The organism is Stutzerimonas stutzeri (genome assembly GCF_002890915.1).
Taxonomy (GTDB): Bacteria; Pseudomonadota; Gammaproteobacteria; order Pseudomonadales; family Pseudomonadaceae; genus Stutzerimonas; species Stutzerimonas stutzeri_AF.
In genome coordinates this window covers 113,897-160,217 of record NZ_POUT01000010.1, presented here as the reverse complement: position 1 = coordinate 160,217, position 46,321 = coordinate 113,897, and the positions used below count along the sequence as shown (strand labels likewise).

Annotated in this window: 43 protein-coding genes, 1 tRNA gene and 2 pseudogenes (1 of these 46 only partly in view); 15 read left to right on the top strand and 31 right to left on the bottom strand. The window is 65.0% G+C overall.

Annotated features, from left to right (window positions below; translation table 11 throughout):
- Positions 1-574 precede the first annotated feature (574 nt).
- Both CXK94_RS17645 and CXK94_RS17640 read right to left on the bottom strand, forming a co-directional pair.
- Positions 575-2,254 carry an ABC transporter ATP-binding protein gene (locus CXK94_RS17645; RefSeq protein ID WP_102895319.1) on the bottom strand — a complete coding sequence of 560 codons (1,680 nt, stop codon included), beginning with the start codon at positions 2,252-2,254 and terminating at the stop codon, positions 575-577.
- 153 nt (positions 2,255-2,407) lie between these two features.
- Positions 2,408-3,754: an MFS transporter gene (locus tag CXK94_RS17640; protein WP_102895318.1), complete on the bottom strand. Its 1,347-nt coding sequence runs from the start codon at positions 3,752-3,754 to the stop codon at positions 2,408-2,410.
- Positions 3,755-4,072: 318 nt separating this feature from the next.
- Here CXK94_RS17640 and CXK94_RS17635 point away from each other — a divergent pair, with 318 nt between their 5' ends.
- Both CXK94_RS17635 and CXK94_RS22465 read left to right on the top strand, forming a co-directional pair.
- Entirely contained in the window at positions 4,073-5,506 is a 1,434-nt protein-coding gene (locus CXK94_RS17635) for an aldehyde dehydrogenase family protein (protein ID WP_102895317.1), read from the top strand.
- A gap of 143 nt (positions 5,507-5,649) precedes the next feature.
- Positions 5,650-5,802 carry a hypothetical protein gene (locus CXK94_RS22465; protein WP_180984445.1) on the top strand — a complete coding sequence of 51 codons (153 nt, stop codon included), beginning with the start codon at positions 5,650-5,652 and terminating at the stop codon, positions 5,800-5,802.
- A gap of 124 nt (positions 5,803-5,926) precedes the next feature.
- Here the strand turns inward: CXK94_RS22465 and CXK94_RS17630 are convergent, their stop codons facing one another.
- The 9 genes from CXK94_RS17630 to CXK94_RS17590 all read right to left on the bottom strand — a co-directional run bounded on the left by CXK94_RS17630 (position 5,927) and on the right by CXK94_RS17590 (position 12,915).
- Complete coding sequence (locus CXK94_RS17630) at positions 5,927-6,406, bottom strand: DUF1348 family protein (protein WP_102895316.1); 480 nt, start codon at positions 6,404-6,406, stop codon at positions 5,927-5,929.
- A gap of 9 nt (positions 6,407-6,415) precedes the next feature.
- Positions 6,416-7,006: a TetR/AcrR family transcriptional regulator gene (locus CXK94_RS17625; RefSeq protein ID WP_102895315.1), complete on the bottom strand. Its 591-nt coding sequence runs from the start codon at positions 7,004-7,006 to the stop codon at positions 6,416-6,418.
- A 93-nt stretch (positions 7,007-7,099) separates the two neighbouring features.
- Positions 7,100-8,365 (bottom strand): MSMEG_0569 family flavin-dependent oxidoreductase, encoded by a 1,266-nt coding sequence (locus tag CXK94_RS17620; protein WP_102895314.1) that lies wholly within the window; start codon positions 8,363-8,365, stop codon positions 7,100-7,102.
- Between the two features lie 42 nt (positions 8,366-8,407).
- Positions 8,408-8,725, bottom strand: a complete 318-nt coding sequence (locus tag CXK94_RS17615) for an MSMEG_0570 family nitrogen starvation response protein (protein ID WP_102895313.1) — start codon at positions 8,723-8,725, stop codon at positions 8,408-8,410.
- A 1-nt stretch (position 8,726) separates the two neighbouring features.
- Positions 8,727-9,749: a sll0787 family AIR synthase-like protein gene (locus CXK94_RS17610; protein ID WP_102895312.1), complete on the bottom strand. Its 1,023-nt coding sequence runs from the start codon at positions 9,747-9,749 to the stop codon at positions 8,727-8,729.
- Entirely contained in the window at positions 9,742-10,302 is a 561-nt protein-coding gene (locus CXK94_RS17605) for an MSMEG_0567/Sll0786 family nitrogen starvation N-acetyltransferase (protein WP_102895311.1), read from the bottom strand. The genes CXK94_RS17610 and CXK94_RS17605 overlap by 8 nt, the downstream gene beginning before the upstream one ends.
- Before the next feature lie 11 nt (positions 10,303-10,313).
- Positions 10,314-11,414 carry an MSMEG_0568 family radical SAM protein gene (locus tag CXK94_RS17600; RefSeq protein ID WP_102895310.1) on the bottom strand — a complete coding sequence of 367 codons (1,101 nt, stop codon included), beginning with the start codon at positions 11,412-11,414 and terminating at the stop codon, positions 10,314-10,316.
- Positions 11,401-12,381, bottom strand: a complete 981-nt coding sequence (locus CXK94_RS17595; RefSeq protein ID WP_102895309.1) for a Nit6803 family nitrilase — start codon at positions 12,379-12,381, stop codon at positions 11,401-11,403. Before CXK94_RS17595 ends, CXK94_RS17600 begins: the two co-directional genes overlap by 14 nt.
- Positions 12,382-12,432: 51 nt before the next feature.
- Positions 12,433-12,915, bottom strand: coding sequence for an MSMEG_0572/Sll0783 family nitrogen starvation response protein (locus CXK94_RS17590; protein ID WP_102895308.1), 483 nt, complete (start codon positions 12,913-12,915; stop codon positions 12,433-12,435).
- Between the two features lie 220 nt (positions 12,916-13,135).
- On the opposite strand from CXK94_RS17590, the gene CXK94_RS17585 reads away from it, so the two are divergent.
- Complete coding sequence (locus CXK94_RS17585) at positions 13,136-15,058, top strand: sigma 54-interacting transcriptional regulator (protein ID WP_102895307.1); 1,923 nt, start codon at positions 13,136-13,138, stop codon at positions 15,056-15,058.
- Positions 15,059-15,243: 185 nt separating this feature from the next.
- On the opposite strand, the pseudogene CXK94_RS17580 reads toward CXK94_RS17585, so the two are convergent.
- Positions 15,244-15,459: pseudogene (locus CXK94_RS17580) on the bottom strand (DUF934 domain-containing protein); the annotation flags it as partial.
- A 163-nt stretch (positions 15,460-15,622) separates the two neighbouring features.
- Positions 15,623-15,943: pseudogene (locus CXK94_RS17575) on the bottom strand (nitrite/sulfite reductase); the annotation flags it as partial.
- Positions 15,944-16,245: 302 nt separating this feature from the next.
- Between CXK94_RS17575 and gcvA the strand changes: the two are divergent.
- The gene (gene gcvA / locus CXK94_RS17570; RefSeq protein ID WP_102895306.1) at positions 16,246-17,154 is read left to right on the top strand and encodes a transcriptional regulator GcvA; all 909 of its coding nucleotides are present in this window, start codon (positions 16,246-16,248) and stop codon (positions 17,152-17,154) included.
- Between the two features lie 51 nt (positions 17,155-17,205).
- Here the strand turns inward: gcvA and CXK94_RS17565 are convergent, their stop codons facing one another.
- From CXK94_RS17565 to CXK94_RS17540, 6 genes are read right to left on the bottom strand one after another with little or no spacing between them, the layout of a single operon-like run.
- Complete coding sequence (locus CXK94_RS17565) at positions 17,206-18,423, bottom strand: CaiB/BaiF CoA transferase family protein (protein ID WP_102895305.1); 1,218 nt, start codon at positions 18,421-18,423, stop codon at positions 17,206-17,208.
- The gene (locus CXK94_RS17560; protein WP_102895304.1) at positions 18,413-18,808 is read right to left on the bottom strand and encodes a PaaI family thioesterase; all 396 of its coding nucleotides are present in this window, start codon (positions 18,806-18,808) and stop codon (positions 18,413-18,415) included. Before CXK94_RS17560 ends, CXK94_RS17565 begins: the two co-directional genes overlap by 11 nt.
- 15 nt (positions 18,809-18,823) lie before the next feature.
- A complete protein-coding gene (locus CXK94_RS17555; RefSeq protein WP_102895303.1) occupies positions 18,824-19,630 on the bottom strand; it encodes an enoyl-CoA hydratase/isomerase family protein in 807 nt (268 codons plus the stop codon).
- Positions 19,631-19,640: 10 nt separating this feature from the next.
- Positions 19,641-20,405 carry an SDR family NAD(P)-dependent oxidoreductase gene (locus CXK94_RS17550; RefSeq protein WP_102895302.1) on the bottom strand — a complete coding sequence of 255 codons (765 nt, stop codon included), beginning with the start codon at positions 20,403-20,405 and terminating at the stop codon, positions 19,641-19,643.
- A gap of 1 nt (position 20,406) precedes the next feature.
- Positions 20,407-21,552, bottom strand: coding sequence for a thiolase family protein (locus CXK94_RS17545; protein WP_102895301.1), 1,146 nt, complete (start codon positions 21,550-21,552; stop codon positions 20,407-20,409).
- Positions 21,549-21,899: a Zn-ribbon domain-containing OB-fold protein gene (locus CXK94_RS17540; protein ID WP_102895300.1), complete on the bottom strand. Its 351-nt coding sequence runs from the start codon at positions 21,897-21,899 to the stop codon at positions 21,549-21,551. Before CXK94_RS17540 ends, CXK94_RS17545 begins: the two co-directional genes overlap by 4 nt.
- 240 nt (positions 21,900-22,139) lie before the next feature.
- Between CXK94_RS17540 and CXK94_RS17535 the strand changes: the two genes are divergently transcribed.
- Positions 22,140-23,288: an XdhC family protein gene (locus CXK94_RS17535; protein ID WP_102895299.1), complete on the top strand. Its 1,149-nt coding sequence runs from the start codon at positions 22,140-22,142 to the stop codon at positions 23,286-23,288.
- Between the two features lie 52 nt (positions 23,289-23,340).
- Here the strand turns inward: CXK94_RS17535 and CXK94_RS17530 are convergent, their stop codons facing one another.
- Positions 23,341-25,509, bottom strand: a complete 2,169-nt coding sequence (locus tag CXK94_RS17530; protein ID WP_102895298.1) for a xanthine dehydrogenase family protein molybdopterin-binding subunit — start codon at positions 25,507-25,509, stop codon at positions 23,341-23,343.
- Positions 25,506-25,973 (bottom strand): (2Fe-2S)-binding protein, encoded by a 468-nt coding sequence (locus CXK94_RS17525; RefSeq protein ID WP_102895297.1) that lies wholly within the window; start codon positions 25,971-25,973, stop codon positions 25,506-25,508. The genes CXK94_RS17530 and CXK94_RS17525 overlap by 4 nt, the downstream gene beginning before the upstream one ends.
- Positions 25,974-26,748: 775 nt before the next feature.
- On the opposite strand from CXK94_RS17525, the gene CXK94_RS17520 reads away from it, so the two are divergent.
- The 3 genes from CXK94_RS17520 (at position 26,749) to CXK94_RS17510 (ending at position 29,404) form a co-directional block, all read left to right on the top strand.
- Positions 26,749-27,765, top strand: coding sequence for a phosphotransferase (locus CXK94_RS17520; RefSeq protein ID WP_102895296.1), 1,017 nt, complete (start codon positions 26,749-26,751; stop codon positions 27,763-27,765).
- Between the two features lie 14 nt (positions 27,766-27,779).
- Positions 27,780-28,733, top strand: coding sequence for a ribose-phosphate diphosphokinase (locus CXK94_RS17515; RefSeq protein ID WP_102895295.1), 954 nt, complete (start codon positions 27,780-27,782; stop codon positions 28,731-28,733).
- 167 nt (positions 28,734-28,900) lie between these two features.
- Positions 28,901-29,404: a copper chaperone PCu(A)C gene (locus CXK94_RS17510; RefSeq protein WP_102895294.1), complete on the top strand. Its 504-nt coding sequence runs from the start codon at positions 28,901-28,903 to the stop codon at positions 29,402-29,404.
- Between the two features lie 83 nt (positions 29,405-29,487).
- On the opposite strand, the gene gorA is transcribed toward CXK94_RS17510, so the two are convergent.
- The gene (gene gorA / locus CXK94_RS17505; RefSeq protein WP_102895293.1) at positions 29,488-30,846 is read right to left on the bottom strand and encodes a glutathione-disulfide reductase; all 1,359 of its coding nucleotides are present in this window, start codon (positions 30,844-30,846) and stop codon (positions 29,488-29,490) included.
- A gap of 71 nt (positions 30,847-30,917) precedes the next feature.
- Here gorA and CXK94_RS17500 point away from each other — a divergent pair, with 71 nt between their 5' ends.
- Positions 30,918-31,340, top strand: a complete 423-nt coding sequence (locus CXK94_RS17500) for a VOC family protein (RefSeq protein WP_102895292.1) — start codon at positions 30,918-30,920, stop codon at positions 31,338-31,340.
- Between the two features lie 35 nt (positions 31,341-31,375).
- Here the strand turns inward: CXK94_RS17500 and galU are convergent, their stop codons facing one another.
- A complete protein-coding gene (gene galU / locus CXK94_RS17495; RefSeq protein ID WP_037038060.1) occupies positions 31,376-32,215 on the bottom strand; it encodes a UTP--glucose-1-phosphate uridylyltransferase GalU in 840 nt (279 codons plus the stop codon).
- A 642-nt stretch (positions 32,216-32,857) separates the two neighbouring features.
- On the opposite strand from galU, the gene CXK94_RS17490 reads away from it, so the two are divergent.
- The 5 genes from CXK94_RS17490 (at position 32,858) to CXK94_RS17470 (ending at position 40,328) form a co-directional block, all read left to right on the top strand.
- Positions 32,858-34,480: a methyl-accepting chemotaxis protein gene (locus CXK94_RS17490; protein ID WP_102895291.1), complete on the top strand. Its 1,623-nt coding sequence runs from the start codon at positions 32,858-32,860 to the stop codon at positions 34,478-34,480.
- A gap of 219 nt (positions 34,481-34,699) precedes the next feature.
- Complete coding sequence (gene hemN / locus CXK94_RS17485) at positions 34,700-36,088, top strand: oxygen-independent coproporphyrinogen III oxidase (protein WP_102895290.1); 1,389 nt, start codon at positions 34,700-34,702, stop codon at positions 36,086-36,088.
- 138 nt (positions 36,089-36,226) lie between these two features.
- Positions 36,227-37,861, top strand: a complete 1,635-nt coding sequence (locus CXK94_RS17480; protein ID WP_102895289.1) for a VRR-NUC domain-containing protein — start codon at positions 36,227-36,229, stop codon at positions 37,859-37,861.
- The gene (locus CXK94_RS17475; RefSeq protein WP_102895288.1) at positions 37,858-40,137 is read left to right on the top strand and encodes an ATP-dependent DNA helicase; all 2,280 of its coding nucleotides are present in this window, start codon (positions 37,858-37,860) and stop codon (positions 40,135-40,137) included. Before CXK94_RS17480 ends, CXK94_RS17475 begins: the two co-directional genes overlap by 4 nt.
- 104 nt (positions 40,138-40,241) lie before the next feature.
- Positions 40,242-40,328: transfer RNA gene (locus CXK94_RS17470), tRNA-Leu, on the top strand.
- 101 nt (positions 40,329-40,429) lie between these two features.
- Here the strand turns inward: CXK94_RS17470 and CXK94_RS17465 are convergent.
- The 8 genes from CXK94_RS17465 to CXK94_RS17430 form a co-directional block, all read right to left on the bottom strand.
- A complete protein-coding gene (locus tag CXK94_RS17465) occupies positions 40,430-40,624 on the bottom strand; it encodes a hypothetical protein (protein WP_102895287.1) in 195 nt (64 codons plus the stop codon).
- A 175-nt stretch (positions 40,625-40,799) separates the two neighbouring features.
- Positions 40,800-42,014 carry an organoarsenical effux MFS transporter ArsJ gene (gene arsJ, locus CXK94_RS17460; RefSeq protein ID WP_102895286.1) on the bottom strand — a complete coding sequence of 405 codons (1,215 nt, stop codon included), beginning with the start codon at positions 42,012-42,014 and terminating at the stop codon, positions 40,800-40,802.
- 88 nt (positions 42,015-42,102) lie between these two features.
- Positions 42,103-43,107, bottom strand: coding sequence for an ArsJ-associated glyceraldehyde-3-phosphate dehydrogenase (locus tag CXK94_RS17455; protein WP_102895285.1), 1,005 nt, complete (start codon positions 43,105-43,107; stop codon positions 42,103-42,105).
- Positions 43,108-43,132: 25 nt separating this feature from the next.
- Positions 43,133-43,459, bottom strand: a complete 327-nt coding sequence (locus tag CXK94_RS17450) for a YnfA family protein (RefSeq protein ID WP_102895284.1) — start codon at positions 43,457-43,459, stop codon at positions 43,133-43,135.
- Between the two features lie 10 nt (positions 43,460-43,469).
- Entirely contained in the window at positions 43,470-43,964 is a 495-nt protein-coding gene (locus tag CXK94_RS17445; RefSeq protein ID WP_102895283.1) for a tyrosine-protein phosphatase, read from the bottom strand.
- 16 nt (positions 43,965-43,980) lie between these two features.
- Positions 43,981-44,694 carry an arsenical resistance protein ArsH gene (gene arsH / locus CXK94_RS17440; RefSeq protein WP_102895325.1) on the bottom strand — a complete coding sequence of 238 codons (714 nt, stop codon included), beginning with the start codon at positions 44,692-44,694 and terminating at the stop codon, positions 43,981-43,983.
- Between the two features lie 66 nt (positions 44,695-44,760).
- A complete protein-coding gene (locus CXK94_RS17435) occupies positions 44,761-45,117 on the bottom strand; it encodes a metalloregulator ArsR/SmtB family transcription factor (RefSeq protein WP_037038051.1) in 357 nt (118 codons plus the stop codon).
- 11 nt (positions 45,118-45,128) lie between these two features.
- On the bottom strand, positions 45,129-45,542 hold the full coding sequence (locus tag CXK94_RS17430) for an arsenate reductase ArsC (RefSeq protein ID WP_037038050.1): 414 nt from the start codon (positions 45,540-45,542) through the stop codon (positions 45,129-45,131).
- 244 nt (positions 45,543-45,786) lie between these two features.
- Between CXK94_RS17430 and arsB the strand changes: the two genes are divergently transcribed.
- Positions 45,787-46,321: the 5' portion of an ACR3 family arsenite efflux transporter gene (gene arsB / locus CXK94_RS17425; protein WP_102895282.1), read on the top strand. Its footprint extends 545 nt past the window's final position; the window shows 535 of its 1,080 coding nt (coding positions 1-535); the start codon lies at positions 45,787-45,789; its stop codon lies off the right edge, out of view.

Here is a 46,321-nt window from a genome sequence, read left to right as displayed (position 1 = left end):
GTGCTGAAACCTGTCAAAAAGGCCTGAAGTCAGGCCTTGTTTGGACTCCGTTAGGCCAAAGCGCTTGAAAAAGCGCCAAACCGGACGGGTTGGGGCAGTTGAAGCCGAGTTTTTCAACGGCCTGCTAGATTGTTGGCTTGCTGGAATCGTCTCCCGCTGATGCTGCTTCAGCCCTGGCATCAGATCCTTGATGTGCCTGCATCAAATCCATCCTAACTGTCGAGCCTGACCATTCGATCTTTGTCCGGCCATCCCATAGGGATGACCGGCTGCATTGCTACACTCATTTGACGAGTATTGACAATCTGCCAATGCGCGCCCAGTCTTGCCCGAGAGATTCTTCCCTCTGGAGGGGTTGGGGGCATGTTGCTGAACCTACGCCCTTGAAAATCTCCACTTAGATGATTTTCGCAATGAAAATCTCGCGGTAGCTGACGCTACCAGCCCATGAAATTCTCACGTTAGATGCGTAAGTCATTGATTCTCCAATGACGTTGATTCTCCGCTTAGCTGACGTAGGACATTTCTGAAGCTGGCGCCCCTGCGCCATTCACACCGCTCGCCGGGCCGTGCTCTACTCGACCCTGCCAGCCGCCATCCACACCACTCGGTCGGCCGCCAGTATCGCCGCGGGCCGATGCGCGATGACCAGGCGAGTCTGCCGCGGGCGCAAGGCGGCGATGTTCGCCAGCACCCGGCTTTCGGTGTGCGGATCGAGCGCCGAGGTCGCCTCGTCCAGCACCAGCAGCGGCGCATCCACCAGCAGCGCACGCGCCAGGGCCAGACGCTGGCGTTGACCACCGGACAGACGCGCGCCATAGGCGCCGACCTGGGTGTCGTAGCCCTGCGGCAGTTGCAGGATGAAATCGTGCGCGCAGGCGGCCTTGGCCGCCGCCATCACCTCCTCCTCGCTGGCGCCGGGTCGCGAGTAGGCGATGTTTTCCCGGATCGAGCGATTGAGCAGCATCGGCTCCTGGGCCACCACCGCGATGCGCTGGCGCAAGGTGGCCAGCGGCAAGCCGGCGATGTCCTGGCCATCCAGCAGGATGCGCCCGGCATCGGGGCTGTAGAAGCGCTGCAACAGGCGCGCGATGGTCGACTTGCCGGAACCGCTGGCACCGGCGATAGCCAGGGTTTCCCCGGGCCTGAGGTGCAGATCGAGCCCCTCCAGCACGCGCGAGGCGGTCGCCGGATAGGCGAAGCTCACCCCTTCGAATGTCACCTCGCCGCGCCAGACCATGTCCTCGACGACCCGGCCGGCGCGCTCCTCGCTCGGCAGCGCGCTCAGCAGCAGCGCATCGGACGCATCCTCCAGGCCTTTCTGCGCCACCCGCAGGCTTTCCCCGAAACCGCGCAGGTAGCCGGCCATCAGCAGAAAGGAGGTCACCGCGAAGGCCACGTCGCCGGCACCCGTGTCGCCGCGCGTCCAGGTGTACAGCGCCACGCCGCTCAGGCCGGTGAGCAACAGCAGCAACAGCAGGTTCTGCACCAGCCCGAGGTCGACGAAACGGCGCCAGGCCAGGGCCGAGGAAGCACCCCAGGCACCGGCGACCTGCGCCATGTGGTTGCGCTCGCGCCCTTCGGCGGTGAAGCCCTTGATCGTCACCGACGCCGCCAGGACGTCGGCCACTATGCCGCTGAGCCGACTGTCGCTGGCGTTGGCCTGCAGGCTGGCCGGACGAATCCAGTGCATGCCCACCAGCAGGTTGCTGGCGACGAAGGCCAGCGCCACCAGCAAGGCGAGCACCCCGGCCAACGGCTCGCGCCAGCCGATCATCAGGATCAGGCCGAGCAGTACCACCAGCGCCGGGCCGAGGTGGATGGTGGCGGCGTCGGTGACCGCGTCGTACCCCTCCATCGCCCGGCGCAGGCGGCGTACGGTATCGCCGGTGGCCTGGTTCGCATGCCAGTCCGCAGGCGCCGACAGCACGTGTTCGAAGCCCTGCAGCAGCACCGCCTGCATGTTGCGCGCCGCCAGCGGAATCCACAGGCGATGGGCCAGGTTGCGGCTGACGGCGAAACCGGCGAATGCCACCAGCAGCAGCGCCCAGCTCTGCCAAACGGTCGCCCGGTCGGCGCTGCCGGCGACGCTCTCGATCAGTTGCGCCGAGGCCCAGGGCAGCAGCAGGTCGAATCCGGTGGCAGCCAGCGTCAGGGTCAGCCCCAGGAAGAAATAGCCACGGCGGCGCAGCCACAGACCGGCCACGAAGCCGAGCACCTGGCGATAGGCTATGGGTCTGACGTAGGCATCCATCGTGAGCCACCTCCTGGGGCATGGTTCATTCTTCCGCGGCTGGCGCCTGGTCGACACCAACGCACGAGCGGACAATACGCGCCCGGCCGCACGGGCTTTGAAGCAAGACTTACGAGTGCACTGACTGATCAGCCTGGCTTCAAGGTACGAGCCTCAACGCAGCGGCTGGCCCTTCATCTCCGGCATGCGGATGTACACCAGCAGGCTGACCAGGCTGACCGCCACCAGATAGATCCAGAACAGATGGCCGTACCCCCAGCCCGCCATGGCGGTCATGATGTAGGGCGAGGTGCCGCCGAATAGCGTCACCGACAGCGCATACGGCAGCGCGATGCCGGTGACGCGCACCTCGGCCGGGAACTGCTCGGCCATGGTCACCGCCGAGGCCGCACCGAAACCGCTGAGGATGACCATCGACACGGTCTGCAGCAGCGCCACCTCCAGCAGGCCGATGCCTTCGTGCAGCAGGGCGAAGCTCGGCCAGGCCCACAGCGCGGCACAGGCGGCGAAGGCGATCAGCACCGGACGCCTGCCGACGCGGTCGGCCAGCATGCCGACCAAGGGCATCAGCAGCAGCGATACGCCGACGGCCATGGCCCCGGCCAGCAGCGTTTCGCGAATCGACATGCCGGTGAGCAGATGCACCTGCGACGGATAGCTGACCATCCACACATAGTTGAGCAGGTTGCCGGCCATGGCCACGCCGATCACCCGCGCCACGTCCTTGCGGTGCCGGGTGAAGATCTCGCGGATCGGCCGCTTGTCCTCGGCCTTCTTCGCCACACGCGACTTGAACACCTCGGTTTCCCGTACCGACAGGCGAATCCACAGGGTCAGCACGCCCAGCGCCGCGGCGATGACGAAGGCCACCCGCCAGCCCCAGTCCTCCAGGGCGGTGTCGCTGCCAACCGAGGCCAGGACGACCCCGAGCAGGAACGACACCAGGGTGCCGGCGTTGATCGCGAACCATTGCCAGGAGCCGGCGAAGGCGCGCCGATTGGCCGGCGCCGACTCGATCAGGAAGGCCGAGGCCGAGCCGAACTCGCCGCCGGCGGAGAACCCCTGGGTCAGGCGCGCCAGCACCAGGATGATCGGCGCGGCGATGCCGATGCTCTCGTAGTTGGGGCAGATGCCGATCACCAGCGAGGCCACCGACATCAGCAGGATCGACAGGGTCAGGCCCTTCTTGCGCCCGTAGCGATCGGCGAACACACCGAGCACCGCGCCGCCGATCGGGCGCATGAGAAAGCCGACCGCGAACACGGCGAGTACCGACAACAGCGCGGTCAGGCTGTTGCCGGCGGGGAAGAACTGCTTGGCGAGGATGGAGGAGAAGGTCGCGTAGATCACCCAGTCGGTGTACTCGACTATGGTGCCGAGCGTCGCGGCGACTATCGCCTTGCGTTCGGTCCTGTCGAGCTTGCGCCCCTGGATGGCCGCGTCGGCAGGCGCGCCGATCTCAGGCATCAGGTTGTATATCGCACTATTGTCTTGGTTCATGGCATGGCTCCTGTGAGCATGTCTTCTTGTTGTCGTTGACGTGAACCATGGCACCGACGCCGGGACCGGTGAAGCGAGATTTCCGCCGCTGTCGCTTGACTAAAAGTCAATTCATCAATGGCGCAGCCCGTATGGCTCGGGCCCTCGCCTTTTGCGACGCAGCGATTCGATGGCTGAGGTTTTCTCAACTGAAGACAGCCGAAATCTCCGTTGAACGGGCCCGCCGTAGCCACCAACCTGCCGACCATGCCCAGGGCATCGACCAAACAAGAGGCGCACCCGATCAAGGGGCCCGGAAACGCACGAGGAGACTCGAAGATGTTGAAAGTGGACAGTTACATCGGCGGCCGCTCGGTCCAGCCCAGCACCGGGCTCTATGTCGACAAGCTAGACCCGCGCAGCGCCGAGAAGATGGCCGAGGTGGCCAATAGCGGCCCGCAGGACGTGGCGTTCGCCATCGACGATGCCAACCGGGCTCTGCCCGCCTGGCGCGCCATGCGTCCCTCCGAGCGCGGCCGCATCCTGCTGGAGCTGGCGCGCATCGTACGCGGCAGTGAGGACCGCCTCGGCGCCCTGGAAAGCGCCGAGACCGGCAAGCCCGGCGCCGAGATGGCAGCCCTGGTGGACCTGGTCGCGCAGTACTTCGAGTTCTATGCCGGCCTGGTCAACGTCATGGACGGCGAGGTCATCAACCAGGGCCCGGACTATCACGTCTACACCCGCCGCGACCCCTTCGGCGTGATCGGCGTGATCCTGCCCTGGAACGCCCCGCTGCATCAGGCCGCACGGGCCATCGCCCCGGCCCTGGCCACCGGCAACACGGTGGTGGCCAAGCCGTCCGAACACACCTCCGCCTCGCTGGTGGAGCTGGCCCGCATCGCCGTCGAGGAAGCCGGCCTGCCGGCCGGCGTGTTCAACGTGATAGTCGGCAAGGGCAGCGTGCTCGGCCCGGAGATGGCCCGTCACCCATTGATGCGCAAGATTTCCTTCACCGGCGGCATCACCGCCGGCCAGGAGCTCGGCCGCATCGCCGCCGAGCGCATCCTGCCGCTGACCCTGGAGCTGGGCGGCAAGTCGGCCAATATCGTGTTCGACGACGCCGACCTGGACGCTGCTGCCAAGGGTGCCACGCGCGCCTTCACCTGGAACAGCGGGCAGTGGTGCTGCGCCGGCACCCGCCTGCTGGTGCAGGAGAACATCCACGAGCGCTTCCTCGCCAAGCTCGTCGCCGAAGTCGCCGCGCTGCGCGTCGGGCCGCAGTTCGACGCCACCTCCGGCCCCATCACCACTCGCGCCCAGTTCGAGAAGATCCAGAGCTACTTCGAGGTCGCCGAGCGTGACGGCCTCAAGCCGGCGATCGGCGGCAAGGTCGCCAGTGGCGAACATCTCGGCGGCGGCTGGTACGTCGAGCCCACCGTCTACGCCGGCGTGCGCAACGACATGCGCCTGGCCAGGGAGGAAATCTTCGGCCCCATCCTCTGCGTGATCCCCTTCCAGGACGAAGCCGATGCCCTGCGCCTGGCCAACGACAGCGAGTTCGGCCTGGGCGCAGGCATCTGGAGCCGCGACATCGGCCGCGTGCACCGGGTCGCCGCCGGTCTGGAGGCCGGACGCATCGTGGTCAACGAGTACAGCGGCGGCTTCGTGCAGACGCCCTGCGGCGGTTTCAAACAGAGCGGCTACGGCCGCGAGCAGGGCATCGATGCCCTCTCCCACTACACCCAGCTCAAATCGGTGATCATCCGTCTCTGAGCCAGGCCCGCGCCCCGCGGCGGAGCGATCCGCGGGGCGCGGCAGGCGGACATCGACCGCCTCGGGCGAATGGTCTATACCCAGTACTCCCGTGCGAAAAGCGCTGGGGAACGCTCGTCACCCCACCCCAGGGAGAACCTCCGATGATCAACGTCGCCATGGCCAGCATGCTCAGCCAGTACAAGCGCTGGGCCGACCAGCTGTTCTTCGCCAGCCTCGCCACCCTGCCCGCCGAAGAACTCGACAAGGAGCACGCCACCCCGCTCCAGACCATGGCGAGGTTGCGGTTCATCTAGATTCCCTCGCAGGGTTCCGGTCCATGCAGCAGTAAAGCAGCCTGCCAGGCGCATGCCATCAGTCCGCTGACTGAAGCGCAAGCAACGAGGCCTGACACCTTCGGTGCCAGGCCTCGCCGGACGTTCAGAGTCCCAGTTCGGACAGCCCCGGATGATCATCTGGGCGGCGACCCAGCGGCCAGCGGAACTTGCGTTCGGACTCCTGGATGGGTAGGTCGTTGATGCAAGCGTAGCGATTGACCATCAGGCCGTCGGCGCCGAACTCCCAGTTCTCGTTGCCATAGGACCGATACCAGTTGCCGGAATCGTCGCGCCACTCATAGGCATAGCGCACGGCGATTCGGTTGTCGGTAAAGGCCCAGAGTTCCTTGATCAGGCGGTACTCCAGCTCTCTGGCCCACTTGCGCTCGAGAAAGGCTTGCGCCTGATCACGCCCGTTGACGAACTCGGCCCGGTTGCGCCAGCGCGTATCGAGACTGTATGCCTGCGCCACCTTGGCCGCGTCGCGGCTGTTCCAGCCATCTTCGGCCAGGCGAACTTTCTCTATCGCGCTTTCCCGGGTAAAGGGCGGAAGCGGCGGACGAATGTTTTCTTGGGACAACATAACGATACCTCATGCTTTCGTGGGGTGGCGCCCATCGCTGGGCGTAAGGGCTTGCAGCAGCAGCTGTGCTGCCCTGCCGGCAGAGTCGGCGGCATCGGCCTGGCTGGTCACCATCGCCACCGTGGTGGCACCGTCGATCAGCAGTAGCAGTTGTCTGGCGACTTCCTCCGCCTCGGCGAGACCGTCGGCCTCGGCGAGTTCCTTCAGGTAGGCGAGCAGACGCTGCTTGTGCAGCAGCGCCACCGCGCGGATTTCACTGTCGGCATTGCCGATTTCGCCGGCAGCGTTGATGAAGGCGCAACCATGGAAATCGGCGGAGGCGAACCAGCCGCGCAGCAGCGGAAAGATGGCCAGCAGGCGTTCGCGGGGCGCGCCTGTCGCCGTCCCTTCGATGAACCAACGCATCCAGCGTGCGTCACGTTGGCGCAATGCCGCTGCGACCAGCGCCTCCTTGGTCGGATACAGGCGATAGATGCTTTTACGCGCCACGCCCGAGTCCCTGACGATGGCATCCATGCCGGTGGCATTGATACCGCCGGCATAGACCAGGCGTTCCGTGGACCGCAGCAGCCTGAACTGCAGGGAGGAGTCTTCGAGCATACTGTCGCCCCTGAGAATGATCGTTCTCGATGAGAGTAGAACGACTATTCTCCAGTGGCAATGCCTGTAGCGCAGCGGCCGACGGACGGCGACTCAGCCAATGACAGCCCTGCGCTGCCGGGAGATACACTCGACCAGGTACTCGGCATCCCGGGCAACCCCGGAGAAGCGCCCCGAGCCCCAGGTGTAGAGCCACGGCAGGCCGAGGAAATACAACCCCGAGACCGCGCTGACGCCGCGACTGTGCACCGGCTGGCCGCGACCGTTGAACACGCCGGCATCGACCCAGGAAAAGTCCGGGCTGAAACCGATGCACCAGATGATGCTGCTGATGCCCGCCTCGTGCAGATCCAGATCGGTAGGCGCAGCCTGCGGATGCCAGACTGGCTGATAGACCTCGCCGGCCGGCGCGGAGAGGCCCTGCTCGGCGATATAGGCGTCGATACTGGCATTGATGCGGTTGTAGACGGCGTCGGCGGCATCCAGCCTGGCGGCCAGATCGTCGGTAAAACGCAGCGTGGTGCCGTCGAGGCCCTTGAGCAGCCCGAACAACTGCATACCCTCGCGGGCGAACTTGCGCAGGTCGATGTCACGCCCACCGTCACGACCGGTCACGTAGTGGTTGGTGTTGTCGCGAACGCCCTCGCGCAGCGGATGCTGGTCGACGTCGATGTCGTAGTAGCCCATGTCCGCCAACCAGTCGACCACATCGCGGCCGCGGTGGAAACGCGCACAGCGCGGCGCATCGCCCACCGCCAGGTACACCTCTCGCCCGGCCAGATGCAGGTCCTCGGCGATTTGCGCCCCGGACTGCCCGGAACCGACCACCAGCACGCCGCCCTCCGGCAGGGCCTGGGGATTGCGGTACTGCTCCGAATGCAGCTGGGTGATGCCGGCCGGCAGTCGTTCGGCCAGACGCGGGATGATCGGGGTGTGATAGCCGCCGGAGGCGACGATCACCTGATCGGCGCTGTACTCACCGGCGCTGGTCTGCACCGCGAAGCCGCCCTGCGGACGCGGGCCAACCCGCAATACCGTGACGCCTTCCCGTACCGGCGCGTTTACGCTGCGGATGAAACCGTCGAGGTAGTCGATGATTTCCTCGCGTTTCATGAACCCGTGCGGATCGTCCCCTGCGTAGGGATAGCCTGGTAGCGCACACTGCCAGTTGGGCGTGACCAAGCAGAAAGCATCCCAGCGCTGGGTACGCCAACTATGGGTGAGGCTGTGCTTTTCCAGCAGCAGATGGTCGATGCCCTGCTGCTGCAGATAGTAGCTGGCAGACAACCCTGCCTGCCCACCGCCAACGATAATGACTTGGTGGTGAGGAACCAGCACGGACTTGAGATGGCTGGGCATATGGTGCTCCTTTGGTGATTTGTGCGAATGGATGGGTGGCAGCTAGAACGAGCTCCAGCCGCTGTTGACCTGCCCGGCATGGGCCGTTTGCATATCGAGAATGTGCACGTTGCCGCCCTCATAGCGGCGCGCGTGGTAACGCAGTGCACCCAGGGTGTCCATGGCCGAGCTGCAGTAGAAACCCTTGACCTCCCTGACCCGCTCGGAGGCAGCATTCAGGGCGTTCTCGGCACGTAGGATGAAGTCTTCGAGTGCGTAGCTGGTGCCAGAGCTGAGGTGCTCGTAGATCACGGTGGACGGCGAATAGCCGGACATTTCCTGCCCATCGGGCCAGCGCAGTTTGAAGTTGACGGCAGGCATCTCAAAAGTCCTCACTCGCAGTGGATGATTGGGTAAAACCGGTGAATGGCCTGTTGGCGAGATTCCAGAACTGCATGGATTCCCCGCCCTGCTCCACTCGTAGGCAGGCAGTGGCGTCGATCCGGCCAATCCGGGCGCATGCCAGCCCCTCCAGGGCAAAGGCGGTCTGTACGTCGCCCCAGACATGTTCCGGCAGGGTCAGGAGGAAGCCGTAGCTGGGAAACGCCTGCAGCCAGCGCAGCAGATCGCCGTCTTCCGGGCGCGGCAGCGCATCCAGCTCCAGCGTTGCACCACAGCCGGTCGGCTCCAGCAGCATCAGCAGCGTGCCCAGCAGGCCGGCGTTGCTGATGTCCTTGGCTGCGCTCAGCAGGCCGCCTTCGGCCAGACGCGGCAGCACGTCGAGCTGGCTGCGCAGGCGCTCGCCCGAGCGTTGCTCGAAAGCCTTCCAGTACGGCACGCCGGGGTGCCAGCAGCCATCCAGGTCGACGGCCATCGCCAATACCTGGCCAGGGGCGACATGCAGGGTGGACAGCAGGCGATGGGCAATGCCGGTGATGGCCACCGCCAGCGCGGCATTGGCATCGGTGCCATGGTGAGTATGCCCCCCCGCCAGGAGCAGACCATAGGCCTGACAGGCCTCACGGATGCCCCGGAGCAGTTCGCCAGCCTGGCGTTCGTCGTGGTGCCAGTAGGCATTGACCACCGCGCTGGGACGCCCACCCATGGCGGCGATATCGCTGACGTTGGCCATTACCGCCGACCAGCCGGCGAACCAGGGTGCGGACTCGACGAACGCCGGCAACATGCCCTCGATGGCCAGCAACTGGTAATGATCGCCGCAACGAATGGCCGCCGTGTCGTCGCCAGGCAGCGCGTAGCGAGCGTCGCCCTCCAGCACCTGGCCGGGAAAGCTCCGCGCGGGGCGCTGAATGGCCTGTTTGGCACGCATGGCCGGCGTGTCGTACAGCGCGGCGAGCAACTCGCCCAACCCCGGGGATTCGCTTCTGCGCAATGCCTCAGCCATGACGCTGCTCCTTGAGTGGCAGCAACGACACTTCCCGCGGTATGAAGGGATAACATTGCAGTCGCGCCTGCATCAGCACATGCGCGCGGCCAAGCAGTTGCAGCGACTGCAGGCTGTGCCAGTGCAGGCTGTGGAAGTAGGCCTCGTTGGCCTGTTGCACGGTGGCCAGGAAGGTGTGACAGCCCAACTCGATGGCCCGTGACACCGCCTCGTTGACCAGCGCCTTGCCGATCATCCCGTGGCGGCGATAGGCGCGTTCCACGCACAGCCGCCCGCCGTACCACAGCCCCGGTTCCTGCTCGTAGATGCGTACCGCACCTATTACCCGGTCGGCCACGCCGCAGTTGTAGGCGATGGCGACGATCGGCAACGCGGTGAAGTCCAGGGCGTCACGGTCCTGGCTGAACAACCCCTGCTCCTCGGCGAAGACCGCGCAGCGCAAGCGATAGTAGGCATCGCGCTCCCAGCGCTCGGTGGCAGGCTTGACCAGCAGATCACCAGTGAGAAAGTCGCGGAAGGTGTCGTCGTTCAGGGCAAAGGCATGTTCGGCCATGGTTGTTTTCCCTATTCGTGGCGCTTCAGGGCCGAGCAGGCGCCGCACTTGGCGCAGCCAGCCTTGATCTGTTCGGAATGCAGCTGATGGCGCTGCAGGCTGGCGCCAATGCGCGGATACAGACGCTGCATGAAGGCGCTGTCTGGTTTCGGATGCTGCGCCAGCGGCGTACCGTCGATGGGCACGAAAGGCACCACGAAGGGGTACACGCCGAGCGCGGCCAGCCGTTCGGCCATGTCCGCGATGGCCTCTTCGCTGTCGCCCAGCCCGGCCAGGATGTAGGTGCTGACCTGACCACGGCCGAACACTTCGACAGCGGTTTCGAAGGCCGAGAAATAGCGCTCCAGCGGCACCTGCGCCTTGCCCGGCATGATGCGTCGGCGCACTTCCTCGGTAACGGCCTCCAGATGCATGCCCAGCGTTACCACACCGCTGTCGCGCAGGCGGCGAAACCAGGCATCGTCATCCGGCGGCTCGCACTGCGCCTGGATCGGCAGGTTCACCGCGGTACTGACCGCCGCCGCCGATTCGCAGAGGATGGCCGCGCCGCGGTCGGAGGTCTGCGGCGTACCGGTGGTCATCACCATGTGCTTGACGCCGTCGAGTTCCACGGCGGCCTTGGCCACTTCGGCGAGCTGTTCCGGGCGCTTGCGCGCGATGGTCTTGCCGCTGGCCAGGGACTGGCCGATGGCGCAGAACTGGCAGGCGCTGGCAGCATCGTTCATGCGGATGCAGTGCTGCAGCAGTGTGGTGGCGAGCACGTCATGGCTATGCAGAGTGGCGATCTTCCAGTAAGGAATACCGTCAGCCGTGCTGCGCGCATAGAAGTTCGGCACACCCGGCACCCGCACCTGGCCGACCTGTTCGCCGTCGCGGTAGATCAGCGCCAGCTCGCCAGGTCCTTGCGGGCGCACCACATAGGGTGAATCCAGCGAGGCCTGGTTGAGCATCGGTACCATGGCGGTGTGGCCGTCCAGCGACAACGCCTTGTGATCGGATGGCCCGGCGCCGCCCTTGCGCGACAAGCCGGGACCGTCGTCCTGCCAGCGTGCGCCATGGCACTGCAGTTCGCTGAGCAGGTCGAGGGCGGCGGTGCGTTCAGAGGCTGGCATGCTCGATCTCCTCGACTTCGCTACGGCCGGGCAGCGCCATCATGCGCTCATGCACATGGGCGGTCGGGGTCCGGTCGATCAGCAGGCTGAGCAGTTCCGGGCGGCTGTAGTGACCGACCGAATCCATCATCCGTTTACGCTTGTCGATCAGCGCCAGGTCGAGGTCGGCAATCAGCTCCCCTTCGCCGCTGCGCAACGGCTCGCCCAACAGCTTGCCTTCAGGGCTGACAATGGCTGTGAAGCACCCTCCGGATATCGGCCCCAACGCACAGCCGGTATCGGCCATGATGCGTCGCTGCTGCTCCGGTTCCAGCCAGGCGGTGGCGTTGACCACAAAGCAACCGGACTCCAGCGCATGGTGGCGGATGGTGACTTCGATCTGTTCGGCGAATATCTCGCCCACCAGCGAGCCGGGAAACATCGCAGCATGGATCTGCTCGCCATCAGCCATCAACGCATAGCGCGCTAGCGGGTTGTAGTGCTCCCAGCAGGCCAGCGAACCGATACGGCCGACCTGGCTGGCCACGGCGCGCAGACCAGAACCGTCGCCCTGCCCCCAGACCATGCGCTCATGGTAGGTGGGGGTGATCTTGCGCCGATGCTGGATCAGGCTGCCGTCAGCATCGAACAGCAACTGGGCATTGTAGAGGGTGCCACCTTCACGCTCGTTGATACCCAGCGAGACCACCATGCGCGCTTCGCGGCAGGCGTCGCCAATGGCGACGGTAGCAGCGGACGGCACCTGCACCGATTCTTCGAGCAGCCGCAAGTGTTCCTTACCCATCATGAACGGAGGCTGCACGAAGGAAAAATAGGGGTAGTACGGCACCACGGTTTCCGGGAAGACGGCGAACTGCACGCCTTCGCGGCCAAGCCGCAGAATGGTCTGAACAATTTTCTCGACGGTACCCTCGCGGCTGTACAGCACGGGCGAGAGTTGAACGGCGGCGGCACGGACGATGGCCATGGCGGATTCCTTGTACGAACGGAGCCCCTCCCGCAGGAGGGGCGGAATGGGTCAGGCAGTCCAGGTGTCGATGATCAGCGCGCCATCTCGCCGCATCAGCAGACGCAGGTCCATCACGTCCAGCGGGTTGATTGCACGAATGCCTTCGATCAGAGCCTTCTCGGTCTGTCCGTACAGTGCTTGCAGGGCGAAGCGGCAGGCGTAGACCTCGCCGCCCTCTTCGATGAAAGCCTTGATCTGGTTGTTGACCGCCAGGTGGCCGGGGAAGGCCTCGTTCCCCAGGGTGGGGAAGCCGCGCTGCACACCCAGCTGTACGCCCGGTCCGTAGAGCAGTACTTTGGTTTCAAAACCTTTGCGCAGCAGGCGTTTGGCCTGCAGCATGTTGACCAGACCGATGGAGCCCTCGAAGGCGATGGTGTGGAAGGTGATGAGGGCCTTTTCGCCTGGTTCGGCCTTGATGTCTTCGAAGACCTTCTCTTCGTAATTGACCAGGAAGTCGCCGTCCTTGTAGTGGGCGATGTCGACGCTCGGCATGGGTGCTCTCCTCTTCTGCTTATGTTCACGGTGGGAATCACCGTGCTTGCCAACTAGAGCGAAGGCCGTGCCAGCCTCTCCTGATATTTATATTTACCTATATAAATCAGATAGTTATTTGCCTGATACGGTTTTAGAAAGTCGTTCTGCGTCTATGCAGGAGCTACGAAGTCTCGTATAAAAACGAAAGTTCGTAGGGGCGATTACGAGGTTTCGTAGGATGAATGGAAGTGAGCCGGATCATCTCACCGGCTGGGCCGACATGGCTTATGCCTCCCGGCACATGGTGTTCGAGCACTGCAGCGAGGCCATCGTGCAGTTCGATCCGGTGGCCAACCGTTTCGTCGACATGAATATCGCCGCCAGCAAGTTGTTCGGTTATGCCCGTCACGAGTTGCTGGACATGACCGTTACCCGCCTGTTCGGCCATCAGTTGCCAGAGCTGATCGTGTTCACCCAAGCACTGCTGGAGACCGGTAAGGGTTGGAGTGACGAACTAAGTTGCACACGCAAGGATGGCGAACGCGTGATGCTGGAAATCTCTGCCACCACACTGCGCCTCAGAGGTGTGCTCTATCTGATCCTGGTGCTGCGCGAGCGCAGCGAGCAGCGCTATCTGCTCGACCAGGCACAGACCGAGCGCACCATGCGCGGAGGCCTGCTGGAGTGGCGCAATATCCTCAACCTGTTCCAGGAAACCGAGCGCGACAACCACCTGCTGCTCAGCGCCGTCGGCGACGGTATCTATAGCATCGACAGCGAGGGCCTAGCCACCTATGTCAACCCGGCCGCGGCGCGCATGCTCGGCTGGGAACAGGATGAGATGATCGGCAAGAACATCCACCGCATCCACCACCACAGCCATGCTGATGGCAGCCACTACCCGGTGGAAGACTGCCCTATCTACAAGGCCGTACACGACGGTCTGGTGCATGAGGGGCGGCAGGAGGTGTTCTGGCGCCGCGACGGCAGCATGTTCCCAGTGGAATTCACCAGCACGCCGGTCATCGCCGACGGCCGTATCGTCGGGTCGGTGGTGGTGTTTCGCGACATCACCGAGCGCATGAGCACCCAGCAGCGTCTGCACGACGCGTTGGAGGAACTGAAGGAGCTCAAGCAGCGTCTTGAACAGCAAAATGCCTACTTGCAGGAGGAGATCCGCATCGAGCACAGCTACCGCGAGATCGTCGGCCAGAGCGAACCGATTCTGAAGATCGTGCGGCAGATCGACGTGGTTGGCCCAACCGATGCCAGCGTTCTGATCAACGGTGAGTCCGGCACCGGCAAGGAACTGATCGCCCGCGCCATCCACCAGTCCAGCCGTCGCGCCGCGCACCCACTGATCCGGGTCAACTGCGCCGCGATTCCGGCCGACCTATTCGAAAGCGAGTTCTTCGGCCACGTACGCGGCGCCTTCACCGGCGCCCTGCGCGATCGTGTCGGTCGCTTCGAACTGGCCGACGGCGGTACGCTGTTTCTCGACGAGGTCGGTGAAATCCCACTGGAGTTGCAGAGTAAGCTGCTGCGGGTACTGCAGGAAGGACAGTTCGAGCGAGTCGGCGAGGAGCGCACGCGCCGCGTGGACGTACGCATCATCGCCGCCACCAATCGCGACCTGCGCGCAGAGGTCGAGGCCAAGCGCTTCCGCGAGGATCTCTACTTCCGCCTCAATGTCTTCCCGCTGCAGTCGCCTGCATTGCGCGAGCGCCGCGAGGACATCCCACTGCTGGCCAGCCACTTCGTCGAGCAGATCGGCCAGCGTCTCAACCAGCCCGGACGCCGCCTGAGCAAGGGTGACATCCTTCGTCTGCAGGGTTATGCCTGGCCGGGCAACATCCGTGAACTGCAGAATGTCATCGAACGCGCGCTGATCACTTCCAGCGGCCTGGAGCTGCGTATCGACCTGCCCAATCGTTCACCAGCAAGCGATACGCACAAGGCGGAGGATGCGCCGTCCAATGCCGCTGGTATCCTGACCGAGCAGCAGATACGAACCCTGGAGATGGAAAACCTCCGGGCTGCCCTCGCCGCCGCCGGCGGACGGCTGTTCGGCCCCGACGGTGCGGCAGAGCTGCTGGGGGTAAAGCCCACGACGCTGGCTTCACGCCTCAAGAAGCTGGGCCTTTCTCGTCAACTGGAGTGAGCTTTCCACACCAGTCACTGGCGAGCACCGCCTCATCTCCCCTCCGGATAACAGGGCTAATCCCCCTAATGACGTGCACGCACGTCATGTACATATATGCGGGTTTCGCAATGATTCGGACCCCCAGCGTGGCCGGCTGACCTGGTGTCGCTGCAGCAGCGCCAGTAAGAACGGGCCACGTAGCATCATGAGTCCACTTCCTCCTTTAGGCGCCCCCGGCGGAACAGCGGCCGCGGCTCGATGGCCGAGCGGCCGTAGAGCACGCTCAAACCGGCCAAGCCCTTGAGCGCATCCTCCACCGATTTGTCGGCGCGCACGGCGAAGGCATCGAAGCCGCACTGGCGCATATGGGCGAGCTGGTCGCGCAGCACATCGCCCACCGCGCGCAACTCGCCGCGCCAGCGGCAGGATCAGCGGCACGTCTGCGGGGCCGTCCGCTGCGAACAGCTGCCAGGGATCGTCTTCGATTATCCGGGCCTGGCCCTCGACCAGGCGGATCAGGTTATTCATACCACTGCCTCCGTGTAGACCCGCTCCTTGAACGGCTCCAGACCAATGCGCTGGAAGGTACTCCGGATTGACCGTCGACCACTGCCGGAGGATCTCGGCCAGCAGGCGCGGGTCCAGATACTCGTCGGCGGCAACCCCGGCAAAGGCCTCGGTGGTGATGTTGCGCACGCAGTTGCCGGAGGTCTGGATCGCATGCATGTCGTGCGCGGCCAGCCAGTCGAGAATATCCGCCACGCGCTCCAGCTCAATCCAGTTGAACTGGATGTTCTGCCGCGTGGTGAAGTGCCCGTAGCCACGGTCGTACACCCTGGCGATAGGTGCCAGCGCGCGCATCTGTACCGCCGATAGGGTGCCGTAAGGAATCGCCACATGTAGGCGTTTTTCTGCAGATACGTCGAAGAAATCGGCCTGGGCGAACGGGCTGCCCAGCGCAAGGCCAAGCGCACAGCAGCTCAGGCACAGGGGATGACGTGAAATGCAGCGAAGATCGCGCTAGGCGATCAGGTTGAAATGACTCATGGGGCGGTTCTCTTGTTGTTGTGATTGCGTCCGGAATCGGATGCTAGGAACCCCACACCATAAGCGGCAAACGATAAAACAGCCCCTCTTGCTTGAGTTTTTATCAATCAGATATACAGTAAGATTCGCGCCGTCCGCAGACCTACAAGAAGATCTCGATGAAGGACAGACTGCCCCCTCTCAATGCCATCCGGGCCTTCGAAGCCGTTGCCCGGCACCTGAGCATCACCCTCGCCGCCGACGAGCTGAACGTCACCCCGGGCGCCGTCTCGCGGCAGATCCGCAGCCTGGAAGAATTCATGGAGCAGCCGCTGTTCGTGCGCGGCCATCGGCAGATCAGCCTCACCCCAGCCGGCGAGCAGTATTTCGGCGCCGTGGCACGCCTGATCGAGGAGCTGCGCAGCGCCACGCGCAAGCTCAAGCGTCCGCCCAAGCGCCGGCAGATCAAGGTGCGCGCCTATACCACCTTCGCCATGCAGTGGCTGATCCCGCGCCTGGCCAGCTTCCACCACGAGCATCCGAAGATCGAGGTACTGCTGACCGCCTCGCTCGACCCGGTGGATTTCCACAAGGACGACCTCGACGCCGCCATCCGCCTGGGCGCCGGCGACTGGCCCAACTGCAACTGCTACGTGCTCAGCGATAACCTGCTGGCGCCGGTGTGCAGCCCCACCCTGCTCGAAACCGGCCCCGGCCTGCACGGCCCGGCGGACGTGGCCGAATACAGCATGCTGCACTCGCTCGCCCGCCCGGACGACTGGGCGCACTGGCTGGAGGCCACCGGAGTGATCGGCCAGGTGGATGCGCGCGCCGGCATGAGCTACCAGAGCTCGTCGATGGCCTATGCCGCCGCCATCGGCGGCCAGGGCATCGCCATGGCCCAGCTGTTTCTGGTGGAGAAGGAACTGCGCGAAGGCACGCTGGTGCGGCCATTCGAGCAGAGCGTCGACATGGGCGCCTACACCTACTACCTGCTGACGCCCAAGCACCGCCCGGAAAGCGAGGACATGGCCACCTTCCGCCTCTGGCTGCTGGAACAGGCACGTCTAACCCGCAGCGCCGGCTGAGCCCAGGGTGCGCCATGCGCATCGGAAAACCTGGCGTAAATCCCGTGGCTCCTACGAGGTCGCTGCCGCTGCCTGCCGCTCCCGCAGCGCGCCGCTGCCGGCCAGGGCCTCGATCTCCTGCTCGCCGAAGGCGAAGCTGCGCAGCACGCTGCGCGAATGCTCGCCCAGATCCGGCGCCGGCCGGTACGGCGCAGCGGCCGCCTCGGCGCTGTTGACCGGGAAGCCCACCGTGCGCAGGACGCCGTGCCGCGGATGCTCGACCCGCGCCAGCAGGCCGTTGTCGGCGAGCTGCGGATGCTCGAGCAGGTCGTCGTAGTTGGCCACCTTGGCGCAGAGGATGTCGGCGCCGCGCAGCACCTGCAGCCAATGCGCGGTCGGCCGGGTGGCGAACACCGCCTCGAGCGCCGCCTGCATCTCGCCGCGATGCCGAACCCGCTGCGCCGAGCTGACGAAACGCGGATCGTCCGCCCATTCGGCATGGCCGAGCACGGCGCACAGTCGCTGCCAGCGGTTGCCGTTGTAGGCCGCCACCATGATCCAGCCATCGGCGGTCCGGAACGCCTCGTTGGGCGCGGCATAGGGCGCCGCGCTGCCGATGGGGGTCGGGCGCTGCCCATCGCGCAGGTAGCTGGTGATCGACGACTGCTGCAGGGCCAGCGCCGAGTTCATCAGGCTGACGTCCAGATGCCCGCCCTGCCCGTCGCGCCGACGCGCCTGCAGCTTGGCGAGGATGGACATGCAGGCCAGGTAGCCGGTCACCACGTCCACCACCGGCGCCTGCACCTTGCACGGCGGCGAGCCCGGCAGGCCGATCAGGCTCATCAAGCCCGAATCGGCCTGGAGGATGCCGTCGACGCCGGCGCGGTCGGCATAGGGCCCCTGCTGGCCGTAGGCGGAGATCGAGCAATAGACCAGCGCCGGGTTGAGCTCGGCCAGGGTTTCGTAACCCAGACCGAGGCGCGTCATCACCCCGGGGCGCATGCTCTCGATCAGCACGTCGGCCTCGGCCACCATGCGCCGCACTATGGCCTGGCTGTCCGGGTGCTTGAGATCCAGGCAGACGCCCAGCTTGCCGCGGTTGAAGCCGTGGTACAGCGCGCTGTCCTCGCCGACCCAGGCCGGGCCGAGGCTGCGGCCCAGTTCGCCCTCCGGCGGTTCGATCTTGATCACCCGCGCGCCCATGTCGGCCAGCAGCATGGTGCAGGTGGGGCCGGCGGCGATCTGGGTGAAATCCAGCACCGTCAGGCCCTGCAAGGCCTCACGCAACATGGCGGCGCCCTCCCTGCTTGAAGCTGCCCTGGGCGGTGGCCAGCAGCTCGCCGTGCGCCGAGCTCAGGCTGGCCTCGGCGAAGTACAGGCTGCGCCCCTGGCGATTGACCCGGCCCCTGGCGATCACCGTGCCGCTGCGGGCGGCATTGAGGTAGGCGATGTTGAGCATCACGGTCACCCCGTGCAGCTCCTCCTCGCCCTCGCCGGCATGCAGGCCGGCGTAGCCGCAGGCCGCATCCAGCAGGGTGGCGATCAGCCCGCCGTGGAGCATGCCCTGGCGATTGAGATGGCGCGCCTCGATGGGCATATGGAACTCGGCCTCGCCGGGCGCCCAGTGGACCAGCTCGACGCCCTGGCTCTGCAGGAAGGGATTGTGCAAGTGCATGACGGCCTCCCGGGGCTAGCGCCCGCGATAGTTCGGCGTACGTTTTTCGGCGAAGGCGGCGCGACCTTCCAGTCGATCCTCGCTGTCGCGCAGGGCGCCCCAGTACAGCTCGGTCAGGCGCTGGGCGTCGCGCGCCGGCAGGTGCGCGGTTTCCACCGCCAGCGACTGCAGCGCCTGCACGGCCAGCGGCGCAGCGGCGGCGATGCGCTCAGCCAGGTCGAAGGCACGCTCCTGCAAGCCGAGCTGGCTGCCGGCGACCTCGGAAACCAAGCCGATGGCCGCCGCCTGCCGCGCGTCGATGCGCTGGCCGGTGAGCGCCATCTGCATGGCATGCGCGGCGGGCACCGCCTTGAGCAGCCGGTGCAAGCCCGACACCGCGGGAATCGAGCCGACCACCGCCTCCGGCAGGCCGAAGCTGGCGTTGTCCGCGGCGAGGCGCAGGCTGCACTGCAGCGCCAGCTCCAGGCCACCGCCCAGGCAGTGGCCGTTCACCGCCGCGATCAGCGGCTTGCGCAGATCGAGGTCGGTGAGATCCATCAGGCGGATGTACAGGCCGGCGTCGGCCGCCGGCTCGTTGGCGAGAAACAGCGCCTCGGCGTAGGACGTCGGCGACTCGCGCGTGCTCTTCAGATCGGCGCCGACGCAGAAGGCCCTGTCGCCGGCGCCGGTGATGATCGCGGTGCGAATCTCGCGGCGGTCGCGGACCTCGGCCAGGTGCCCGCGCAACTCGCGCAGCGCCTCGAGGTTCAGCGCGTTGAGCGCCTCCGGGCGGTCGAGCACGATGCGCGCAACTGCGCCGTGGATTTCCAGTTGTACGGACATGGCGACCTCCTCACACACTGGCCGACGACAGGCTGCGCCCGCCGCAGACGTAGAGGGTTTGCCCGGTGACGTAGGAGCTGGCCGGCGCGAGGAAGAACTCCACCGCGTTGGCGATATCGTCCGGGTTGCCGATGCGCTTGACCGGCACCGTGTCCTTCAGCCGCGCCTGCACCTCGGGCTGGAAGCCCTGGAACAGCGGCGTGTCGACGATGCCGGGGGCGACGGCGTTGACCGTGATGCCCTTGGCGGCGAACTCGATGGCCAGGCTGCGGGTCAGGCTGACCACGCCGCCCTTGGCCGCGGAATAGTTGGCCTGGCCGAAGCCACCCAGCCAGGCGCGCGAGGACAGGTTGACGATGCGCCCGAAGCCACGCTCCAGCATCAGCGGCAAGGCCGCCTTGCAGCAGAGAAACTGCGCACGCAGGTTGGTGTCGACCACCAGGTCCCAATCGTCCTCGCTCATCTGCAGGAAGCGCTTGTCGCGCACCACCCCGGCGTTGTTGACCAGAAAATCCAGGGCGCCATGGCGCTGGCCGATCTGCGCGAAGGCGTTGGCGACCGCTGCGCCATCGGTGAGATCGAGGGCCAGGCCGTGCGCCGCCAGGTTCAGCTCGCGCAGGCGGGCGACGGCGGCGGCCAGCGCCGCCTCGTCGCGATCCAGCAGGTACACGGTCACCCCCTGCGCGCTCAGACGGCTGGCGATACCCAGGCCGATGCCGCGGGCGGCACCGGTGACGACGGCGACCTGGCCGTCGTGGAAGGCTTTCTCGCTCATCTCACACCCCCAGCACGTGCACGGACGAGGCCGCATGATCGACGCCGGCGATGCCGCCACCGGTGCACTGGGCCACGCCGATGCGCGGCGCGTTGGCCTGGCGGGCACCGGCGCGGCCCTGCAGCTGCCACATCAGCTCGACCATCTGCGCCACGCCGGTGGCGCCCAGCGGATGCCCCTTGGCCAGCAGGCCGCCGCTGGGATTGACCGGCACCCGGCCGCCGACGCGGGTCGCGCCGGAGTGCAACAGGGCCACCGCCTCGCCCGGGGCGGCCAGGCCGAGGGCCTCGTAGTAGAGCAGCTCGGCGATGGTGAAGGCGTCGTGCAGCTCGACCACGCCGACGTCCTTGGGCTCGACCCCGGCCTGCTCGTAGGCCAGGCGCGCGGCGCGAGCGGTGATCTCGGCGTCGAGGATGTCGTCGCGCGGGCCTTCGGCCAGACCGGAGACCACGATGGAGCCGAGCACGCGCACGTCCTTGGCGTGCGGCCCGGGGCGCTTGCTCAGCACCAGGGCGGCGGCGCCGTCGACCTGCGACGGGCAGCACTGCAGCAGGGTCAGCGGGTCGGCGATCATGCGCGAGGCCAGCACTTCTTCGAGGGTCACCTCGGTGCGTTGCTGGGCGTACTGGTTGAGCGAACCGTGGAAGCGGTTCTTCACCGCCACGGCGGCGAGATCGGCCGGCTTGGCGCCACGCTCATGCAGGAAACGCGTGCCGCGCATGGCGTAGACGGCGGGCAGGACCATGCCGGCCTCGACATAGAGATCGGTCTTCTCGTCGTTGCGCTGCAGCGGGATGGTGCCGCCACCCAGCGCGGTGAGCTGCTCGATGCCGAACACCAGCACGGTGTCGTACTGCTCGGCTAGCAGCGCATGCCTGGCCAGGTGGACGGCGGTGGCGCCGCTGGCACAGGCGTTCTCCACGTTGTAGACGGGGATGCCGGCCAGGCCGAGATCGCGCAGGATCACCTGGCCGAGGATCATGCCGCCGAGCACGTTGGCGCAGTAGATCGCCTGGATATCCGCGAGCGCGACGCCGGCATCGGCCACGGCGGCGAGAATCGCCTGCTGGGCCAGTTCCGGGGCCTTCACCCCCACGTGCTTGCCGAAGCGGGTCATGGCCCCGCCCATCACATGCATCTGGGTCATTGCGCAGCCTCCAGCAGTTCGAATGCGTAGCCATAGGTGGCATCGGGCACGATGCGGCAGGCATCGCCGATCACCGGGCGCCGCGCGCCGTTCACCCGGCCGAACAGACGCGCCGGGCCGGCCAGGTCCAGGTAGCCCAGGGCGAAGGGCGGCAGGCCGCTTTTCGCGCTCGGGTGAATGACGGTGAAGCTGTACAGGGTGCCTTCGCCCTCCAGCAGCAGGCCTTCGTATCGATCGGCCAGCGGCGAATGGGCGGGAACCGGCGGAAAGACGATCTCGCCGGTGGCTCGGTGGCAGGAAGCAAGCAGCCTCGCGGGAGCGTCGGCGCTCCACAGGGACGTTCTCATTGTTCGACCTCCAGTTGCAGCAGCCGCGATCACGGCGCCATGGCGCTATGTTCGGCAGCGCACTGGAGGCCGACAAACGATATAAAAACCGCACTCGATTGAGAAAAACTGAAGCCAATTATCCCTGCCGACTCGCGACTATTAAGCCATGCTTCAAGAGCCATGCAGGCTCGCCAGGCAATGCCGTGTGAGCCTTGGTGAATAATCGGCGCGACAGGCAAGCGAGCGGGATACGGAGCAATGAAAGAGACGATGCAGTTGTTGCAGGTATTGGACGAACTGGACTCCACACAGCAGGAAGCGGTGCTGGCGACCGTGGTCAAGGTGGAGGGTTCGGCCTATCGACGCCCTGGCGCGCGGATGCTGATCCCGCAGATCGGCGGTTCCGTAGGTACGGTGAGCGGCGGCTGCCTGGAGGGAGATCTGATCAAGAAGGCCTGGTGGCTGACCGAGGCCGGCGAACCGGTGATCCGCACCTACAGCACCGGCGTGGCGAATGACGAAGCCGACGAGGAAGAGGAACTTGCCTTCGGCCTGGGCTGTAACGGTACCGTGCATATCCTGCTGGAGCGAGTGCGGGGAGGACAGACGTCACTGCCGCTCTTCCTGCTACGCCAAGTGCAGGTGTCACGCGTAGCCGCCGTGCTGGCCACGGTGATCGCCAGTAGCGACGACAGTGTGCGCCTGGCCGAGCGAGCCGCCCTCGATCCAGCCGATACGCTGCACCTCGCCGTGCCTCAAGCTGCTCTGGCTCGAGCGTTGGAAACCGATATGCGCTCCGTCAGGCAGCGGCAACGCGCGGCCTGGCAGCGATATCGTCTGGCAGGTGGCGAAGTCGAAGTGCTGTTCGAGTACCTGGCGCCGCCACGCCGGCTGGTGGTGTTCGGCGCCGGCCACGATGCCCAGCCGCTGGTGAGCCTGGCCCAGCAACAGGGTTGGCAGGTCGCGGTGGTTGATTCCCGCAGCCACTTTGCTCGCCGCATCCGCTTCCCCGAGGCCAGCCAGGTGCTGAACCTGGGGATCGACCAGGTTCACGACCTCGCCGCCCTGCTCGAGTCCGCCGCGGTGGTAATCATGTCCCATAGCTACAGCCAGGATCGCTACTGGCTGGAACAGGCGCTGCGCCTGCAGCCGAGCTATATCGGCCAGTTGGGGCCGCGCAGTCGTACGGAGCGGCTACTCGACGAAATCGGACCGATCAGCCGCCACTTTCCCGCCTATGAGCGCTTGCACTACCCCATGGGCCTGGATATCGGCGGCGACGCGCCTGAGAGCGTGGCGCTGTCGGTGCTGGCGGAAATCACCGCACACTTCAACGAGCGCGTCGGCGGCATGCTCAGAGCACGCGAGGCCGCCATCCACGACAGCGTGCCGGCGCTGCACGGCTGAGCCCCCGCGCCAAGGCGGCGCTGCGAGCCAGCCCGCCCACCGGCGTCCCCGATCAGACCGTGCGCAGTTCCTGCGGGTCAATAGGTAAACGTCGCAAGCGCTTGCCAGTGGCAGCGAAGATGGCGTTGACCACAGCCGGGGCGATGAGCACGGTCGGCACCTCGCCGAGGCCGCCGGGCGACTCCTCGCTCACCACCACATGGGTCTCGAGCAGCGGCGCCTCGTTGATCCGCAGCATGCGGTAGCTGTCGAAATTGCCCTGCTCCACCCGGCCGTCCTTGAAGGTGATGTCGCCGAACAGCGCTGCGGTCAGGCCGAAGATGGTGCCGCCCTGCATCTGCGCCACCACGCTGTCCGGGTTGATGGCGATGCCGCAGTCGACCACCGAGGTGACCTTGTCCACCTTGACCTCGCCGCTCGGGCTGACGGTGACCTCGGCCACCTGCGCGGCGAAGGTGCCGAAGCAGTGGGTCAGGGCCAGGCCGCGGCCGCGCCCCGGCTCCAGCGGCGTATCCCAGGCGGATTTCTCGCGCAGCAGCTCGAGCACCCGCAGTGCCCGCGGATGCTGCTGCAGCAATGGGTAGCGGTATTCGAAGGGGTCGGCCTCGACCAGCTGGATCACCTCGTCGAGCAGTCCCTCGACCATAAAGGCGTTCTGCGTGTGCCCCACGCCGCGCCAGAAGGCCGGCAGGATGCCGCTCGGCGGTTCGTGCCGCACGTAATGCACCGCCAGGTTGGGGAAGGCATAGGGGCCGCAGGCGTCGCGCACCGCGTCGCCGTCGACGTTGTTGGTGAAGCGCGCCGGCAGCCAGCGCGCCAGGATCGAGCCGCCGGTGACCCTGTGGGTCCAGGCGATAGGACGGTTCTGCTCGTCCAGGCCCACGCTCAGGTGGTTGTAGTGGAAGGGCCGCAGGGTGCTGTGGCGGGTGTCCTCCTCGCGCGACCAGATGACCTTCAACGGATAGTCCACCTGCTTGGCGATCTTCACCGCATCGGCGACGAAATCCACGTCCAGGCGCCGGCCGAAGCCGCCGCCGATCAGATGGTTGTGCACCTGTACCGCCTCTTCCGGCAGACCGGTCAACTGCGCCGCCACCGCCTTGGCGCGGGCCGGCACCTGGGTGCCAAGCCATAGGTCGCAGGCGTCCTTGCGCACGTGCACGGTGCAGTTCACCGGCTCCAGGCAGGCATGGGCGAGAAACGGCACCTGGTAGGTCGCCTCGATCTTGCGCGTTGCCTTGGCCAGCGCCGCCTCCACGTCGCCCTCGCTGCGCGCGAGCGCGCCCGGTTGCCGCGAGGCGGCCTTGATCTCCTCGAGCATCTGCGCGCTGGACACCTGAGCGTTGGCGCCACCGTTCCATTCGATCTGCAGCGCCGCCAAGCCCTTGCGTGCTGCCCCCATGTGCTCGGCGACCACCGCCACCGAGTTGTCCGTGCGCAGCACCTGGTGCACGCCGCGTACCGCCATGGCCGGCGCCGGATCGACCGAATCGAGACTGCCGCCGACCACCGGGCAGAGCATGATAGCGGCGACCTTCATGCCCTCGGGGCGCACATCGATGCCGAACAGCGCCTTGCCGTTGACCTTGTCCGGCGAGTCGGTGCGCTTGGCCGGGGTGCCGATCAGCTTGAAGTCCTTGGGCTCCTTCAGCGGCAGCGTCTCTGGCAGCGGCAGCTTGGCGGCGGCGTCGACCAGTTCGCCGTAGCCGAGCCTGCGCCCGCTGGCCGGATGCAGCACCTCGCCACGCTGCGCCTGACAGGCGTCGGCGGGCACGCCCCAGCGCTGCGCGGCGGCCGCCACCAGTAGCATGCGCGCCGCCGCGCCGGCCTCGCGCAGCGGCGTCCAGTTGGCCGGCACCGAGGTAGAACCGCCGGTGACCTGGAAGCCCAGCATGGGGTTGGCATAGCGTCGGTCGTCGGCCGGGGCGTGCTCGATGGTCACCTGATCGAGCCCCACCTCCAGCTCCTCGGCGATCAGCGCCGGCATCGAGGTGTAGGTGCCCTGCCCCATCTCCACCGGCTGGATGGTGAGGAAGATGCGCCCCTCGTGGTCGATGCGCACATAGGCATTGGGTGCGAAAGACCCTGCTTCGGCGGCCTGAGCGCCACGCATTAAGTCCGGGAGAGTGAAGCTGATCAGCAGGCCGCCACCGACTGCAGCGCTGGCCTTGAGAAAGCCGCGACGGCTGAGCCCCGTCGTCTGGGGAGTGATGGCGTTCATGCTACGCCCTCCGCCTTGGCGGCGATTTTGATCGCCTCGCGCACCCGCACATAGGTGCCGCAGCGGCATATGTTGCCGGCCATGGCGCCGTCGATGTCGCTGTCGCTGGGGTTCGCGTTGCTCGCCAGCAAAGCGCTGGCGGACATGATTTGCCCGGACTGGCAGTAGCCGCACTGCACTACCTCGTGGGCCAGCCAGGCTTCCTGTATGCGCTTTCCCGTCGGTGTTTCGCCGACTGCTTCGATGGTGGTGATTTCGGCGCCGACCACGGCACTGACCGGCATGACGCAGGAGCGCACCGCATTACCATTCATATGCACCGTGCAGGCCCCGCACAACGCCATGCCACAGCCGTACTTGGTACCGGTCATACCTAGGACGTCGCGCAGCACCCATAGCAGGGGGGTGTCGTCATCGACATCCACCTGATGTTCTCTGCCATTGATTTTCAATGTCTGGGCCATAAGAGTTACCTCGCCAATCCGGTAGATGCTCGCCTTGCTCCGACACCTTGGGTATCGTTGGCGAGTCAATGATAGATATGGGCAGTGCTAAACGTCGTCACGACCATGCCTTATTGATGCTGTGTAGTCAGCATCGGCATCGCTGAGTTGGGCTTGAGGGGCATAGGCACAGCTTCCCCATGCTCCCCGAGCTGGCACTCATGATGCTGCCGCCAAGTTGCTCGGCGCTCTTGCCGCCATTGCCGTAACGTTGGGCGATTTCTCCTGGCAGGAGGAACTCCTGGCCGATGACAAGCGGTACAGGCATCGCTTTATTGTAATAATGGGCATGCAGTGAATATGCTGATTCTTATTTCAATTCCTTATGGATGGGGGGATTCCAAGTAAGTGCATGGCTGCAAGTTTAGCAATGCCTATGCCTGGTGCAAATTCGACAAGTAACGCTGAATTATTATTAAAAAGTCGCGATCATAGAAAATTTCCATCTATATGATTGATTCTCAGGCATGACTGAGATAAACCTGCCGCGCTCATAGTAGCTCTCCAAAAAACCACTCGATTTCCAACTAAACGTCCTAACTATTTGTTTTTTAGAATTTGTATTAGTAGAAATTTGGATATTCACTTCCGGGTACTATATCGGTTTCAATGCACCTCTGCTCTTGGCACGAGTCCAACCTCCTGACGAGCTTCTAGACTGAATGGGACCAGCGGAGAATCGCTGCTGTCGCTGCCTATCGCCTCTGCCTTGCATCCTTGCCGACATGGGGGCTCAGTGAATATCCAGGACGAGGTGATCGCCTTTCTCTCGCGACCGGATAGTTATGATGCGTCCGGCGAGCCGGTAGAGATCATCGCAACCCATGGCTCGATGATCTTTCTGCACGGCCAGCGGGCGTACAAGCTCAAACGGACCATCGCCTATGCGTCGCTGGATTTTCTCACCCTGGAAAATCGCGAGCGTGCCTGCCGGGCCGAGCTGCGGCTGAACAGGCGTACCGCCCCGGACCTCTACCTGGAGGTACGCCCGATAACCCGGGGAGCTGGCGGTCTGCTGCAGTTCGATAGCGCCGGCCAGGTGGTCGACTGGGTGGTGGTCATGCGTCGTTTTCCCCAGCAGGCCCTGTTCGACCGGATGGCCGAAGAAGGCCTGTTGACGCGGGACTTGATTCGCCGTCTCGGAAGCGAGATCGCACGCTTTCACGCCAGCGCCGAGATCACGCCGCAATTCGGCGGCGCCGAGGGCATTCGCGAGGCGATCGAAACCAATCACGGCGAACTCTGCCGGCATTCACGACAGCTCGACGCCGCGGCGATACACGGGCTGTATCGCGAGCAACTGCATACCCTCGGCAACATGGCCGACCTGCTCGATCAGCGCAGGCGCGACGGGCACGTGCGGCGCTGCCATGGCGACATGCGGTTGGCCAATATCTGCCTGTTCGAAGGCCGACCGACCCTGTTCGACGGCATCGAGTTCAGCGACCGGATCGCCTGCATCGATGTGCTTTACGACCTGGCGTTCGTGCTGGTGGATCTCCGGCACCACGACCTCGCGGCCCTGGCCGACCTCTTGCTGGAGTGCTACCTGGCCCAGACGCAGGAAGAGCCCCTTCCCCTTCCCCTCCCCCTCCCCCTGTTCCTTTCCGTGCGTGCCGCAACGCGCAGTTTCACCCTGGCTGGCAGCTCGCAACGCCAGCACGATCCACGGCTCGCCCGCCACAAGATCGAACAGGCGCGCGCCCTGCTGCAGCGGGCTAACGCCTATCTTTCGACGAACGCCACTGTCTGAAACAGGAGCTCCTCATGACCGCCAAGTCGCCCCTGCTGTTCGCCCTGCAAGGCACCCAGGATTATGCCGCGCGCGTTGCCCACCACCTGGGCCTGGAACTCGCAACACACGAGGAACGCGAATTCGAGGATGGTGAGCACAAGAGCCGTGCGTTGGCTCCGGTAATCGGCCGCGAGGTCGTGGTATTCCATGCCCTGTATGGCGATGCCGAACGCAGCGCCAACGACAAGCTGTGCCGGCTGCTGTTCTTCTGCGGTGCGCTGAAGGATGCCGGCGCGCGCCATGTGCATGTGGTCGCGCCCTATCTCTGCTACGCCCGCAAGGAGCGCCGCACGCAGTTTCAGGACCCGGTCATCACCCACTACGTGGCCAGGCTGTTCGAGGCCTGCTCGGTGGACCGGCTGACTGCCCTGGAGGTGCACAACCTGGCGGCGTTCGATAACGCCTTTCGCATTCCCACGCGTCATGTCGAGAGCGCCGATCTGTTCGCGCGGCACTTCGCCGGGCTGGCCGGCGAGGCCGAACTGGTTGCCGTGTCCCCCGATGCCGGCGGCGCCAAGCGTGCCGAGCAGTTCCGGCGCGCCCTGGAGCAACGCATCCGGCGCGCGGTAGGCAGCGCCTACATGGAGAAATACCGCAGCAACGACGTGGTCACCGGCGGCATGCTGGTCGGCCAGGTGAAAGGCCAGGTCGCAATCATCGTCGATGACCTGATCAGCACCGGCGGCACCTTGCTGCGCGCCGGAGAGGCCTGCCACAAGGCCGGCGCCCGCCAGATCTATGCGGCAGCCGCCCATGGCCTGTTCACCGGTGGCAGCGAACTGCTGGCGAGCCCGCTTTTCGAGCGCATCGTACTCACCGACAGCGTGCCCCCGTTCCGCCTGGCCCCCGATCTGCACCGCCGGCTGGATATCCTCGACAGCACCGAGCACCTGGCGACGTTGCTGGCCGAAGAATATCCATGTTAGAGCCGCGTCGATTCCATGCAGCCGTATCCACTACAGTGCAGCCAAACGCCATCGCAGGGCCTTTGATCGGAATCAACACTCCGGCTGCAGGGCCCGGCTGGCCGCACCCTGTTCGCCGAGCCGGCATGTTATGGTGCGCCCCACCCCACTGGATTCGGAGTTTTCACATGCTGCTTCGCTTATTGGCCGCTGGCGCATTGAGTGGCTTCTGCCTGCATGCCCTCGCACAGGAGCATGCCCATGATCATCACGCCGCGGCGCATCAGCCTGCGAGCGACCTGTCCGTCAGCCAGGTCTGGTCACGCGCGATGCCGCCCAGCGCACCGACCGGCGCCATCTATTTCGTCCTGGAAAATCGCGGCGAACAGGAGCGTCACCTGGTCGCCGCGCAGACGCCGCGGGCGGACAAGGCCGAACTGCACATTCACGTGCACGAGGGCGACATGATGAAGATGCAGCAGGTCGAGTCGGTCACGCTGCCCGCCGCTGCCAAGGTGGAATTCAAGCCGGGGGGCAACCACGTGATGCTGTTCGGCCTGAAGCAACCGCTGGTCGCCGGCGAGAGTTTCCCGGTCACGTTGCAATTCGAGAACGGTGACGAACTCACCACCGAGGTGAGCATCGAGGACGAGGCGCCGGCAACCGATGCCGGCGCGCACATGCATCACTGATGCGGCAGGTTCGGTGCGCTACTCGACCAATAGCGCGCCGAACCTGTCTCTTGCCGCCGTAGGCTGCCTACCGCCAGCGGGTCCTAGATCGCCGCAGGCGTGCGCATGGTGACGAATTCTTCCGCGGCGGTCGGATGAATGCCCATCGTCTCGTCGAATACCCGCTTGGTAGCTCCCGCCTTCAGCGCCACCGCCAGACCCTGCATGATCTCGCCGGCGTCCGGCCCGGCCATGTGGCAACCCAGCACGCGGTCGGTTTCGGCATCGACCACCAGTTTCATCAGGCTGCGCTCCAGGCTCTCGGTCATGGTCAGTTTCATCGGCCGGAAACGACTCTCGAAAAGGGTGACCTTGTAACCCTGCTTGCGCGCCTGCTCTTCCGTCAGGCCGACAGTGGCCAGGTTCGGCAGGCTGAACACCGCCGTGGGGATGGCGGCATAGTCCACCGGGCGATATTCCTCCGGCTTGAACAGGCGCCGGGCCACGGCCATGCCTTCGGCCAGGGCCACCGGGGTCAGTTGCACGCGGCCGATCACATCGCCGATGGCGAGAATCGACGGAACCGAGGTGCGGAATTCGTCATCGACGGCGATATAGCCGCGCTCGTCGAGCGCCACGCCGGCCTTGTCGAGGTCCAGCCCGTCGAGCATCGGGCGGCGGCCGGTGGCGTAGAAGATGCAATCCGCTTCCAGTGTCCGGCCGTCCTTGAGTACCGCCAGCAGGGTGCCGTCGGCTTGCTTGTCGATGCGGGCGATATCGGCGTTGAACTGCAGGTCGACGCCTTTCTTGATCATCTCGTCCTTCAGGTGATCGCGCAGCGATCCATCGAAGCCGCGCATGAACAGCTCGCCCCGGTACAGCTGTGTGGTATCGGCGCCGCAACCGTGGAAGATCGAGGCGAATTCCACGGCGATATAGCCACCGCCCACCACCAGCACGCGACGTGGCAACGATTCGAGATAGAAGGCTTCGTTCGAGGTGATGGCATGCTCGCGGCCAGGGATATCCGGGACCTGCGGCCAACCGCCGGTGGCGACGAGGATGTACTCGGCGCTGTACCGCTTGCCGTCGACTTCGACGGTATGGGCGTCCACCAGGCGGGCATGGGCCTGCAGGAGGGTCACGCCGCTGTCGACCAGCAGGTTGCGGTAGATGCTGTTGAGGCGCTGGATTTCCCGGTTCTTGTTGGCGATCAGGGTCTTCCAGTCGAACGTCGCGCCGTCGATCGTCCAGCCATAGCCCTGGGCCTGGCCGATGTCTTCGGCATAGTGGGCGCCATAGACCAGCAGTTTCTTCGGCACGCAACCGACGTTGACGCAGGTGCCGCCCAGATAGCGGCTCTCGGCCACGGCCACCCGCGCGCCGAACCCCGCGGCGAAACGCGCGGCACGGACGCCGCCGGAACCCGCACCGATGACGAATAGATCGAAGTCGTAAGCCATGAAATGTTGTCTCCTTCTAGAACCGACAGCATAACCCAGGCCTTCGGCCCGGTTCATCGAAGGAGTGCCACATGCGCCCCACCCTCACCCATCTGGCCCTGCATGTGCCTGATCTGGATGCCTGCATCGCCTTCTATGCCCGTTTTTGTGGCATGCATGTCTTTCACGAACGCGCCGGCAAGGGATCGCGCATCGTCTGGATGGCGGAGCCTGGCAAGGAGCGCGAATTCATTTTCGTGATCATGCCCGGCGGCAAGGACCGCGCCCTGGCCGCGGACGACTACAGCCACTTCGGCTTCGCCCTCGCCAGCCGCGAAGAGGTGGATGCGATCGCCGCCCGGGCGCGCGAGTCCGGTTGCCTGATCTGGGAACCGCGCGACGAGCCCTACCCCGTGGGCTACTACTGCGGCCTGCGTGACCCGGCCGGCAACTATGTCGAATTCAGCTATGGCCAGCCGCTCGGCCCCGGTGCCGAGGATATGCCAGCCCCCTGAAACGACGGGGCCACCCGAAGGTGGCCCCGTGCGGCTCAGAACGCCTTGCCGGTCAGGTAGAAGTTCTCGTAGCAGAAGTTGGTCGCCTCGATGTAGCCCTCGGCGCTACCGCAGTCGAAACGCTGGCCCTTGAACTTGTAGGCCAGCACGCAACCATCCTGCGCCTGCTTCATCAGGGCGTCGGTGATCTGGATCTCCCCGCCCTTGCCCGGCTCGGTCTGTTCGATCAGCTCGAAGATGTCCGGAGTGAGGATGTAGCGGCCGATGATCGCCAGGTTGGACGGTGCGTCTTCCGGCTTCGGCTTCTCGACCATGTGGCTGACGCGGAAGATGTCGTCGCGAATCATCTCGCCGGCGATCACGCCGTACTTGCTGGTTTCTTCCGGCGGCACTTCCTGGATGGCCACGATCGAACAACGGAACTGGTTGTACAGCTTGACCATCTGCGCCAGCACCGGATCGCCGTCGATGTTGATGCACAGGTCGTCCGCCAGCACCACGGCGAAAGGCTCGTCGCCGATCAACGGGCGGCCGCTGAGAATGGCATGGCCCAGGCCCTTCATCTCCACCTGGCGGGTATAGGAGAAGCTGCACTCGTCGATCAGGCGCCGGATGCCGACCAGGTATTTCTCCTTGTCGGTGTTGCGGATCTGGTGTTCGAGTTCGTAGCTGATATCGAAGTGATCCTCCAGCGAGCGCTTGCCGCGCCCGGTGACCATCGCGATCTGTGTCAACCCTGCGGCCAGCGCCTCCTCAACCCCGTACTGGATCAGGGGTTTGTTCACCACCGGCAGCATTTCCTTGGGCATGGCTTTGGTTGCGGGAAGAAAACGTGTGCCATATCCGGCAGCAGGAAAAAGGCATTTCTTGATCATGTGAGTCCTTGAGGTAAAGGTTCCAGTCGATGCACTGCCGTGGGACAGACAGCAGCTGCCTTGCGGTGCCGTCCGGCTATATCGGCGTAGAGCCTACGACCATCGTTTTCAAAAGGGGTTCGCCAGGAATCTCTCTGGCAAATGCAGAAACTGTGCCCGCCCCGTCGTGCAATCGATCCCTGCAACCTGACCGGGCGCGGCAACGCTAATCCTCCGCCATCAGCGTGTAAAGCGGTCGCTGCATCGAGGTCTCCCACGGCCTGCGCACCGGCATGGCGAGATACAGGCAGCAGCTCTATCAGCGAAAGATTACGTTTTGGCAACGGCTGTTTCAGTAAAGCCCGAGTCACCGCACGGGCATGGGAACAATGACTGACCTGCGTCAGTAAAACCCTGAATTGCGAGGCGATTGGTCGCCTGGGACAATCCTGCCAAACGTGAAACACATAACATATTGCCATCTCTTCGCCAGTGGCCGATGCATGACCAAAAGCTGATGGAAAGGCCCTTCAAGAACAGGGATATTCGGCCGATATGGCTAAATAACATCACTGCATCCTTACCGCCTGGACAGATGGCAACGACAACAACGACGATGCGCAACGGCATCCACCTCGCGTGGCAGCAGTACTAAGGAACAACATGAACAACAGCTTCGCTTCTCGACAAATGTCCGTACAGACCAAGATCAACCTGGCGCTGGTGCTGGTGTTGGTGGTGATCATGTCCGCTTCGCTGTTCATTGCCGCCAGTACCGAGAAGCGTCTGGTGCTGCAGGTGGTGGAACAGCAGACCAAGGATGCCGCCGATTCCTATTTCGACAGCATCAACACCATGATGCTGACCGGCACCATGGCCCAGCGCGAGGTGCTGCGAAACAAGATTCTCGCCCGTCCGGGGGTCATCGATGCCCGCATCGTGCGCGGCGAGGAAGTCGCCAAGGTCTTTGGCCCCGGTTACGAGCACCAGGCGCCAGCCGACGCACTGGACCGTCGCGCCTTGTCCGGCGAAGCCATCATGGAGGTGACCGAGCAAGGCGGTGGCCGCGTGCTCACGGTCATCAACCCGATCCTCGCCCACACCGACTACCGTGGCACCAACTGCCTGACCTGCCACCAGGTGAAGGAGAACGCCATCATGGGGGCCGTGCGCATCAGCTACGACCTCAAGGCGCTGGACCGGGAAGTCGACCGCAACATCATGATCACCGCCGGCATCCAGCTGTTGCTGCTGATCGTCGGCGTGGTGGTGATGGGCCTGACCGTGCGCCACGTGATCCTGCGCCGCATCAATGCCATGCGCCACACCATGGAAGCCATGACCGAGGATGAAGACCTCAGCCGCAGCGTGGCGATCGGTGCCCAGGACGAAGTCGGCGCCATGGGCCATGCCTTCAACCGGATGATCGGCAAGTTCCGGCACAGCCTCGAAGCGGTTGCCGGCGTCACCCGCCAGCTCAGCGACGTTTCCGGGCGGGTATCGCACGTGGCGGAGAAGACCCTGAATGCCGTCAACGAACAGCGCAGCGAAACCGACATGGTCGCCTCGGCGATGAACGAGATGAGCGCCACCGTGCAGGAGGTCGCGCGCAACGCCAGCCAGACCGCTACCGCCTCCAGCGGTGCCGATAACGAATCCAGGGCCGGTGTGCAGGTCGCCACCGAGGCGCTCGACGGCATCGAAGTGCTGATTCATGAAATCGAGCGGGCGGCCCAGGTCATCCAGCAGGTCGAACACGACAGCGCCAGCATCGACATGGTGCTCGGCGTGATCAACGGCATCGCCGAGCAGACCAACCTGCTGGCCCTGAACGCTGCCATCGAAGCGGCCCGTGCCGGCGAACAGGGCCGCGGCTTCGCTGTGGTGGCCGACGAGGTTCGCACCCTGGCCTCGCGCACGCAGAAGTCCACCGAAGAAATCCAGGCCATGATCGAGCAGTTGCAGGGCGGCGTGCGCAACGCGGTGCAAGCCATGGAGGCGGCGCAACAGCGTGCCCGTGCGGGGTCGCAGTGCGTAGAGAAGGCTGCGCAGAGCCTCAGCGTCATCGCCAACGAAGTCGGCACCATCAACGAGATGAACACCCAGATCGCCACCGCGGCGGAACAGCAAAGCGCCGTGGCCGAAGAGATCAACCGCAACATCACTACCATCAGCCAGATCGCCGATACCACGTCGACGGATGCGACCCAGACCTCGCAGATCAGCGACGAGCTGGTTCATCTCGCGGCGGAGCTGAACCGCCTGGTCGGGCAGTTCAAACTCTGAAAACCAGTGGGACGAAGGCCCATCCGCTTCGTCCCCTTCAGCGCCGCACGCCGGGCCGGTAGCGGGCACGCCCCGTACCGGCCATCATTCTTGATCTGAAACAGTCGGCGCACGGCCGCCAATCGGCGATAATCCGTGCCCATGATCGCTGGAACCGGACACCCGAGGGTGATGCCGCGTTTCGTGCCCGACTCCCGAATTCGAAAGGTGAACCGAAACATGGAGCAACTGCCGAGCTTTGACCGGGCCCTGGTCGAGAAATACGACCGCCCGGGTCCGCGCTATACCTCCTACCCTACCGCGCCGCAGTTCCACCAGGCCTTCGCGGTGGACGACTACAAGGCGGCCGCCCGCGCTAGCAACGAAGCCACGCCGTCCAAGCCGCTGTCGGTGTACATCCACATCCCCTTCTGCAAGAGCCTGTGCTACTACTGCGCCTGCAACAAGATCATCACCCACAAGACCGAGCGCGCCGTCGAGTACCTCGAATACCTCAAGCGCGAGATCGCCATGCAGGCCGCGCTGTTCGACCGCTCGCGCAAGCTGACCCAGCTGCACCTCGGCGGCGGCACCCCGACCTACTTCAGCAGCGAACAGCTGGCCGACCTGATGGCGACCCTGCGCCAGGCGTTCAACCTGGATGACAGCGACAGCCACGAGTTCTCGCTCGAAGTCGACCCGCGCACCGTCACCCCCGAGCAGATCCATGGTCTGCGCAAGCTGGGCTTCAATCGCCTGAGCTTCGGTGTGCAGGATTTCGACGAGCAGGTGCAGATCGCCGTCAACCGCATCCAGACCGAGGAGCAGACCCGCGAGCTGGTCGAGGCGGCACGCGAGGCCAGGTTCAAATCCATCAGCGTCGACCTGATCTACGGGCTGCCGCTACAGACCGTAGCCAGCTTCGACGCCACGCTGGACAAGATCATCGACATCCGCCCCGACCGCATAGCCGCCTACAGCTACGCGCATCTGCCGGAACTGGTCCGCGCACAGAAGCTGATCCGCCCCGAGGACATGCCGCCGCCGGAGCGCAAGCTGGAACTGCTGGAACTGACCATCCAGCGCCTGACCGCCGCCGGTTACGTCTATATCGGCATGGACCACTTCTCGCTGCCCGACGACGAACTGGCCCTGGCCCGTGCCAACGGCACGCTGCAGCGCAATTTCCAAGGCTATTCCACCCACGCCGACTGCGACCTGATCGGCCTGGGCATTTCCTCCATCGGCAAGGTCGCCAACAGCTACAGCCAGAACGTCAAGGAGCTTTCGCAGTATTACGCGCGCCTCAACGAGGGCCTGCTGCCGGTACAGCGCGGCTACAAGCTGAGCGACGATGACTGCCTGCGCCGCGACGTGATCATCTCGCTGATGTGCCACGGCCGCATCGACTACGCCGAGATCGAGCGCAAGCATGGCATCGTCTTCCGCGACTACTTCGCCGAGTCCCTCGCCAAGCTCGACGAGCATGTGGCCGACGGCCTGGTGGAGCTGCACGACGACGAACTGATCCTGCTCCCGCAGGGACAGCTGATGATGCGTAACGTCGCCATGGCCTTCGACGCCTACCTCGGCGGCGAACAGCGCGGGCGTTTCTCGCGCACCGTCTGACAGCGCGCACGGGGCCGGTCCGCAGCCGGCCTCGTCTTGCCGTTCCGCTGATCGCGCAGGGATTGCCAAGGCGCTCAGTAACTGTATAAATAGCCAGCCTTCGTTCGGGCGCCACGCCCGGGTTCTAGCGGACGTGCGATGCGCCAGGCTCTGGAAAACCCCTTTTACTATCTCGAGAACTTCCAGCAGGTGCTGAGCTGGGTCGGCCAGCATCACGGCGACCTGCTGGACGAGCGCGAGCGTGCCTTCCTCGACCGCTTTCCGCAGCTGCCGCAGGCATCGCGTGCCCTGCTGGTGCGCATGGTCATGCGCAAGGGCACGCTGTTCCGCGCCAGCAAGCTGCTCTATCGGGAAATTGGCTGCCCTCATCGGGCCGCACGGGCACTGATCGAGCAGGGCTGGCTCGATCCCGACCCCGAGCTGCCCCTGGAGCAACTGTTCGCCCTGCTGAAGAAGAGCGAACTGGCGCAGGCATTCGGCGCTGCCGGAGCAGGCAGCCTGCGCAAATCCGAGTTGCTGGAGAGCCTGCTCCCGCATCACTCGCAAGCCCGCTCTCTGGCGGATTGGTGTGCCCAGCTCGACGACAGGGTCTTCGCCCTGGGCATCGATCCGCTGTGCGAACGCCTGCGCCTGATGTTCTTCGGCAACATCCACCAGGACTGGTCCGAGTTCGTCCTGGCCGACCTGGGGATCTACCGCTACGAACAGGTGCCGTTCAGCAGTGATTCGCGTGCATTCCACAGTCGCGCCGATCTGGACGCCTACCTCCAGCTGCAGCGCTGCCGCGAGCGCTTCGACGCCGGCGACGACCTTGCCGAGGTGCTGGCGGAGATTCCCCAACGCCCCTATGCCAACGACTGGCTGGAAAGCCGGCGCGGCAAACTGCTGCTGCGCATCGCCCAGCAGTTCGAACGCCTCGGCGATCTACCCGAGGCCTTGCGCCTGCACGCAGCCAATCGCTACCCCGGTGCGCGGGAGCGGGCCATCCGCGTGCTCGAGCGCTGCGGCCAGCCCGAAGCGGCCCTGGAACTGGCTCGGCAAGCCCAGGCGGCGCCGGAAAGCGAGCATGAGGCGCAGCAACTGGAACGCATGCTGCCGCGGCTGCAACGTGCCCTGGGGCAGCAGGCGCCCCGCCAACGCCGCGTGGAGCCGGAGCGTATCGACCTCGTCCTGCCCCGTGCGGCCAGCGTCGAGCTCGCCGTGTGCGAGCATTTGTCCACGCCGCAGGCTCCGTTGTACTACGTGGAGAATGCGCTGGTCGGCTCGCTGTTCGGCCTGCTCTGCTGGGAGGCGATCTTCGCCCCGCTGCCCGGCGCGTTCTTCCATCCGTTCCACTGGGCGCCGGCGGACCTGAACCGGCCGGATTTCCATCGGCGGCGCGCCAAGCTGTTCGCCCGTTGCCTCGCCGGCCTGGACGGCGACGGCTATCGCGACTGTATCCTGCGCACTTTCCAGACCAAGTTCGGCATCCACAACGCGTTCGTTGCCTGGGGCCTGCTCGACGCAGAGCTGCTGCAGCGGGCGCTGGACTGCCTGCCCGCCGCGCACCTGAAACTGATGTTCCAGCGCATCCTTGCCGACGTCTGCGGCAATCGCTCCGGCCTGCCGGACCTGATCCAGTTCTGGCCGGACGAGCGCCGCTACCGGATGATCGAGGTGAAGGGGCCAGGCGACCGCCTGCAGGACAACCAGAAACGCTGGATCGACTACGCCCACCGGCACGGCCTGCCCATCGCGGTGTGCTACGTGCAATGGGCGGAGGCGGCGCAGTGAGCTATCGCGTGGCGGTGCGGGCGCTCTGCGAGTTCACCGCCAAGGTCGGCGACCTGGACCTGCGCTTCACCCCTTCGCCGACCGCACAGGAAGGCATCGCCGGCCACGCACAGGTCACCGCCCGGCGCGGCACGGGCTACGAGCGCGAGGTGGCGCTGGAAGGCCAGTACCGGCAGTTAACGGTGCGCGGCCGTGCCGACGGCTACGATCCGCGGCGCAACCGCCTGGAGGAGATCAAGACCTTCCGCGGCGATCTCGAACGCCAGCCAGCCAACCATCGGCAGTTGCACTGGGCCCAGGCCAGGGTATACGGCTGGCTGCTGTGCCAATCGCGCGGCCTCGACGAAATCGAGCTGGCGCTGGTGTATTTCGACGTGGTCAGCCACAAGGAAACCCTGCTCGTCGAACACCACACCGCCGATGCCCTGCGCGATTTCTTCAAGAGCCTGTGCCAACGCTTCGTCGCCTGGGCCGAGCAGGAGCTCGCGCACCGTGCCGAGCGCGACCAGGCGCTGCGCGCACTACGCTTCCCCCATGCGGATTTTCGCAGCGGCCAGCGGCAACTGGCCGAGGCGGTGTACAAGGCCGCCTGTACCGGCACCACGCTGATGGCCCAGGCGCCGACCGGCATCGGCAAGACGCTCGCCACGCTGTTCCCGCAGCTCAAGGCCTTCCCCGGCCAGCGGCTGGACAAGCTGTTCTTCCTCGCCGCGAAGACCTCCGGCCGACGCCTGGCCCTGGATGCTCTGGAAACCCTGCAACGCCACGGCGCGACGACGCTGCGCGTGCTGGAACTCATCGCGCGGGAAAAATCCTGCGAGCATCCGGACAAGGCCTGCCATGGCGAGGCCTGCCCGTTGGCGAAGGGCTTCTACGATCGCCTGCCGACGGCCCGCGCCGCCGCGCTGAAACATCCGTTGCTGGACCAGCCGGCCCTGCGCGACGTCGCCCTCGCCCACCGGGTCTGCCCCTACTACCTCGCCCAGGAACTGGCGCGCTGGGCCGACGTGGTGGTGGGCGACTACAACTACTATTTCGATCTCGGCGCCCTGCTCCATGGCCTGACATTGAGCAATGAATGGCGTGTCGGTGTGCTGGTGGACGAGGCGCACAACCTGCTGGAGCGCGGCCGCGGCATGTATAGCGCGGAGCTTGACAAAAAGATTTTCAAGGGGTTACGGCGAAAAGCTCCAGCACAACTGAAGAATGCACTGTCACGCATTCAGCGCTCCTGGAACGAAGTGCACCGCGACCAGCTGCAGGCCTACCAGGTGCTGCCCGAGCTGCCCTTCAAGCTGCTCGCCGCGCTGCAACAGGCCGTCGGCGCCATCACCGACTACCTGGGGGAAAACCCCGGCGGCCTCGATCCGGACCTGCAGCGCGCCTATTTCGATGCCATGCACTTCTGCCGCGTGGCCGAGCTGTTCGGCGAGCACTCGCTGTTCGACTGCAGCCTGCTGCCGAGCCCGTCGGGCAACGGGAACAAGCTGTCACGGCTGACCCTGCGCAATGTCGTCCCGGCGCCGTTTCTCGCCCCGCGACTGGCGCTGGCGCGCTCCTGCGTGCTGTTTTCCGCCACCCTGGGCCCGCGGCGCTTCTACGCCGACACCCTCGGCCTGCCGCCCGCGAGCGTGTGGCTGGACGTCGAATCGCCTTTTCGCAGCGAACAATTGCGGGTTCACCTGGCCAGCCACGTGTCCACCCGCTATCAGGACCGCGCGGCATCGCTGGCGCCCATCGTCGAGCTGATCGCCCGCCAGTACCGCGAACGTCCCGGCAACTACCTGGCCTTCTTCAGCAGCTTCGAGTACCTGCAACAGGTCACCGCCCTGCTCGGCAGCCGCCATCCCGACATCCCGTTCTGGGAGCAGACCCGAGGTATGCAGGAGGACGCCCGCGACGCCTTTCTCGCCCGCTTCACCAGCAACAGCCAGGGCATTGGCTTCGCCGTGCTCGGCGGTGCGTTCGCCGAGGGCATCGACCTACCGGGGCGGCGCCTGATCGGTGCGTTCATCGCCACCCTCGGGTTGCCCCAGGTCAACCCGGTCAACGAGCAGTTCAAGTCGCGCCTCGAAGCCTTGTTCGGCCGGGGGCATGGCTACGACTACACCTATCTCTACCCCGGTTTGCAGAAGGTCGTGCAAGCCGCGGGACGCGTGATCCGCACCCGCGACGACGAAGGCACCGTGCACCTGATCGACGACCGTTTCGGTCGCCCACAGGTACGGCGTCTGCTGCCGGGCTGGTGGAAGCTGGACGCCGATACGGGCACCTGATCGATGCCCGAGCATGGCGCTCGCCGTTCTGGTTGCGCGGGCCACGGAGGCTGGTTATAGTCCTGCGCCGCTGATTTCCTCAATCAGCAACGCACAAGCATCATGCCCGGATGGCGAAATTGGTATACGCAAGGGACTTAAAATCCCTCATCCGAAAGGGTATGCGGGTTCGACCCCCGCTCCGGGCACCAATGATGGCTCACTGGAGCCTCGCCCCTCGCCTTTGCCCATCCCAATACAGCTGGACGACTCGGCAGCTGCACACAAGACCGCTCGTTTGTACGATGCGAAATCAGATTCGCTCGACAGCGGATCGGCCAGCCGTGCCGCACATCGTCATGTCCGGAGCAGCCCGTCGCGCCAGGGCCAGGGCATTCGGCGACTTGCCCGCGGCGCCGGCCTGTTGCCGGCCGCGCCAATGGGCCTGCGCCTGGATAGTGCCGATTTCCGATTTCTTGACCAGATCCTCTAGTGATCGCTTGCTCATCAGAACCCCCTTGCCTCATCGTGGGCATCCGTTCCACTCGGACATCCGTTGCAAGTAGCATGCGCCAGCGACTGTTACAGGGGCTTTTCAGAGCATCCGGGGCAGATGATCGAGCCGATCGCATCGACGATTGGCGCTGAGCGCAGCGAAGCCCAACAATTGCAATGCGGAACCCTCAGCTTGCGTGCCGCGGCAAGCCCAGCGAAATCAGCGCCGCCACGACCACGAAGCTCGCCGAGACCCAGAGGCAGGCCTGCAGGCCATGGGCCTGGAAGACCCAGCCTGACAGCAAGGTACCGAGCAAGCGGCCCAGTGCGTTGGACATGTAGTAGAAGCCCACATCCAGCGAAACCCCGTCTTCCTTGGCATAGCTGACGATGAGGTAGCTGTGCAGCGAGGAATTGACCGCGAACAGCGCGCCGAACAACAGCAGCCCCCCCAGCAGGACCAGCGCCGGCGACAACTCGCTGGCCAGGCCCATGGCGATCACGGCCGGCAACCCCGCCAGCATGGCGGCCCAGACGAATGCGACACGGCCGTCGGGCACGTGGCCACGCCTCTTGCCGGTGATCGCAGGTGCCAGCGACTGAACGATGCCATAGCCGATGATCCAACAGGCGAGAAAGCCGCCAACCTGCCAGAAGCTCCAGCCGAAGGCCGTACTCAGATACACCGGCAAGGCAACGACGAACCACACATCGCGGGCGCCGAAGAGGAACAGCCGGGCCGCGGAAAGAATATTGACCGCCCGGCTCTTGGACAGGATGTCCTTGAACCTGGGCTTGGCCTTGGCTTTGCCGAGATCCTTCTTCAGCAAGACCAGGCTACCCAGCCAGATCAGCGCCAGCACGCACGCCATCGCCAGCACCGCGCCGGTGAAGCCGAGCAGCGCCAGCAACGCGCCACCGAGGAAGAAGCCGACACCCTTGAGCGCATTCTTCGAGCCCGTGAGAATCGCCACCCAGCGGTACAAGGTGCCCTGCTCGCTGCCGGGAACCAGTAGCTTGATCGAACTCTTCGCCGACATCTTGTTCAGGTCCTTGGCGATGCCGGACAGCGCCTGCGTGCCCATGACCCAGGGCACGGTCAGCCAGGCGGCCGGTACGGTGAGCATCAGCAGGGCGAACACCTGCAGCGCCAGGCCGATGTTCATCGTCCGGTTGAGCCCCAGGCGGGCGCCCAGGTAGCCCCCGATCAGATTGGTGACCACCCCGAAGATTTCATAGAACAGGAACAGCGCGGCGATTTGCAGCGGCGTATAGCCCAGCGTGTGGAAATGCAGCACGACCAGCATGCGCAGGGCGCCGTCGGTCAGCGTGAAGGCCCAGTAGTTACCGGTGACGATCAGGTACTGGCGCACCTCGGGGGAGAGTCGGGCAAGGGCTTGCATGAGGGATTCCGGTTGCCTGGGCCATGGGGCGGGAGACTCGCGCGGTGATCTCCCGCACGGGCCGGGTATCGAGCAGATCGCCGCTGGTTCAGCCAGCCAGTCCCACCTTGCGCGCCAGCTCCACCGTGCGATTGGCGTAGCCCCATTCGTTGTCGTACCAGGCATAAATCTTCACCTGGGTACCATTGACCACCATGGTCGACAGCGCGTCGACGATCGACGAGCGCGGGTCGCTGCGATAGTCGATGGACACCAGCGGGCGCTCCTCGTAGCCGAGGATGCCCTTGAGTTCGCCGTCGGCCGCCGCCTTGAGCAAGCGGTTCACCTCCTCCACGCCGGTGGCGCGCTCGACTTCGAACACGCAGTCGGTCAGCGAGGCGTTGGCCAACGGTATGCGCACCGCATGGCCGTTCAGCTTGCCGCGCAGTTCGGGGAAGATTTCCGCGATGGCGGTGGCCGAGCCGGTGGTGGTCGGAATCAGGCTCATGCCCGAGGCCCGTGCCCGGCGCAGGTCCTTGTGCGGCTGGTCGAGGATGCTCTGGGTGTTGGTCAGGTCGTGGATGGTGGTGATCGAGCCATGGCGGATACCGAGATGCTCATGGATCACCTTCACCAGCGGAGCCAGGCAGTTGGTGGTACAGGACGCGGCGGTGACGATGCGGTGCCGGAGCGGGTCGTAGAGCCCGTCGTTCACGCCCATCACCACGTTGAGCGCTCCCGGCTCCTTCACCGGCGCGCTGACCACCACGCGCTTCACGCCCTGTTCCAGATACGCCTGCAGCACGGCGACGCTCTTCATCTTGCCGCTGGCCTCGATGACCACGTCGCAGCCGGACCAGTCGCTGTCGGCGATCGCCTTGTTGGCGGTGACCTTCACCCGCTGGCCGTTGATCACCAGGCAATCGGCGTCGGCACCGGCTTCATGCTGCCAGCGGCCGTGCACGGAGTCGAAATTCAGCAGATGGGCGTGGGTCGCCGCATCGCCGGCAGGGTCGTTGACCCGTACGAAATCCAGCTCCGGCCAGTCCCAGGCCGCGCGCAGGGCCAACCGTCCGATGCGGCCGAAGCCGTTGATGCCAACTTTGATACTCATGCAAGACTCGCTCAGATAGGTGAAGTCAGATATTTCGCGGGGCGAACATGATGATCGCCATCCCCAGGACCGCCACGGCGCCGCCGAACAGGTCCCAGCCGGTAGGCCGAACGCCATCGACCAGCCACAACCAGAGCAACGCCACACCGACATAGACGCCACCATAGGCGGCATATACCCGCCCGGCAGCCGTAGGGTGCAGGGACAGCAGCCAGGCGAACAGCGCCAGAGAAACGGCCGCCGGCACCAGCAACCAGATGCTCTTGCCCTGTTTCAGCCAGAGGTAGGGCAGATAGCAGCCGACGATCTCGGCGACGGCGGTGATCACGAACAGGACAAGGGTATTCAGCATGCGCCCCTCGTCATTCGCCGAAACGTTCGATCCAGCCGGCATGGGCCGGGTGCTGGATCGCCTTGGGCCGCAAGGCCTGCACGGCGGCGATGGCGTCCTGGCGCGGCACGCCGCGCCCGATCAGGATTCGAGCCGCAATCAGCCCGGTGCGACCGGAACCGCCTTTGCAATGAATGGCGAGGCTGCGCCCGCTGCTCAGCAATTCGACGATGCGCACGCGGGCACCTGCCCAGGCGCTATCGAAGTCCGCCGATGGCACCTGCTCGTCGGCTACCGGCAGGTGAATCCACTCCAGGCCACGCGCAGCACAGAGTTGCGGCAGTTGCGTGGCGCCATTGCGGGCCAGCTCAGCGCTGGGCATCAGCGTGATCAGCGCATCGGCACCGGCGGCCTGCAAGGTATCCAGGGCCTCGTCCACGCGGGTATCCCGCGTACCGGGGCATGGCGTGAAGATCAGACGGCCGCCGCCGGGGACGTCGAGAATGTCATAGGGATGCTGGGGCATGACTATTTCCTGTAGATCAGATGGAGCGTTGGTTGACGCGCTCGGACAACGCTGCGGCCGACTCCTTGCGCTCCGAGTAGCGGTCGACCAGATAGTCGGTGCGACCGCGTACCAGCAGGGTGAACTTGAACAGTTCCTCCATCACGTCCACTACGCGATCGTAATAGGACGAGGGTTTCATACGACCGTCGTCCTCGAACTCCAGGTAGGCCTTGGCCACCGAAGACTGGTTGGGGATGGTGATCATGCGCATCCAGCGCCCCAGTACGCGCATCTGGTTCAGGGCGTTGAACGATTGCGAGCCACCGCTGACCTGCATGAGCGCCAGCGTCTTGCCCTGGGTCGGGCGCACCGCTCCTACGGCCAGCGGCACCCAGTCGATCTGTGCCTTGAGCACTGCGCTCATGGCACCGTGGCGTTCCGGCGAACACCACACCTGCCCTTCCGACCACTGCATCAGCTCGCGCAGCTCCTGGACCTTGGGATGGCTGACCGGCGCATCGTCCGGCAACGGTAGCCCCGAGGGATCGAAGATGCGTGTCTCTGCGCCGAAGCGCTGCAACAGGCGCGCGGCTTCCTGCACCAGCAAACGACTGTAGGAGCGCTCGCGATTCGAGCCATAGAGCAGCAGGATACGTGGCTTGTGTTCCGGCTGGGGCGGCAAGCCAAGTTGCTCCAGGGTGGGCAGATCGAGCAGCTCGGGGTCGATATTGGGCAGGTCGTCGTGCATGAAGCCGTCCTGAAGGTGGTTGGCAGGCAACGGTGCAGGCTCCGCCAGGCATCGTCGTACACGTAATCAGGCGCAGGCGCTGGAGCGCTCCGGCCGGTTGCGCATGTTTTCCAGGCGCTGGACGTTGCTGCTCAGCCAGTTCTTGTTGGCGATGATGACCGGTTGGAGCATGTCGCTCACCCAATCGGGCAGGTGCGGATGCAAACGGTAATAGACCCACTGCCCCTGGCGTCGATCCTCCAACAAGCCACAACCACGCAACAAAGCCAGATGCCGGGAAATCTTCGGCTGGCTTTCGTCCAGTGCGCAGGTCAGCTCGCAGACACACAGCTCCCCTTCGCGAGCGATCAGCAGGGCGATACGGGCCCGGGTTTCGTCCGCCAGGCATTTGAATACGGTGGTGGGTGTCAGGTGCTCGATCATCGAAGAACTCTTCAGTGTTTGTTCCTTACCAGCACGAACATCTTGATGCGCTCGTGAATCTCATGAAGGGTGTGACGATAGGCGTCCGGTTGTTCGCTGCTGGCTGGGTCCTCGAAATTCCAGGCGATGTACTCGCCGGCGCCCGGCAGCGCATGGCATTCCAGCGATGACTTGTCGCACAGCGTGATGACGTAGTCGAACTGCTGCCCTTCCAGTTCCGCCAGCGACTTGCTGCGCAACCCGGCTGTCGATACGCCAAGATGGTGCAGTGCCGCCAGCGCATGAGGATCGACCTGCGTCGGTGCAGTCCCGGCACTGAACGCCTCGAAATGCTCCGCATCGGTATGGCGCAGCAGGGCCTCGGCCAGCAGGGAGCGCGCCGAGTTGGCAACGCAGACGAACAGCACGCGAGTTTTGCAAGTCATGGCAAGCTCCTGCGAATACGCTTTGGCGAATATATTGCCTGCTGCATATTCCGTAAAGCCCCGTCGTTCATTTCTGATGACTAGGGAAAGTCCTGATTTGCTCAGCACAGAGCTGCGGGCGTATAGTGCACAACAGATATATTATTTAGCGCATATCAACACACGAGAGCCTGCCAGCGGCACCGCCGAGGTCAGCTCCGCGCCCCGCCCCGTTCGATATCAAGCTGCAAGAAGGTAGAAACAGATGTCCAGCCAATGCGAAGCGCTCGGCAAGAAGGCTGCTGGTGCACCGCTCGGATTCTTCGAGCGCTATCTGACGCTATGGGTGTTTCTCTGCATCGTTGCCGGCACCCTGCTCGGCCTGGGCCTGCCTGCAGTTGCACATGCGATCGGCGCGCTGGAAATCGCCCACGTGAACATTCCGGTCGGCCTGCTGATCTGGGTGATGATCATCCCCATGCTGATGAAGATCGATTTCTCGGCGCTGCGGGAGGTCTATGCCCAGCGCACGAGCATGGGCATCACCCTGTTCGTCAACTGGGCGATCAAGCCCTTCACCATGGCTCTACTGGGCTGGCTGTTCATCAAGCACATCTTCGCGCCCTGGCTGCCCGCGACGGAGCTGGACAGCTACATGGCGGGGTTGATCCTGCTCGGTGCCGCACCGTGCACGGCGATGGTCTTCGTCTGGAGCAATCTGTGCAGTGGCAACGCCAACTTCACCCTGACCCAGGTGGCCTTGAACGACGTGGTGATGATATTCGCCTTCGCCCCCATCG

Bases quoted from the DNA above. Each gene is read 5' to 3' on its own strand.
- CXK94_RS17465 (WP_102895287.1), bottom strand. From the start codon at position 40,624: ATGAGCAAGCGATCACTAGAGGATCTGGTCAAGAAATCGGAAATCGGC.
- CXK94_RS17615 (WP_102895313.1), bottom strand. From the start codon at position 8,725: ATGCCTGCCGTCAACTTCAAACTGCGCTGGCCCGATGGGCAGGAAATG.
- CXK94_RS17435 (WP_037038051.1), bottom strand. From the start codon at position 45,117: ATGATCGAGCACCTGACACCCACCACCGTATTCAAATGCCTGGCGGAC.
- CXK94_RS17635 (WP_102895317.1), top strand. From the start codon at position 4,073: ATGTTGAAAGTGGACAGTTACATCGGCGGCCGCTCGGTCCAGCCCAGC.
- CXK94_RS17480 (WP_102895289.1), top strand. From the start codon at position 36,227: ATGCGCCAGGCTCTGGAAAACCCCTTTTACTATCTCGAGAACTTCCAG.
- CXK94_RS17585 (WP_102895307.1), top strand. From the start codon at position 13,136: ATGAATGGAAGTGAGCCGGATCATCTCACCGGCTGGGCCGACATGGCT.
- CXK94_RS17445 (WP_102895283.1), bottom strand. From the start codon at position 43,964: ATGCCCCAGCATCCCTATGACATTCTCGACGTCCCCGGCGGCGGCCGT.
- CXK94_RS17510 (WP_102895294.1), top strand. From the start codon at position 28,901: ATGCTGCTTCGCTTATTGGCCGCTGGCGCATTGAGTGGCTTCTGCCTG.
- CXK94_RS17605 (WP_102895311.1), bottom strand. From the start codon at position 10,302: ATGGCCGAACATGCCTTTGCCCTGAACGACGACACCTTCCGCGACTTT.
- CXK94_RS17600 (WP_102895310.1), bottom strand. From the start codon at position 11,414: ATGCCAGCCTCTGAACGCACCGCCGCCCTCGACCTGCTCAGCGAACTG.
- CXK94_RS17565 (WP_102895305.1), bottom strand. From the start codon at position 18,423: ATGTTGCGTGAGGCCTTGCAGGGCCTGACGGTGCTGGATTTCACCCAG.
- CXK94_RS17595 (WP_102895309.1), bottom strand. From the start codon at position 12,381: ATGGCCATCGTCCGTGCCGCCGCCGTTCAACTCTCGCCCGTGCTGTAC.
- CXK94_RS22465 (WP_180984445.1), top strand. From the start codon at position 5,650: ATGATCAACGTCGCCATGGCCAGCATGCTCAGCCAGTACAAGCGCTGG.
- CXK94_RS17490 (WP_102895291.1), top strand. From the start codon at position 32,858: ATGAACAACAGCTTCGCTTCTCGACAAATGTCCGTACAGACCAAGATC.
- CXK94_RS17560 (WP_102895304.1), bottom strand. From the start codon at position 18,808: ATGCACTTGCACAATCCCTTCCTGCAGAGCCAGGGCGTCGAGCTGGTC.
- CXK94_RS17610 (WP_102895312.1), bottom strand. From the start codon at position 9,749: ATGGCTGAGGCATTGCGCAGAAGCGAATCCCCGGGGTTGGGCGAGTTG.
- galU (WP_037038060.1), bottom strand. From the start codon at position 32,215: ATGATCAAGAAATGCCTTTTTCCTGCTGCCGGATATGGCACACGTTTT.
- CXK94_RS17450 (WP_102895284.1), bottom strand. From the start codon at position 43,459: ATGCTGAATACCCTTGTCCTGTTCGTGATCACCGCCGTCGCCGAGATC.
- gcvA (WP_102895306.1), top strand. From the start codon at position 16,246: ATGAAGGACAGACTGCCCCCTCTCAATGCCATCCGGGCCTTCGAAGCC.
- CXK94_RS17590 (WP_102895308.1), bottom strand. From the start codon at position 12,915: ATGCCGAGCGTCGACATCGCCCACTACAAGGACGGCGACTTCCTGGTC.
- CXK94_RS17430 (WP_037038050.1), bottom strand. From the start codon at position 45,542: ATGACTTGCAAAACTCGCGTGCTGTTCGTCTGCGTTGCCAACTCGGCG.
- gorA (WP_102895293.1), bottom strand. From the start codon at position 30,846: ATGGCTTACGACTTCGATCTATTCGTCATCGGTGCGGGTTCCGGCGGC.
- CXK94_RS17535 (WP_102895299.1), top strand. From the start codon at position 22,140: ATGAAAGAGACGATGCAGTTGTTGCAGGTATTGGACGAACTGGACTCC.
- CXK94_RS17515 (WP_102895295.1), top strand. From the start codon at position 27,780: ATGACCGCCAAGTCGCCCCTGCTGTTCGCCCTGCAAGGCACCCAGGAT.
- arsJ (WP_102895286.1), bottom strand. From the start codon at position 42,014: ATGCAAGCCCTTGCCCGACTCTCCCCCGAGGTGCGCCAGTACCTGATC.
- CXK94_RS17625 (WP_102895315.1), bottom strand. From the start codon at position 7,006: ATGCTCGAAGACTCCTCCCTGCAGTTCAGGCTGCTGCGGTCCACGGAA.
- CXK94_RS17530 (WP_102895298.1), bottom strand. From the start codon at position 25,509: ATGAACGCCATCACTCCCCAGACGACGGGGCTCAGCCGTCGCGGCTTT.
- CXK94_RS17455 (WP_102895285.1), bottom strand. From the start codon at position 43,107: ATGAGTATCAAAGTTGGCATCAACGGCTTCGGCCGCATCGGACGGTTG.
- CXK94_RS17550 (WP_102895302.1), bottom strand. From the start codon at position 20,405: ATGAGCGAGAAAGCCTTCCACGACGGCCAGGTCGCCGTCGTCACCGGT.
- CXK94_RS17640 (WP_102895318.1), bottom strand. From the start codon at position 3,754: ATGAACCAAGACAATAGTGCGATATACAACCTGATGCCTGAGATCGGC.
- hemN (WP_102895290.1), top strand. From the start codon at position 34,700: ATGGAGCAACTGCCGAGCTTTGACCGGGCCCTGGTCGAGAAATACGAC.
- CXK94_RS17545 (WP_102895301.1), bottom strand. From the start codon at position 21,552: ATGACCCAGATGCATGTGATGGGCGGGGCCATGACCCGCTTCGGCAAG.
- arsH (WP_102895325.1), bottom strand. From the start codon at position 44,694: ATGCACGACGACCTGCCCAATATCGACCCCGAGCTGCTCGATCTGCCC.
- CXK94_RS17620 (WP_102895314.1), bottom strand. From the start codon at position 8,365: ATGCCCAGCCATCTCAAGTCCGTGCTGGTTCCTCACCACCAAGTCATT.
- CXK94_RS17500 (WP_102895292.1), top strand. From the start codon at position 30,918: ATGCGCCCCACCCTCACCCATCTGGCCCTGCATGTGCCTGATCTGGAT.
- CXK94_RS17525 (WP_102895297.1), bottom strand. From the start codon at position 25,973: ATGGCCCAGACATTGAAAATCAATGGCAGAGAACATCAGGTGGATGTC.
- CXK94_RS17630 (WP_102895316.1), bottom strand. From the start codon at position 6,406: ATGTTGTCCCAAGAAAACATTCGTCCGCCGCTTCCGCCCTTTACCCGG.
- CXK94_RS17540 (WP_102895300.1), bottom strand. From the start codon at position 21,899: ATGAGAACGTCCCTGTGGAGCGCCGACGCTCCCGCGAGGCTGCTTGCT.
- CXK94_RS17555 (WP_102895303.1), bottom strand. From the start codon at position 19,630: ATGTCCGTACAACTGGAAATCCACGGCGCAGTTGCGCGCATCGTGCTC.
- CXK94_RS17645 (WP_102895319.1), bottom strand. From the start codon at position 2,254: ATGGATGCCTACGTCAGACCCATAGCCTATCGCCAGGTGCTCGGCTTC.